We start from the raw sequence: 57,671 nt of genomic DNA on the forward strand, positions 1-57,671 counted from the left end.
TTTCATCTTTTACCAGCTTTTCTTTATCCTGCGCATTCTTATTATTGTTATTCAGGAAGAATCCGATGCTTAAGACCAGCATTACACTGGCGGCCATCCAGAACCATTTAGGAAAGGAGGGTTTCTTCTTTTCTTCCAATGGAATAACAGGCGCAATATGCTGTTCAGGCTCCGCACCTTCTGCAGTCTGAAGAAAGTCTTCAAAACTCCAGTCCATTTTTTCTTCCTTAATATCCCGGAAGATTTCGTTGTATTTATCTTGTAATTGATCTTTTTTCATAGCTCATCAGTTGTGAGATTTGTTCTTTTACTTTTTGTCTCGCACGCATCAGGTTTACCCTTACTGCATTTTCCTCCATTTCCAGCATTTCAGAAATTTCGGAAACATCATACTCTTCTACATCTTTCAAGTGGATGACCATCTTCTGTTTTTCGGGGAGCTGATTGATAAATCCTATAATATGTTCCTTAAGGTTATCAACTTCCATACTATAAAGCTCCGACCGATGAAGCTGCATATCTGCAAAGCCGATCTTTACATCGTGATGCTTCAATCTGTTCAGGCATTCGTTCCGGACAGACTTCAGCGCATAGGATTTAAAATTCCCGAATTGCCCCAGCTCATCCCTCTTCTGCCAAAACTTCATCATGAGATCCTGTACTACATCTTCTGCTTCATCACTGCTCATGACAAACCGTTTCGCAAAACGATACATCTCGTCTTTGAGAATAAACACCGTATTCTTGAAAGTTTCTTGGGTCATGAGTTTTGTTTCTTATAGGTAAGACAATTGCCGTTACAGATCTATTACATCAAAAATAAAAAAACTTCAAAAAAAATTGAAGTTTTTATTTTTTACCGAGAAGCTGCTTGAGAAATGCGATCTCCGCATCCTTGTCTTTAAGCCTTTGTTCGTATTGTTCTATTAACTTTTCAGGAAGCTGATTTTGATAAATAAAGCCATTATTACCTCCATGAACATTATCATAATTAAACGACAATCCATCTCCGCTTAAAAAGTCAAGAACACTTACATCCAATACTTTTGCAATATCCTCTACCTGAGAAAAAGCAGGCTTACTTTTATCGTTCTCAAAATTGGAATAGGTTTTCTGGGAAACATTTAATACTTCCGCAAGATATTCCTGGGTAAAGTTTTTATTGATTCTCGCTTTTTTCAGTTTTTCTCCTAGCGTCATAGCACAATGTATTTTTACCAAAATTACATATTTTTTTCTTTTAGAAAAATAATACGGAAACCAGTATTTTTCTACTGTATTGTTTCAATTTATTATTCACACATTTGTAGAGTAATAAAAAAAGTATATATTTAATACCTAAAAAACAAATGCTTATGAAGAAAAATTTAATCTTTCGGCTTTTCCTGCCGATGGTTCTCTTTACCATGTTCCATTCCTGTATTCATGATGAAACATTAGCTTCCTCAGATCCGGCTTCTAAAGAATATACGAATAAGAGTTTATGGAAAGAAGATGAAAAGTACATCATGAATGTAATGAAAATCTATCATGATAATGAATTTAAGATCAAAAAAAGCAATGGCACTCCTTACTGGAACTATGCGACTACTGTGGATCAGTATGATGAAAGCTTTCTGATGGTACCCGTAGTAGAGAACGGGAAAGTGGTATCTGTATTACAAGTTCCCAGACATCAGGACAAAGTATACTTTGTTTATACTTTTTCTAAACCCGATCTTCTATTTTTTCAAAACTTACTCTCTTCCAGGCTGAAGAAAACAATGAAGACAATGAGTGATGAAACCGGTAAATTGACCTGTTCTACACTTACTTATTCTGTATGGCATCCCGATAGTGAGTCTAATTCTGATCCTTCAAGCGGATCCGGACATTGGGAAACGTATCATGTCACAAGATGTTCATTCTCTCAAATAACCGAATGTGTAGGTATTGTAGGTCCTGATGGAGAATGTAATGAAGGCGGAGGAGGATATGATTACCCAACAGGAGGAGGAACAGGTAATAACCCTCCTGACCCACCAAATCCTTGTGATAAGATGAAAACACAAAATGCTGATCCCAATTTTAAAGCTAAAGTTTCATCATTAGACAAAAGTGAAATTTTCGATAAAAGCCAAGAAACTGGGTTTGCAGCAGCCTATGGAACCCAACCTTTTGAACAAATGTCTAATACTTCTGATGGAAATGTAAGATTACCTGATGGAAACAAATATTTTGGATATATGCATTCTCATCTAAATCTAGATGGAGTAGTAAAAATATTCTCACCTTATGATATCGTTACTTTTTTAACAAGCTGTGTAACTAATGCAAAATTAAAGGGGAGTATGACAGATGCCTATGCAATGGTCATAACCTCACAAGGAAACTATATCCTAAAATATTCAGGAGATGGTAACTTTGCAATTACCAATGGGCAACTAAACAACTGGCAAACTTGGTATAGGGATGAATATAGTAAACTTAAAGACAGCGAATTGTCTAATTCAAATATTGTAGAAAAAATATTTACACAATTTTTGGAAGAACAGGTTAAAATTAACGGTTTGGAAGTATATAAATCTGATAAAACTACAGGTGACACAAGTAAGCTTAACTATAATGGAAAAGATAATCCAATACAAACAATACCATGTCCATAAAAATTTAAAAAATTTAATTATGAAAAATGTATTCCTACTTATACTATTTATATCTGCCATTTCATGCAGAGCACAACAAATTTATTCATTAAGACCGGCAGAAATTGACCTCCCAGAAAATTCTTACCAAAAAGATACAAACAATGAACTACCTGCTTATGAGGGAACTTGGAAAGGGACATGGGATAATAAAACAATTTTTATTACTTTTAAAAAGATTACTAATAAATATGATAATAATTTTAAACATTACAAAGATTATCTAATAGCCAAATTTAAAGTTATAGATTTAAATAATAATATAATTTTTGATAATACAAACTTAACAGATGATATAGCTAAAATTAAAGGTGTAAGTTTTAGGAGATATGGAGACAAATATTCTCTTGTCTTTATTGATCCAGATTTATGTAATACTACTGGTAGTATTGCCATTAATTTCACAGACTCTAGTAAAACTAAATTAGACTGGAAATATCTTTATAATAATGAGATTATAACATCAGATTGCCCTTATTACAATACAGCGATTCCTCAGCCATTGCCAAAACAAATTATATTAATAAAACAATAAACAAAGCCTCTTCGGAGGCTTTTTCAAATGATGAAATGAAACAAATATTATTTATTTTAATCTTTTTATCTGCTTGGTTTAACGCTCAGGTTATAAAAGATTCAATTTTAGGGAAACCAAAATCCGTAAAAGAATACGTAGTTTTTCTAAATAATTCTGGTCCATTTACCTTTATGAAGGGTGATGATGAATATGGACATGCTGTAATCATGACTCCCAAAAATCTAAGAAGCAGAATGTGGGAGACATGGTTTGAAACAGATTTCTGCCGATATATAAATAATGAAACTTACTATGATAAAAACCGGAATATAACAAAAGAAACGTGGTATTACAAATCAGGAGAAATTGTTGATGATTATGATTATACATTTGATAGTCTTAATAGGTTAATTGAAGAAAAAAGGAAAAACAAATACTCCGAAATCTCTTATCATTATTTTTACAATGGAAATAATAAAACCGTAAAATTTAAAGAAGCCTACTACAAAACTAAGGATAAGCCTATGGAAAAATACATAAGCAATCTTGAAAGTTTCAAACCTCTGTACATAACTAAATTTGATACTCTGACAAGAACAGACAGTATTTTTACAATAACAAATGATATTTGGAAAAAGGTAGGTGAGCGTTCTTATACTGAGGTAAAAGATTCTATTTATCATAAGAAACTAAATCATGTAAAAATGTATGATAATCAATATAGGGTAATTGAAGAAAAATCTTTCGACCATAAACTTGATTATGAAAACAAAAAAATATTTTTAAGCAAGCATATGAAATACGAATATGATAAATCCGGGAATCTAATACAGAGAGCTGAAATTAAAGACGGAAAGTATCATTATTATACTATACTTGAAAACGGTAAAATAATCACAGAAGAAAAGGATGGTAATTATGGAAAACCCATGTCTATCACTTATACTTATACCAAAGATCAAAAATTAGAAAGAATGACAGCACACTACAATAATAATATTTGGCACGATATCCGATTTGAATATAAAGATAACTATATAGCTAAAATATTTTATTTAGATGAGAGCGATAAAAAAAAAGAACCAACGGTAATTATTTTCAAATATAAGTTTGATAAGCAAAAAAACTGGACAGAAGTTATTAAAAATATAGATGGAAAAGATTTATATAAATGGATCAGAAAAATCGAATATTACTAAAACTACCCCTCAGAAATTCTGAGGGGATTTTATATTTTTAATACATATCAAAAATATGTTTCAAAATTGCTTTATCCTCTTCTGTTAAAGGAACTTTTCTCCTCGCCATAGCTCTTTCTGCTACTTCATATACTTTATCCAGCCTGAATCTTTCATCATCTTTCAGTCCGCCCCATGAAAAGTTTTCTACAAGATTGGGTGGAAAACCAGGTTTGAATATATTGGAGGCCACGCCAATTACTGTTCCGGTATTCAATTGGGTATTGATTGCCGTTTTGGAATGATCTCCCATAATTAATCCTGCAAACTGCAATCCTGTATCTTCAAAAGCTTTTGTTCTGTAGTTCCACAATTTTACGTGGCTGTAATTATTTTTAAGATTGGAAGAATTGGTATCAGCGCCAAAATTACACCATTCCCCGATTACAGAGTTTCCAACGAAACCTTCATGTCCCTTGCTCGTATAACCGAAAATGATAATATTATTTACTTCACCTCCTACTTTACAATGTGGTCCTACTGTGGTTGCTCCGTAGATTTTTGCCCCTAAATTAAATTTGGAATCATCACAAAGTGCTATTGGTCCGCGAAGATGACAACCTTCCATTACTTCAGCATTTTTACCGATATAAATTTTCCCTGTCTTAGTATTCAAAGTAGAGAATTCAATTTCAGCATCTTCTTCAATAAAGAGGTCTTTTTTATCTCCTAAAAATCCGTTGGTTGAAGATAATTCCTGCGAAACTCTTCCCTTTGTAAGCAGATCAAAGTCAAAATCAATAGCATGATGATTATAGGTAAACAAGTCTTTTGGTCTTTTAAAGAAAACAAGATCCTCCTTAATATCAGTCATTTTCTCAATCTGATGGAGAGAAAAATCTTTCATATTGATTTTAGCGGCAATCAATTCGTCTTCATAAACCAATGCTTCTCCCTGCTTAAGATCTTTAATCTGTTGAATTACGGTTTCTGTAGGGATGAAATTTGGAACCAAAAAAAGGCTTTCTTTTTCCTCCGGACTTTTAAATTTATCCTGAAGATATGTTTCCGTAAAATAGGAAATCTCTGTATTTTCCAGGATTTTCTGCCATCTTTCAGAGAATGTAAGAATTCCGCATCGCATTGCAGCAACGGGGCGGGTAAATGTAAGCGGAAGAAAATCTTCCCAATATTGTGCGTCTGAAAATACTATCTGCATCATTCAGTTTTTAAGTTTAAGGTTTAAAATTCAAGGTTAACAAATTTACAATAAAAAAAGTCTCCCAAAAATTGGAAGACTTTAATATTTTAAGTGTACAAAAATTACTTAGCGAATTTTTTGTATTTGTTCATGAACTTATCAACTCTACCTGCAGTGTCAACTAATTTTACTTTACCAGTGTAGAAAGGGTGAGAAGTTGAAGAGATTTCCATTTTGATTAATGGGTATTCTTGTCCTTCAAACTCGATAGTGTCTTTTGTTTCTGCAGTAGACTTGCAAAGAAACACCTCGTCGTTACTCATATCTTTGAAAACAACAAGTCTATAATTTTCTGGGTGGATTCCGTTTTTCATAATACTATTTTTAAAAAAATTAAGTTTGCTTTCGAAATAGTAATGGATATTTCTCTGCTAAATTTTAGGTTGCAAAAATACAACATTTTTTCTAATTTCCAAATACTCCATTCAATATTTTTTTATTGATAAGAAATTCAAAGTATTTTCGTTAAATTTGGAACTTACTTAAACTTTAATTTCAATGAAATTCAAATTATTACTGGCTTTTTCCTTCTGGATGTTACTTGTAGCAGTATCATGTAATAAGGATGATATTACGTTTGACAGCCCTACACAGCAACTAAGTTTCTCAAGAGATACGGTATTCTGTGACACGGTATATCATCAGGTACGTTCAGAAACCTATGTAGTAAAAGTATATAATAATGAAGACAAGGATATCATGATCCCAAGGGTGAATCTTGAAAAAGGAGCCGCTTCATTATATAGAATCAATGTAGATGGAAAGCCGGGATATGATTTTAAAAATGTTCCTTTAAGAAAGAAAGACAGTCTTTATATTTTTGTTGAAATTGCCCCTGAAGCTACCGGACCGGAAGCGATTGCAGAGGACAAAGTTCTTTTTACCAGCCCAACCGGACAACAGCATGTCACTTTATTTTCTGTGGTTCAGGATGCTGAATTTTTTATTCAGACTCCCGGTAACCCGAATATCATTACCAATTCCACAACATGGAATAACAATAAGGCAAAGATCATCTATGGAAATCTTACCATCAATCCAAGTATAACGTTGGATATTAATCCCGGAACTAAGGTATACTTCCACAAAAACAGCGGAATGAAAGTTTCTTCCGGAGCGGTTTTAAATATTAACGGAACGCAAGCCGACCAGGTTATTCTTCGTGGAGACAGAAATGATACTTATTATGATACGATTCCTAAAAACTGGAATTCTATCAAAATGGAAGCGAATTCTACGCTTAAGATGAACCATGCAAGACTTTTCGGAGGAACAAGAGGTCTTGATATGAGACAAACGAATGCTACCATCACCAATTCATTCATCCATACTTTCTTTGAATATGGAATTTATGCTGTAGGTTCTACTGTGAATGCCAATAATCTTGTGATGAACAATTGCGGTTTATCATGTGTCGGTATTTTCAGAGGAGGAAAACACAGCTATACTCACGCTACAATTGCCAACTATTCCAAAACGATGAGCTCTTTTGACAGAAACGGAATTTTTGCAGCCAATGAGTGGAAGAATGATGCAGGGCAAACAGACCAGGGCGCCTTACAACAACTTGATATAAAAAACAGTATTATATATTCTGACAGGGATGATGCTGTTCATTTTGAAAAGACCCCAGGACAGCAATTCGAATTCTTACTTCAAAATTCACTCATAAAATATACCAGTGCAACCGGGTCAGGATTCACTTTTGACAATAATCCAGGTGTGATACAAACAACAAAGAATACCGATCCACAGTTTGTCAATTATTTTATGGCTAAAATGAATTTAAGAGTAAAGCCCGGCTCACCAGCTCTTGGAAAAGGAAATGCAGCTGTTGCAGCAACCGTTCCTTTTGATATTGTGAATGTATCCAGAACCACAAACCCAACTTTAGGAGCTTATCAATAATGGAAATTACTGAGTTACAGAAGCAGGTAGATGAATGGATCAAAACCATTGGGGTAAGATACTTTAATGAACTTACCAACATGGCGATGCTGACAGAAGAAGTAGGTGAAGTGGCAAGAATCATTGCCAGAAGATACGGTGAACAAAGCGAAAAGGAAAGTGATAAAACGAAAGACCTTGGTGAAGAGCTGGCAGATGTACTTTTTGTTACGTTATGCCTTGCCAATCAGACCGGAGTGAACCTACAGGATGCTTTTGACAGAAAAATGAAAATCAAGACAGACCGGGATAAAGACCGGCATCAGAACAACGAAAAATTGAAATAATTATAAATGATGAGTTATAAATAACACCTAAATTTGTAACTCATTATTTCTTAAGATAATGTAGATCATAATGAAGCTAGAAAAATCAAAATTATCAGGAGGAAAAACAGTACAGATCAGCGGTTCGAAAAGTATTTCGAATCGTTTATTGATTCTGGAAAGCCTGTTCAGCAATATAAAAATCGGAAACCTATCCAATTCTCAGGATACTCAGTTGTTAAAAAAAGCGTTATCCGAGGATACTGAAGTGGTAGACATTCATCATGCGGGAACGGCTATGCGTTTTCTTACTTCTTATTATTCTATTCAGGAAGGTAAAACGACAATTCTTACCGGTTCAGGAAGAATGAAAGAAAGGCCTATCAAAAATCTGGTAAGTGCTTTGAGGGATCTTGGAGTAGAAATTGAATATATGGAGAACGAAGGTTTCCCCCCTTTAAAAATTACAGGGAAAAAGATCACTCAGACTTCTGTGAATGTTCCGGCTAATATTTCAAGCCAGTTTATCACTTCTCTGCTTCTTGTTGCAGGAAAACTTGAAAACGGATTAGAAATTAATCTTGTAGGAGAAGTGACTTCAAGATCTTATATTGAAATGACCCTTGATATTCTGACAAAATTTGGAATTCAAAGCAGTTTTGAAGGAAATACGATTAAAGTAGAACCTTTCACTCCTGACAATAATGAAATAGTACAGTATGAAGTGGAAAGCGACTGGAGTTCGGCTTCTTACTTCTACTCTATCTGTGCGTTGGGAAGAGAAACCATTCATCTGAAAAGTTTTTACAAGGAATCAACACAGGGAGATTCTGCAATTGCCAATATCTATGAAAAGTTCTTCGGAGTTAAAACTACATTCTCTGAAGATGAGCATCAACTAACGCTCGAACCTCAGCCAGATTTTTCTTTTCCTGAAAAAATTGTTCTGGATATGAATGACTGTCCTGATATTGCACAAACGCTTTGTGTAACGGCAGCCGCCTTAAAAATACCTTTCGATATTTCAGGATTGGGAACTTTAAGAGTAAAGGAAACCGACAGACTTCTTGCTTTATATAATGAACTGCAAAAACTAGGTACTGAAACAGAAATTACAGATCTGACGATTAAATCAATCAGTTTTGTAGAGCCACAAGACCATATTTCTATCAAAACGTATCAGGATCACAGAATGGCCATGAGTTTTGCACCATTTTGTCTGATCGGAGAACTCAATATTGAAGATGAAGATGTAGTAGAAAAGTCTTATCCAATGTTCTGGAAAGATCTTGAGAGTATACTGACTCATTAATAAAAACTATAAAATGTGGTAATTTGAAGATGATTGTTTTTTCGGATTACCACATTTTTAATTATACTGATAATCATGAAATCTGTCATTCACTTTTTGATATTCTTATCTGTGACGAACTTATCTGCTCAGAAGCTGAAAAATTTTTCGGTTCCGAAAGGTTATACTCAGATTGCAGAAGCCAAAGGCGATCTTGACAAAGATGGAAAAGATGAAACTGTTCTGATATTTAATACGAATATAAAAGCATCATACGAGCAGAACCCGGAAGGCACAAGTGACTATAAAAGGGTTTTCTATATTCTGAAAAAGGAAAACAACGGCCTGAAAGTATGGAAAGAAAATTCTGACATCATTTTTTCAAGCGGATTTGGATTTTATCCTTCCGATAATACTCTTACAATCGATATAAAAAATAATTGTCTTGTTATCGAACAGTTGTTTTTTACCAATTCAAGACATACCCAACAATATAAACATACCTTCAGATTTCAGAACGGAGATTTTTATCTGATAGGTTTGTACGATCATTTTGAAGACACCTGTGATTTCAGTTTCACGAATGAAATCAATTTTTCTATAGGCCAAGTGATTGTTGACAGAGAATATTCATCCTGTGATGAGGACACCAAAGTACCCGAAAACTCACATAAAGAATTTACTCATAAATTCCCGGCTCTTATTAAAATGAACGATTTCTTTATCGGAGACCACAAGTTCAGGATTCCCGGCTTGAAGGAGGATTTTGTGTTTTAAGATGGAAGCTGGATGCTGAAAGTTACTGCTTAGCATGATAGCAGCTTTATTGTAAATACATTCCCCTTTAAAGTCGGAATACTTTTTAACTATTAACAATTTCTCTTCTTCCATCCTCCAGTTTCCAGCTTCCTGACTTTATAGCAACTTAATCATCTCTTAAAGTTAAATTAACTCCTCATGTTTTGATATATTCTTATTTTTAAGCTGCATTAAAAAATAAAAAAACTATGTTCAAACAAAACATGAAACGCTTTACAGCCATTACTCTTGGAGTTGTTACTGCGTCTATCTTCTTTTCGTGTGCCAATGACAGCATGATGGAAAGAGATTCTAATGAAAACCCTATGGCTTCTTTAGCAAAAACAAGTAATAAGGCTTCATTATTACCTATTGCCATGAATAGCTGGATGTCTGGCCTTCAGGATAATATTTCAATTTCAAAAATCTCCATTCCCGGTACTCATGATTCCGGAGCACGTGTAGATGCCCCTGTGGTATCAGGTACAGCTAAAACGCAGGACCTCAGCATTGCAGAACAACTGAATGCCGGTGTACGTTTTCTTGATATCCGCTGCAGACATATTGACAATGCTTTTGCTATTCACCACGGATCAATTTATCAGAATATGAATTTTGATGACGTATTAAATGCATGTTATGCATTTCTCCAAAGCAATCCTTCTGAAACGATAATCATGTCTGTAAAAGAGGAATATGATGCTTCCAACACGACCAGAAGTTTTGAACAGACCTTTGACTCTTATGTACAGAAAAATCCTTCTAAATGGGATCTTGGAGCCAATATTCCTACCTTAGGTGCTGTAAGAGGAAAGATCAAATTATTGAGAAGATTTTCTTCGGGAACAACCAAGGGAATCAATGCTTCTCCATGGGCAGATAATACGACGTTTGATATCAATAATTCCGGTGTACAATTGAAAATTCAGGATTATTATAAGGTTACAAACAATGATGACAAGTGGAACGGAATTTCCAGTCTGCTTAATGAAGCTAAAAATGATACGAATGGTAAACTTTTCGTGAATTTCACCAGCGGTTATAAACCTGGAATCTTCGGGATCCCAAGTATTCCTACAGTATCCAACAATATTAACCCAAGGCTTAAAACATTCTTCCAGACGAATACTCAGGGTTCATACGGAGTAATGCCGATTGATTTTGTGAATGCAGAACTGTCTGAATTAATTGTGAAAACCAATTTCTAAATCATTATTTGTTAGATATACTCAAAGGCGGTCTCTATTTTGAGGCGGCCTTTTTTATTTTCAATCAGGATTCTACAGATTATTTTAAAAGAAAAAGACTGCCTCAAAAACGAAACAGTCTCTCTTTGTAAAAGTAAAAAAGTATTAAAAATCAAAAGTTATTTCTGAATTCCGTAGGCTGCCATTATTTTGTTGAAAATCTCCGTATTTTCAAACAATCCAGTGAACTCTTTAGAATTCGGGCCATAAGCAAAAACACTTGACGGAATAGAGGTATGATCATTGGTGCTGAAGTTTCCAAATATCCAGCCATCCTTAAGACTTCCGTCCAATAGAGTTAATCCCCCTGTTTCATGATCTCCCACCACGATTACCAGAGTTTCTTTATTTTCATCAGCAAATTTCATTGCCTTACCCACCACATGATCAAAATCCAGTAACTCTGTAACCAACTGCTCAATATTGTTGCTATGACCTCCTCCATCAGTCTGAGATGCTTCTATCATCATAAAGAATCCGTTTTTATTATTCTTTAAGTCATTTAAGGTGAGATCAAATGCATCAGAAAGCCAGTTTCCTCTTCCGTTGGTTATTCTTTGTGAAGCCAAAGGATCAATCACCAAAGTACGGTTCTTTATTGTATTGACTGACTTCAAATCCTGATAAAGATCGATCTTGGCATCTTTAAATTTCTGTATATTTTCCTGAGACAATCCACTTGTAGGACCACCGATCAGAATTTTCGTTTTTGAAGTAACAAAATCTTTCAGAATAGGTTCAGAACTGTTTCTGTTATCTGAATGAGCATAGAAGTCTGCAGGTGTTGCATCTGTAACATCACCTGTGGAAATCAATCCGGAAACCATACCATTTTTAGCAATAATATCCGGAATCTGCGCGAGTGCTTTCCCCATATTATCAACCCCTACAAAAGTATTCTTAGTTTTCACTCCTGTTGCAAATGCTGTAGAACCCGGTGCGGAATCTGTAATATAGGCATTGGATGAATTGGTTTTGGAAAGTCCTGTAGATTTCATGTTGAAAACATTCAGTTTCCCTTTGTTGGCTGTAAAGGCAGCATAATATTGTGGCAGAGAAGTTCCGTCTGGTATGAGAAGGATAACATTCTTTACTTTTTTACGTACTCCATCTGATGCATAGGTCGGCGTATATGTGCTGTATTCTTTTGTATTTTTATAAAAATTCTTCGGAATAGCGTTCATGAATTTTTTAAGATCAGGAATATGATCGGTATTGATATAATCCACTCCTATATCCATAAGATTCACCCATGCATTTGGAAAATCCGGGGCTCCGTAAAAACGCATTGGCTTTTGCTGGGAATGTGCTTTTTCAACAGCAGTTTTAATTTTTTCCGTTTCTTCATCTCTTGGAATTCCTTTTCCATTCCATTTGACCAATCCGGGAAGGTCTGCACTGAACATCCCTACTCTTTTTAACTGATCTGCAGAATAATTTTTATCAAGGTCACCATCAAAGTAAAGATAGTTTGGATAGTTTTTAAAATCTGCCGGCTGAGGTCTTCCTCCGGTGATTACAATTTTAATACCTGGATTTCCTGTAATCTCAGGATATTTATTTAATGTAGTGATCAAAGCAACCAATGATGTTTTGTAGTCCTGCTTAATATCAATCAGCAGCTGAAGTTTCTTACTGGCATCCGGATAGATATTTCCCTTATTCAGTTTAATCTGTTTGGAAATATTATCAAGATAAAGATTTTCCAGTGTTCTGTCTGCAGAAAGTTCTTTTTCGGTATGCGCTACCCAGAGATTACCCTTCACCAGAAAGACATCTGCTTCTATGGAACCAAAGTTGGCATAATAAGCCTGCCAAAAGGGAATCTCCTGCATGTAATCATTATGTGAATGTGCATTGCCAATATTGTAGTTTAAATAATTCTGAGCCTGATTTTCAGAAAAAACAGCCAGGGCTAATACAGCCAAAATTTTTGATAGTTTCATTCGTATACCATTGTTATTTTTATAGGGTAAATAAGATGTCCTATCCCTATACCTTTGAAAAAACTATATCATCACAGAAGCTTCTGCAATGATATAGTGGCTTATATATAAAGATTAAAAATTACCAGCCTTCATTTTGTTTAATGATCCCATGACTGTTTACGATTTCAGCCTGCGGAACTGCCCAAACATTATGTACAGCCGGATTAAAGTTTCTTGCTGCCCAGACTACCTGCCCATTGATCCCATGCAGAGGCTTCGCATAAGCTGCCTGTGCATCTCCCCAACGTACAAGATCTCTGTGCCTGTCTGCCCATTCACCTGCCAGTTCACAACGTCTTTCATGCTTCAGATCGGCCATTGTACATCCGTTTTTCGGAGATAAACCTGCACGTACTCTGATCATATTGATTTCCTGATCTGCAGATTTACCCTGCATCAGTGAAGCTTCTGCTTTGATAAGAATTACCTCAGCATAACGCATGATCGGAACGGCAAGGTCTGTACACGGATAATCTCCGTTAGCACTTACATGACCGCTGTTCAGCTGATATTTGAAGGCATCCATATATTTATTAAACTGGTATCCGGTAAGAGAGTTGGTAGAAGCATATATTCTTTCTTTACCGTTAAAAGTAAATTTGTCACCTATTTTCAGGATGGAAGCACTTCTTCTAAGATCTCCTGTTTCATATTCGTCATAAAGTTCTTTTGTCGGCTGGAAGTATCCCCATCCGTTATATTCTCCCCATCCTTTATTTTCAAGCATTACGCCCGGAAGAATACTTCCCCATGCTGTAAACTTAGGAGTTCCAGGGATAGACCAGATATATTCTGAGCTGTAGTTATTTTCAGCTTTGAAGACATCAGCAAAATTTCCCAGTAAGGCTCTGTTCCCTTTTGTCATGACTTCGTTGGCCCAGAATTCTGCATTCTTCCAGTCTTTCATAAACAGGTACACTTTTGCTAAAAGTGCCCATGCAGCTGCTTTATGAGGTCTTCCGTAATCTTTTGCAGGAAGTTCTGCCTGAGTAGGTAATAATTCTGCCGCTCTTTTCAGATCATTCACGATGTAGGTGTAATTCTCCATTACGTTGGCAGCTCTTGGAATCGGGTTTGGATCCGGATCTTTTGAACGGTCGATAATAGGAACTCCTGCTTTTTCATTTCCGTAAGAATAAGAAAGTTCAAAATACATTCTGCTGCTCATGAACAAAGCTTCGCCCAGATATTTATTTTTAATGGCCTGTGAAGTCTGGATATTATCAACATTACGGATCACACGGTTGGCGACTCCAATTACATTATATCTTTTGTTCCATTGAGTTTCAAGATCTCCTGCCGCGATGTAATTGCTGCTGAAGTTTTTTGCGTTATCCGCCTCACTTTTTGCCCTTCCGGTAACCATATCATCACTGGCATTGATAAACCAAAACAGACCTCTTCCGTAAAATTCACCATCAAACAATGGCTTATACATCGCATTTGCTCCGGTAACCAAATCGTTTTCCGTTTTCCAGAAACTGGCTTCAGTAGGTGTTCCTTCCGGCTGAACGTCCAACTCTCCTGTACATGATAAAAGCATTACAGATATTCCTGATACTAAAAATATTTTATTGAAAAATTTCATTTTTTACTTTTTTGTTAGTTAAAAATTATAAACCGATCTCCACCCCAAAGATGAATGAGCGTGCCTGAGGATATCTTCCGGTATCTACACCATAGGAATTCATCCCTACTTCAGGATCAAATCCTGTATATTTCGTTATCGTAAACAGGTTGTTGGTGGTTACATACACTCTCACTTTGTTTACATCCAGTTTATGGTACAATTCTTTTGGTAATGAATATCCGATGGTAAGGTTCTTCAGTCTTAAATAAGATCCGTCTTCCACATAGAAATCTGATACTTTGGAATAATTACCGCTTGGATCACCGTGTACCAGTCTTGGAATATCAGTGTTTGTATTCTGAGGAGTCCATGCATTCAGGATATCTTTATCCATATTATAGTTCTGCCCTGTTCCACCCGGGTTCAAAGAAATAAACTTCATTCCGTTGAATATTTTATTTCCGTATACTCCCTGGAAGAATAAATTCAGATCAAAGTTTTTCCAGGTCATATTGTAAGAGAACCCATAAGAGAACTTAGGATATGGGCTTCCAAGATTGACAAAATCATTATTATTAAGCACTCCCGTATTTCCTTCTTTTTTCAGGAATTTGATATCTCCCGGCTTAGCATTCGGCTGGATAAGATTTCCGTTGGCATCTTTATAATTGTTGATTTCTTCCTGAGTCTGGAAAATTCCTCCCGTCTTATAACCATAGAAAGAATACAAAGGATCACCTACTTTCACACGGGTTGGTTTCAATACGCCTCTTACTCCATTATCATTGATAAAGATCTCATCTACATTGGCAAGCTGCTTCACCGTGTTTTTTAGTTGATTTATCGTAGCTCCAACTGAGAACGTAAATTCATCTGAAACCACCTTGTTATAATTTATACCCAATTCGTATCCTTTATCCTGGAATAACCCTGCATTCACATACTGATTATTATACGTTGCCGTACTTGGTAAGCTTACGTTGAAGATCTGATCTTTGGAATTCTTTACGAAATAATCAAACTGTAAGGAAAGGCTGTTGTGAAGGAATGAAGCATCCACCCCGAAGTTAGTCTGCTCAGATTTCCCCCATTTCAGATCCGGGTTTGGACGTGTGGTAGCATAATAAGCAATGTTCTGAGAAGGATCCTGACCGAAAATGACATTATTATCTCTGGTCATCAAAGGATTTACAGCCTGGTAGGAGACTCCACCAAGATTTCCTAAAATTCCATAGCTTCCTCTCAATTTCAGAGTGGAAAGCCATAAAATATTTTTCAGAAAATTTTCTTTAGAGACCATCCATCCTCCTGAAATTGAGTAATAATCCGAAAAGTGTTTTTCTTTAGAAACCAAAGAAGTTCCGTCTCTTCTTCCCAGCAGACTAATCATATATTTTCCGGCATAGTCATAGTTCACCCTTGCCAGATAAGAAGTTAAAGCACTTTTGTATTTATAACTGTCAGCTTCTTTATTGGTATCTGCCGCATTCTGAAGATATCTGAAAGCTTCCGCCTCACTTCTGAAATCAAAAGTCTTTGCACGGAATCCTTCTTCAGTTGTTTTCTGGAATGTTAAACCTGCAAGGAAGTCAAAATTATGTTTTCCTTCCGTTAATTTATACGTAAGAAGCTGCTCAGCAAGAGAAGTAGATACATTATTGGATTGATATTCCAGGCTGTTGGTATCAAAAATCTTTCCTACTTCCAATACTCTGGAATTAAACTCCTTTACATTTCCTAGTTTAAATGTCTGAGCAAAATTGGAACGGAATTTTAAATCTTTGGCCAAAGTAATTTCCACATAAGGGTTGATCAAAATCTCATGGGTAGGGTTTCTGATGCTGATCCTTTTAAGATAAGCAACAGGGTTGATCATATCTCCATATCCACCTGCCACATCAATGGGCAATCCGGAAAATGCACCACTCGGCGTATATACCGGAACATTCGGCGGATAGTACATAGCTGCCACCAAAGCTCCTGTATACCCACTTTTGGTATCTGCTGTATTTCCGTCTGAGTAGTTATAGTACATATTTTCTCCGATCGTTAACCAGTCTTTTACTTTATGTTCAGAATTAACTCTGAAGTTATATCGTTTTGCCTGAGTATTCAATAAGATCCCTTCCAGATTTCTGTGGTTCATTCCCACAAAATATCTGGACTTCTCACTTCCTCCGCTTAAGTTGACATTGTATTCCTGAATCGTTCCTGTTCTGAAAATTTCTTTCATCCAGTCTGTTCTGGTAATTCTTCCGTCCGGATATTGATTAGGGTTAAAAGCTATTGGTAAGCTTCCAAGTTTTCCGGCATTTTCATAGGCCTTGTACATCACATCCTGAAACTCCGCTGCATTCAGAGATTCTTTTAATCTCCATGCCTGGTTTACACCGTATTTCACATCAAAGTCTACCGTAAGATTTCCTTTTTTCCCTTTTTTAGTAGTAATAAGAATAACCCCTCCGGAAGATCTTGCTCCGTAAATGGCTGCAGAAGCATCTTTAAGCACAGAAATATCCTGAATATCATTTGGATTAATAGACGGTGTTCCATTAAAAACTACTCCGTCTACTACATACAAAGGAGTTTCTCCATTGATTCCCCCCAGACCACGAATATTTACTTTAGGTGAGCCGTTAGGATCTCCACCTTCATTCACTACAGTTACTCCGGGAGCTTTCCCCTGAAGAACTTCTCCTACGCCAGACAATGATCTGGAAGTAAGCTTATCCAGCGAAGCCTCGGAAACAGCGCCGGAAACTTTACTTTTTTTCTGTGTTCCATATCCAACAACAACAATCTCGTCGATGGATTTTTCTTTTAAGCTGTCTTTTTTCTGAGCGAGGAACATCGGTGAAGCTGATATTGCACCAATAAGTAATACCCTACCCGTTAAATAAGTTACAGATACAGGGATTTTAAATACATTCATGATCTCCTTTTTGATTAGGTGCAAAATTAGACCAGTCCGCTCCCATACCTCATTAAGGTTTCCTTATGTTTTTATTAAGAAATTTTAGCTTTTTTAAGACGCCACCTACCACAAACTAAAATCAAAACACTGTATTTCAACAACATACATTATTAAAAGTAATCATTCCCCCAATATTACATGCATGATTGAGATTAAGTTTATTTTAAGTTTGCCACCAAACCGGGACAATACATGAAGAAATAATTAAAATTTATTTCAGGAATAATAAATAACTGAGTTCATTTTTCTTTTTTTACATTTGCTGAAAATAGATTTTACTTTTGAACACAGACCTTTAAAAACGTCTCACTGCAATCAGAAGAAAAATAAAAACATTAAAATCATACGAATTCAATGACCATCATTATTACAGGAACCTCATCAGGAATCGGGTTTGCATTGGCCGAATATTTTGGTAAAAAAGGACATAAAGTATACGGACTAAGTAGAAAGCATACAGAAAGCCAGTACTTCAAATCTATCCCCACTGATGTTACTGATAACACCGCGATTCAGAATGCAATCGCTGAGGTTTTAAAAATAGAAACTAAAATTGACGTTCTGATCAATAATGCCGGAATGGGAATGGTAGGTGCCGTAGAAGATTCCACAAAAGAAGATATTCTTAAACTTTTCAGTCTGAATCTTGCCGGACCTGTACAAATGATGAGTGCCGTTCTTCCGAAAATGCGTGAGCACAAATTTGGAAAAATCATCAATGTTTCCAGTATCGGAAGTGAAATGGGTCTGCCTTTCCGTGGATTTTATTCAGCTTCAAAATCTGCTCTGGATAAGGTAACGGAAGCCATGAGATATGAAGTATACCCATGGAATATTGATGTATGTTCTCTGCATCTGGGCGATATCAAAACCAATATTGCGGACAACAGAGTTATTGCACAGGTTTCCCAGCCCTACAAAAACGTTTTCGACAAAGTATATGCTCTGATGAATTCCCATGTGAATGACGGAACAGAGCCATTGGAAGTAGCAGAATACATTGAAAAACTTTTAGCGAAAAATAAATGGAAAGCTCATTATTATTTTGGTAAATTCGGGCAGAAAATCGGCGTTCCTTTGAAATGGATTCTTCCACAGGGAACTTATGAAAATTTGATGAAGAAGTATAATAAACTGGATTAGTTTCAGTTGTATAGAAAGCTATTTGATAATAAAATTTTAAACCATTAAAAAGAATTAAGTTGTAAAGAGTCATTAGGATAAGCTTCGCTTTAAGTTTTATCTTAACTACGCTTAATTTCATCACTACCTATGGTGTAGATATATTTGGGATTGAAACTGTTTCTGAAAATATTTTTTGTACTGTTCTGCGTTTTTACACAAGCGCAGAAGAAGCAGTATTGGCTGATTGATACAGAAACCAAAGTCAGGAAAAAAGTAAAAGATTCCACTGCTGCAGTAAAGTTTCTGGACTCATTGGCTCAGAATAATTATTTCTTTACCAAACTGAAAGATGTAAAAGTAAAAGGTGACAGCACTGAAATTTTCTTTGATAAAGGCAAAAACTTTAATGAAACTTATGTAAACCTTACTGATTCTCTTGTTCAGAAACTGAAGATTCAGAAAGATTTTTTCACTAAAAATTTAGATTCCACTAAGAAAAGCATCAACAAAACTTATATTGATGACGGATATTCTTTCAGCAGAATCAAATCCAAATACAAAGGGCAGAAAAATGGCTATCCCATCGTAGAGCTTGATATTAACAAGAACGATAAAAGAACGATCAATAATTTCGTAGTGAAAGGGTATGAAAAAGTTCCTAAAAGATTCATCAAAAATCTTGAAAAAGAATTTAAAGGCAAAAACTACGATGACAAAAACCTTCTGGCCATCAATAAAACCTTCCAGAGTCATCCTTTTCTGACACTCGAACGGCAGCCACAAACTTTATTTACAAAAGACTCTACAAGCATTTACCTGTTTCTGGAAAAGAAAAAGACCAATACTTTTGACGGGGTTGTCGGTTTTGGAAATGACAAAACCTCCAAGTTTACGTTAAACGGGACAATGAACGTCAATTTCAGGAATATGTTCAATGGTTTTGAAACGGTCAATTTATACTGGCAGAGAAACCCGGACAGAGGGCAGACTTTCGATCTTCAGGTGGATATTCCGTACCTGTTCAAATCCAATGTGGGAATGAATGCAAAAGTGAATATCTACCGACAGGATTCTACGTTTGCCAATGTAAAATTCCTGCCTGCTTTCTATTATCATATTAACAACCGAAACAAAATAGGTTTGAGAGCCACCCTGGAATCCTCCACCATCATCGACACACTGTATGTTCAGGGAAAAGATTATAACAAAAAAGGAATCGGGGTATGGTTTGAAATGACAGAACCTACAGATATTGATCTGTTCCTTTATAAAACAAAGGTCACTGCAGGCTATGATTTTTTAACAACAACCTATTCCAAAGATAATATCAAGGCGAACCAAAACCAGTTTTATTTCTTTGGTGAACACAATTATCATATCTCCGGGAATCACTTCCTGAACATTAAGGCAGAAGGTGCTATGATGGATTCTAAAGTAGAGTTTACCACCAACGAATTATACCGTTTCGGAGGATGGAATTCTATGCGGGGATTCAATGAGAAATCACTTGCCGCCGACTTTTACTATTATGGAAGTCTGGAATACCGGTATCTGATCGGCAGCCAGGCCTTCTTCGACGTTTTTGGGCAATATGGGCAGCTCAATAATAAATCTTTAAATGTTAGACCCAAGCTTTATAGTGTAGGACTCGGTTTCAACTTCTTTATTCCAATTGGTCTGATGAGCTTTCAGCTATCTAATGGTAATGAATTTGGAAATCCTTTTAAATTTAATGATACCAAAATCCACTGGGGAATCCTGAGCAGGTTTTAAAAAAGAAAGGGAGCGGGAAGCTGGAGGCTGGAAGTTATCGGGGGTCTAGGTTTCACAATTTGTTTCTTTCATAAGACGGAAGTTTTTCTTCAAAAATTTATTACTGAAGATTTCAAGAAGTTGAAACCACCACAACAACTTCCAGCCTCCCTCTTCCTGCTTCCTATTATATTAATATCTGTATAATAAATCAAAATTTCTTACACAAAGGACATTTTCCATTTTACCTTTCTATTAATTCTTATTGTTAAAAAATATTAAAATCGTATTTTTATTTTAATACTTCATTAAAATACTGGTAACAGTGCACTGCTAAATTTGCCTTCAAAAAAAATGAAGAAGACTCTAGCTACTTTTGCCGTTTTTTTACTTCCTCTATATTTTTCCGCACAGGAAATCAATATTTCCGGAAATGTAAAATCAGAAAACGGCTCTAGCGTTTCCGGTGTAAACATCACCGACAAAAATACAGGAAAGACTGCTACTACAGATGAAAATGGTAATTTTACCATTTCTGCAAACCCAAAAGACATTCTTGAGTTTTTTGCTCCTGATTTTTCTGTTTATACCGTTGAGGTCTCTTCAAAAAAACAGTATTCTGTTGTCTTAAAAAAGCCAAACGAAAAGCAGATTGAAGGCGTTGTTATTACAGCATTGGGTATTGCCAAAAAGAAAGAAAAAATCGGTTATTCCACTCAGGAAGTAGGGACCAAGCAATTTGAAACCATCACAACACCGAGTATTGGTAATTTATTCTCAGGACAGGTTGCCGGTCTAAATGTTTCCAACCCAACAGGAATGCAGCAGGCACCACAGTTTACTCTTAGAGGAAATTCCAATGTGGTTTTTGTCATTGACGGAGTGATTGTGGAAAAGGAAGTTTTCCAGAATTTAGATCCTAACAATATTGAAAACATTAACGTACTGAAAGGAGCCACCGCTTCTGCACTGTATGGTTCCAGAGGCCGTTACGGAGCGGTTCTGATTACAACAAAATCAGCTAAGAAGAAAGGATTCTCCGTAGAATTTTCACAAAATACCATGATTACAGGAGGATTTACCAATCTCCCGAAAACCCAGACTGAATATGGAAACGGTTCTCACGGAAAGTATGAATTCTGGGATGGAGCCGATGGCGGTGTGAATGACGGGGATATGATCTGGGGACCAAAATTTATCCCGGGTTTACAGATTGCCCAGTGGAACAGCCCTATCAGAGATAAAGTAACCGGACAGGTGGTTCCATGGTATGGAGCTGTGACAGGAACTCAATATGATGATAAATCAAGGTATGAAAGAGTTCCTATTGACTGGAAATACCACGATAACTTAAGTACTTTCTTAAAGCCTGCAGTGATTAATAATAATAATTTTGCGATCAGCTACAGAGATAATAAAGATATATACAGATTCTCCGGAAATTTCATGAATTATGATGACAGAGTACCGAATTCTTATCTTCAGAAATATGGAATCAACTTCTCTTCTGAAAACCACCTTGGAGATAAATTAATCTTTGACACAAAATTCAATTTCAACCAGGCTTTTACGCCCAATATTCCTAACTACGATTACAATCCAAGCGGACACATGTATACCATCCTGATCTGGATGGGAGGTGATGTAGACGGAAAGGCACTGAAAAATCATATGTGGATTCCTGGAAAGGAAGGGAGAGCACAGGCCAACTGGAACTATGCATGGTACAACAATCCATGGTTCGGAGCGGAGTATTATAAAAATCAGAACAGAACTAATATAATTAATGCTCAGACAGGATTAGAATATAAGGCTACTCAGGATCTTTCGGTAAAAGGAAAAATATCCATCGTGGAAAACCACAGCAAAACGGAAATATTAAGTCCTTATTCTTATTTCAATTACAGCGCGCCAAGAAGCGGAGGATATATTCTGAAAGATAATAAAACATGGAATCTTAACTATGACGTTCTGGCTACTTACAAGAAAAAGATCTCTGAAAACTTTGATTTCACCATCAATGCCGGAGGTTCAGCTTTTTATTTCAAAAACAATAACAATGAGAGATCTACAGACGGATTAAAAATTCCTGAAGTATACACCTTTGAAAACTCAATCGGAGCACTTAAAAATTATACCTATCTGAAGGAAAAGTTGATTTACAGTGCATACTCAACCATTGATATCGGATTGTACAATGCTTTCTTCATCAATATTTCAGGACGTAATGACTGGTCTTCTACGCTTCCTAAAGCTAACAGATCTTACTTCTATCCTTCTGCATCCATCAGTGCTGTTATTTCAAACCTTGTAAAATTACCGGAGTCTATCAATATGCTGAAGCTTTCTGCTTCATGGGCTAAAGTGGCGTATGACTTCCAGCCTTATTCCATCAGAAATTATTATCTGAATAACCAGGGAATTACTTTCAATGGAAATCCTACGTATTATTATCCTACCACTCTGAATGTAGAAAACTCTCTGAAACCTGAGCAGACAAAATCTTATGAATTAGGATTAAGCGCAGGCTTCCTGAATAACAGAATTACTTTAGATGCCACTTATTTCAGAACGCTTGATTATAATAATATTCTCCAGTTCCCGGCGGCAGAATCATCAGGATTCACGTCACAATATGTAAACGGGAATGAATACACCACCAAAGGATTTGAAGTTTCTCTTGGTTTGGTTCCGGTAAAAACGGCCGATTTCAGTTGGAAAACCTTGATCAACTGGAGCACGTATGAACAAAAACTGGCTTCCATTTATGATAATATGCCCAACTATCAAAACATTAAGCTGGGTGAAAGAATGGACAGCTATTACGATTACACATGGCAAAAGTCTCCGGACGGAAAAGTCATTCTTGATGCCAATTCAGGGATGCCGACAAGAGCCAATGCTCCAAGTAATTTAGGTCATTTCAATCCGGACTGGACTTTCGGTTTCAATAACACCTTTAAGTATAAAAAGTTCACTTTAAACATCGGGATAGACGGCAGTATCGGAGGTGTGATGAGATCGCAGGTTGTTGAAAAGATGTGGTGGGGAGGAAAACATCCTAATTCCGTAGCCTACAGAGATCTTGAATATGCGAATCCGGGAACGTATTATTTTGTACCGGATGGTGTTAATTATAATCCTGCAACCGGACTTTATACTCCACACACCAAAGCGATCAGCTTCCAGGACTGGGCACAGAATTATCCATATCAGGCAAGAGTAACGCAGGATGAAAGTGAAGAGTTTGCAAACGTTTTTGACAGAACTTTCATCAAGCTGAGGTCTGTAGTATTGGAATATGATTTCTCATATCTGCTTAATCCGAAAGGAATGGTAAAAGGATTCACCGCCAATATTTCTGCCTATAATTTAGCCATGTGGAAAAAATCAAAGAACCTTTACTCCGATCCTGATTTCCAGATCAGATCAGGCAGAAGTGGGGATATCGCTAATGATATTCAGGATCCGTCCAGCAGATGGTTCGGAATCGGGTTTAATCTTAAGTTTTAACTAAAAAGTACGTCAACAATGAAAAATAATATCAATAACGTGAAAGGACAGAAAGGTAAGGCAGCAAAATGGCTGATGAAGTCTATATTTGCGGCAGGACTTCTGACATTGGCTTCATGCGAAACCAGTCTTGACACCATCAATGAGAACCCTAATGACCAAGCCAGCATTGATCCTAAAAACCTTCTGACTTACGTAGAAAAATACACATTCCAGGTAAACGGTGATAATATGTATGCTTCAAGAATGATGATTGGTACTGATGGTGAAAATGCCTATCAGTATATGAAATGGAATGACGCCTCTTTTGAAGTGTATACAAAAGGACTTCTGAATACAGGAAAAATGATGCAGGAAGCAGAGAAAAGAGGAAATAAAAATTATCTTGCTATTGGAAAGTTTTTAAGAGCCTATCATTTCTTCAATATCAGCTTAAAAGTAGGAAGCACCCCTTATTCTGAAGCAGCAAAAGGTGAATCCGGGATTACCCAGCCTAAATATGATACGCAGGAAGCGGTAATGTCCGGAATTTTATCAGAGCTGAAAGAAGCAAATGATCTTATTAATACCAATGATAAAATTGAAGGTGATATTGTATACAACGGAGATGCTTTGAAGTGGAAAAAGCTGATCAATTCTTTCCGTCTGAAAATTCTGATCACTTTATCTAAGAAAACGACAGTAGGAAGTTACAATATTGCTACAGAATTTGCTTCTATCGCAGGAAGCCAGTCTTTGATGACTTCTATTGCTGACAATGGTGAGCTTAAGTTTGCCGATGCTGCAGACAGCAGATACACAATGTTTAACAACAGCGGATATGGTTCAAGTTTGTATATGGCAGATTATTTCATCAACATGTTCAAAGACAGACATGATCCACGCCTTTTTACTTTTGCAGCACAAACTACCGGAGCTAAGGAAGCAGGAAAAGCCATCACAGATTTTACAGCCTATAATGGAGGAAACCCTACGTCTCCTTACTCTGACAACGCTGCTCTGATCACGGCTAAGAATATCTCTAAAGTAAACGACCGTTTTTATAAAGATCCTACCAATGAACCTGCTTCTGTATTAAGCTACTCAGAACTTGAGTTTATCCTTGCTGAAGCTACGGCAAGAGGCTGGATTTCCGGATCAGCAAAAACCCATTATGATAATGCGATCAAGGCAAGTTTCAGTTTTTATCAGACCTATGTAAAAAACCAGGGACAATATTTCTCAGGATTTGATGTGAATCAGTATCTGGCAACACCTTTGGTTGTTTATAACACTGCTGATCCTTTACAGACACAGCTGGAAAAAATCATGACTCAAAAATACATGACCATGTTCCATCAGGCACAATGGACTTCTTATTATGATTATTTAAGAACCGGATACCCAAATTACCCCTTGAAAACCGGAGTACCAGCTCCTTTCAGGTTCAGATATCCGCAGTCAGAATACAGTTATAACAGCAGCAACTTAAAAGCGGCGCTGGCTGCCCAATATAGCGGAAATGACAACATCAATTCCAAACCTTGGTGGTTACAATAAAAATCTGATTATTTTTATATAAAAACAAAGAAACCGCAGGAAAATCCTATTAACTTGCGGTTTCTTTCTTATTACGATTGAACATGAACAGAAGAGAATTTTTAGAGAAATCAAGTCTTTTATTAGCGGGATTAGGAACATCAAGTGTCCTGCACCCTTCCATTTTAAAAGCTCTGGCCATTGATCCGGCTGCCCAGTCTACATTTTATGATGCAGAGCATGTGGTCATCCTGATGCAGGAAAACCGTTCATTTGATCATGCATTCGGTGCGCTCAAAGGAGTGAGAGGCTTTTTGGATAAAAGAGCATTTGTAAAACAGGATGGGCATTCTGTTTTCTTTCAAAAGAATGATGACGGAAAATACGCATCTCCTGCCCGACTGGATTTAAGAAACACAAAATCAACATGGATGAGCTCACTTCCTCATTCATGGGCTGATCAGCAAAAAGCATTGAACAAGGGAAAATATGACCAATGGCTTCAGGCTAAAGCTTCAGGAAATAAAGATTACAAAAATATTCCGCTGACACTAGGATATTATAACCGTGAAGACCTTCCGTTTTATTATCAGCTGGCAGATGCATTTACCATATTCGATCAGTATTTCTGTTCTTCACTTACCGGAACTACTCCGAACAGATTATTCCTTTGGTCCGGAACGTTGAGAGAGCAGCAGAACGGAAAAGTAAAGGCCAATGTTGTGAATGAAAATATCGATTATGATAAAGCAAGACAGGCCAAATGGAAAAGTTTCCCGGAAATTTTGGAACAGCAGAATGTTTCGTGGAGAATTTATCAGAATGAAATCAGTCTTCCAAAAGGAATGTCCGGAGAACAGGAAGCGTGGTTAAGTAATTTTACGGATAACCCTATTGAATGGTTTTCAAAATTCAACGTTAAATTTTCAAAAGGATATTATCAGAATATTCCTAATATCATAGCGTATCTGAAACAGGAGATTGAAAAAAATCCTAAACAGAAAGAAAGGCTGGAAAGCATGCTCTCAGAAGTTCAGGAAGATCAGGTAAAATATCATCCGGATAATTATTCAAAACTATCAAAAGAGGAAAAAAACCTTCACGAAAAAGCCTTCACTACTAATGTAAATGACCCGGATTACTGGAAACTGGAAATCGGAAAGGATGAAAACGGAGAAAGACTGGTGGTTCCTGAAGGTGACGTTCTGTTCCAGTTCCGAAAAGATGTGGAGGAGAAAAAACTTCCGCTGGTTTCCTGGCTGGTAGCTCCGGAACATTTCTCAGACCATCCGGGATCACCATGGTACGGTGCATGGTATATTTCTGAGGTTTTGAATATTCTTACCAAAGATCCTGAAACCTGGAAAAAAACAATTTTTATCATCAATTACGATGAAAACGACGGATATTTTGATCATGTACTACCCTTTTCACCACCTGTAAATCCAAGCCAGCCCGTTGATATGAACGGAAAAGAAGGAGTGGAATATGTGGATCAATCCCAGGAGTATATGTCTGATCCTTCTTTAAAAAATTATGAAAAAATTGAAGGAACGGTTGGATTAGGCTACAGAGTTCCGATGATCATCGCTTCACCATGGACAAAAGGAGGTTTTGTAAATTCTGAAGTATCAGATCACACTTCCGTCCTGCAATTTCTGGAGAATTTCATCATGAAAAAATATAAGAAAAATGTTCATGTTGATAATATCAGTGACTGGAGAAGAGCAATATGCGGAGATCTTACGTCTGCCTTCAATTCTTCCAGTGTAAAGGCTCCACAGATGAATTATCTGGATCAGAAAGAATACGCTAAAACCATTAATGCAGCTAAAAACAAACCTGTTCCGGATCTGAAATGGTATTCTGAAAATGAACTTAACGCTAATTTACTGGAGATTCAGGAAAGAGGTTTGAAACCCTCAAATCCGCTTCCGTATCATTTCCATGTCAATTTGGAAGGTGGGCAGATTAAAATGACCAATTTAAAAGAGAATGGGGTTCCATTGTTAATCTATGACAGAACTCAATTCGATAGTACTCATTATCATTTTTCATATGCCTTATATTCAAAACAAGAACTATCCCATGCTGTACATTCCGGAACTTATGATTACGAAATTTTCGGTCCCAATGGCTTTTTCAGGAAATTCAAAGGGAATAATATTTCTGAATTAGAGGTGATTTTGGTTAATATGACCTCAAAAAATCAGGTTGAACTGATTATCAGAACTCATAAGAAGAAAAATATTTCCATCCATCTGGAAGATTTATACGGAAAGACTAAAAAAACAATCATCTTGCAAAAACCGGAAGAAAAAATTATTATCGATCTTGATAAAAATAAAGGCTGGTATGATTTGAAATTAACGTTGAATGATTGTCTATGGCATTTTACCGGAAGAGTAGAGACAGGAAAGGTTTCTGTTACTGATCCGCATTGGGCTTAAAAAAAGACTTATAATACTGATAAAAACCTGTACAAAATTGCGCAGGTTTTTTTGAGTTATTTCATACGTATAATGCATTACGTATGACAAATAAGTATTTATATAAAAAATGTAGTATATTTTTTTCACCATATACTGAATTTCATTATCTTCACTTAACTAATTAACAGTGTCATGAAAAAATTAAATTTAACTATTGCAATGTCTGTATTTGCATTGGCTCTATCTGGGAATCTGAGCGCCCAAGACCTCGCTACAGATAACCATACGGTTACCATTTCTATTCCCGAAGTTGCATTGGTAGATATTGAACCATCTGCCACCAAAAACATTACCCTTGGGTTTACAGCACCTACTGAAGCAGGAAATCCTATCGTTCCAGCAACAGCCAACACTACTTTATGGCTTAATTATTCATCCATTAAATCTGTTGCAGATCCTACCCGTAATGTAAGTGTAAAAATGAATGCTATCATTCCCGGAGTTGATCTTCATGTAACGGCAGCAGCAGCTACCGGATCCGGAGCAGGTACATTAGGAACTTCTGCAGGTCTATTGACATTAAGTGCAGCTGATCAGACTATTATTTCCGGAATCGGAAGTGCTTATACAGGTAATGGTGCCAATAACGGACACAATCTTACCTATGCACTTGCTGCAGGAAGCGGCCCTGGAGGGGTAGCAGCTTACGCAGATTTACAGGCAACAGCAACTGTAGCAGCTACCGTTACTTATACGATATCCGACAATTAGAATTTAAATAAAATTTTATTCTCTGTTTCAAAAACAAGAAGAAGTTGTCATTCAGTTTCTTCCTGTTTTTGTATTACTCATCATTTAACTCCAAACTTTACATAATGATAAAGCGTATTCTTCTGTTGATCACCTTGATTTTGCAGTTTAGCTTTTTACATGCCGGCATTGTGATTCTCAATGGACTTACACATTCTTACAAAATTGAAAACGGAAAGGTTTACAAGGGAAAAGTAGCCATTGAAAACACAAGCAATAATCCTCAGAGTGTAAAATTATTTTTACAGGACTTTGCTTACCATGCTGACGGAACGATCAATTATTCGGCTTTGCGTACAAATAAACGGACCAATGGAGAATGGATTAAACTCAATACCAACCTGATTACCCTGAAAGGTAAGGAGAAAACTGAGGTTTTTTATGAGATTACAGTTCCCAATCAAAACAGAGATCCCGGAAGCTATTGGAGTGTCATTATTGTAGAGCCGGTAGAGGATATAAAACCCAGCGACAATAAACCGGGAGTAAACATCACTTCTGTTATACGTTACGCTATTCAGGTCATTACAGATTTTGAGACGGAAAAGGCCAAACCGGACCTTAAGTTTGAAAGTGTAAAAGTAGAAAAACTGGAAGGGAAACAAACCGTCAAAATTGCCGTAGCCAATAATGGTAATCTTTACTGCAAACCTACAACAGCCATTGAAATCTATAACCGTAAAACAGGTGAAAAAATAGGAACGTATTCCAGTTTAACAATGGGACTGTTGCCTGATACCTCCAAAACATTTTACATCGATATCAGTAAAATACCACCGGACAAATACAAAGCCGCCATAATAGCTACGGATGAAGAGGAGAATGCATTTGCACTCAATGTGGAATTAGAAGTAAAAAATGATTAGAACTTGGACTTTATTTATAATCATATTATTATTCCCGATATTTATTTTTTCTCAACAGCAATCCAACAGATTGTCCAGTAAAAAAGATAGTATATTACCGGGAATGTCTACTTCTATTCCTTTTACATTAGAAAATAATTCGGATGAAAACAGGACGTACGAGATATCAGCCTCTACTTCAAGTCCAGCTATTAAACCCATTTTAGCAAAAGGAGAATTTCAGATTGCTGCCCATGAAACATCAGCATATCTGGTTCCATTACGTATTGCAACAGAAACAAGCCAGGGAAATTATTCTGTAACCCTGAATATTACTGACCGTAGCAACGGAATCTCCTTTACAAAAACATCTGAAATAGCAGTTTCAGGAAACAGAAATATTTCTCTTACCCCACTGAATTCTCCAGAGTTTGTAAGGGCCGGAGAAACCATCCGGGCTTCTTTTCTTTTAAAAAATAATGGTAATGTAACAGAAGATATTCATCTTGAAAGTAAAAATGCCATTCTTGACAATGAGCCCTCATTGGTATTAGAGCCCAATGAGTCAAAAATCATTACAATACACAAAGTAACCAACCCTGAACTCAGTCAAAATGAATTTCAAAATCTAAATCTTTCGGTATACTCAAAAGGTAATCTTAAGGAAGTTCAAAGTGTGTATGCAAGCACTCAGATTATATCCGTAAAACCTTCTGAAAACGACATTTATCACAGACTTCCTGTTGCCCTTTCATTATCTTTCATAGGAATGCAGAATATGGGGGTTTATAATGATGGCTTTCAGGGAGAAATTTACGGTAAAGGAACTCTGGATAAAGACAACAAAAACCAGGTTGAATTTCGGGCAGTTACCCACAACCCTGTAGATCTCAATACCTTTACCCAATATGAAGAATATTTTGTGAACTATAAACGGGACAACTTCTTTATTCATTTGGGTGATAAAACGTATTCTTCATCTTATTTAACGGAGTTTGCAAGATATGGACGCGGTGCAGAAGTCCGGTATGATTTCAATAAAGTGAGTCTGGGTGGTTTCTATAATCGTCCCAGGTTTTTCAGAGATATTAAGGATGAATTTAATATTTATTCCGCCTTCAAAATCAGAAAAGAATCAGAACTTACCGTTGGGTACCTTTACAAAACTCCAAGAAAAGAGGAAATCCGATACGGAGATATAAGGCTGGATTCTGATGCACATCTTCCTTATGCGAAGGGAAAATTCAATATATCAAGAAACATTAATATTTCCGGAGAATTAGCATACAGCAACACAAAAAAAACGGATGGAACAGCTTATATGCTTCAGGCTGATGCTATTTTTGAAAAGTTCAACGGAAGTTTAATGTATGTAAAAGCAAGTCCGGAATTTGCAGGATATTTTACGAATACAAATACCTTTAACGGGAATGTTAGCTACAAAATTTCAAGAAAGCTCAATGCTTTTGTCAACTATACACAGGATGTTAAAAATTTCCAGAGAGATACGCTGTTTTTAGCCGCTCCTTACAGACAATATCTGCAATATGGAATACAATATAAATACCTATCAAATGGATCTGTTATCCTTAATAGCGGGTATCAAAAGTATCAGGACCGCTTAGAACCAAAACAGTTTGATTACTATGAACGTTTTTTCAAAGTGAGTATTGATCAGCAGCTCGGAATGTTTCAGGTGAATATCGCAGGGCAGTTCGGTAAAACAGACAATTACCTGACAGGATTTAGCGGTAATTCAAGTTTTTATTCTGCCAATCTTTCATTTCAAAAATTCAGAACCTATTTTAATGTATTCGGAAGCTACGCTATAAGCTCAAGATACCAGTTGCAGAATCAGAAACAGCTCTATTACGGAGCAAGAATTTACAGCCGTTTTTCTGATAAGACTACTTTAAGTATTTTTTATCAGAACAATTATATGCCGGAAGAGTATTTTAAAGACAGAAATTTATTTGAACTTCTCTTCCACCAGCAGCTGTTTCCCGGAAATGAAATTGATCTTTCCGGCAGGTATTCACTACAGAGAGGAGAAATCGGGGATAAAGATTTTATATTTTCGATGCGCTATACCTGGCGTCCCAATGTTCCGGTACAGAAAACTGCTGAATATATTTCGTTATCCGGAAATATCAGCAATCTTGGGATAAAAAAGACAGAAGGGGTAAGATTAATGCTGGGAAGCTATCTTTCAGTTACCGATCAGGAAGGAAATTATGTATTCAAAAATGTGATTCCCGGAAATTATTTTCTGGAAATCGACCGTTCAACAACAGAGATCAATGATATTCCCACCTTAGCTCTTCCCGCAGCCCTTTCTCTGAGTAATAAGGAAAACACTTTTAATTTCGGGTTAACGACTGCAGCTAATGTTCAAGGCCATATTCAGTTTGTAGAAACAGAAGATAAAGATCAGACCGGACTTACTGAGCTGCTTGCTAAGAAAAAGAAAAAAGAAAGTATTATTATAGAAGCTACAGGTAAGGACCAGACCTATCGTAAAATTTGTTTTATAGGTGAAGATTTTGATTTTACTTATCTAAGGCCCGGAGACTGGACTGTTAAAGTTTACCGCAATGGTCTTGATAAACGTTATAAAGTCTCGAACGATAAATTTCAGTTTACGCTTGCCCCTTCCGAAACCAAAAAATTAAACATTCATATTGTCAAGCAGCAAATAGAAATAAAATATCAGCAGGAATCCCTAAAGGTAAGCTATAATGAAATAAAAAAGAAAAAATGATTTTGATCCGTTCCCTATTGTTATTAGTGACTTTTGTTTTGTCTGGATTATTGTATTCTCAGACTACTGTCACGATGACCTTACCTATTGTTACTTTAATGGATATTGAGCCTACAGGAAGTTTTGCGCTTAACTTTACAGCCCCTACTGAAGCAGGAAATGCCCTTGGTAACCCCACCCCCAATACTTCAAAATGGGTCAACTATACTTCTGCGATTGCACCCGGAGGTCTTACCAGAAAAATTACAGCCTCTGTGAATAAAGTTATTGCAGGGGTTAATATAAGATTACAGGCTGCAGCCGCTTCCGGAGCAGGAGGAGGAACATTGGGAACTTCTGCAGGAATAGTTACATTATCCACAACTGCCACTACTATTATCAGTGGGATTGGAGGTGCCTACACAGGAAATGGCGCTAATAATGGCCATGCTCTCACTATTTCTCTAACAACCAATACCTATGCTAATTTAATTGCACAGGCTAATACTGCTATTGTAGTTACCTATACCATCACAGAATAAAATTGAAAAATGAAAATCAATAGTTGTTTTTTCAGAGAAATCCGTTTAAAAAAATATGTAAGCAGCATCTTTCTAGCAATTGGCTGCTGTCTTGGAGCGCAAACTATAAATGTTGGCGGTAGTAATTGGACTGTAAGTGTACCCACCATTACAGAAGCCGGAACAAACTATGCCGGAACTTATGAAAGCGTTACCAATTTGATAACACTTTCCGGAAATTTACCCGGATCATTTTTAAACCTTCTTACCAGCGGGGCTGCCAGAGTGAGTGTACATCACACCCCTACAACCTGGAACAGCAATCTGCACCTTTATGCCAAAAGAAGCGGTGGAAGTGCCACTATCAGTGGACTCTGTGTTCTTTGTACAGCAACAATAAACGGAGGAACAACTTACGTAGAAATACCACAAGCTGTGGATACAGCATTTTTTACAATCAATTTTACCGGAGTTCTGGGACTAGGCAACAGTGTATCATACACAGGTATTAATACTCAACTGCAAATAAGTGGAGTTTCTGTAATCGTTCCTGCAACCACCTATAATACACAGCTAGTTTTCACAATTGGAGCAAATTAAAAATATTCCAAAGCCATCCGGATACTTATCATAATTAATTGAACAATCCATCTAATGAGATGTTCAGTCAATTTGTATTTATAAAAACAATCCTTTTCAAAATCAGAAAAGGATTGCTTTTTTATTATTTAAACTTAATTAATGTTTGGCCCACCAAAGAGGAGTCAGTACAGCATCTGCACCGCCAAGTAATTGTACAGCTTTATCATATCCGGACTGATCCGTATTTCTGAAGGTACTTGGATATCTTAATCTCTGAGGGAAATTCTGAATAGAATTCGTCATATAGTTTCCTGAACTCAGATTAGGAAGATTGGGCAATGGAGCTTCAATGGCTGGGTTTTCAAAAAACGGCAGCCCGAGTCTCCTCTGATCACTCCAGGATTCTAATGGCAACCAAGGCATATTGGCAATATATTTCTGGGTAATAATTTTTGTCAGTTTATCATTCTTTACCGATCCATTCTTATAAATGGTATTCACAGGATATTTAATTTCAACAGAAACTAAATTCCCACTTACAGGATCTTTATATTTCATCGTGTGACTTACTCCCGGTTCTGTAATATGACTATAAGAAACAGAAGTACCATCACGGTTATAATCTGTTGAAGCAATATACTGACCATAGAATTGTGAAACTCCATTATAAGCAAAACTTTCCTGAATTCCCTTGTTATAGGCAGCTTCATCACCCATCGGAACTGACCAGCCTTTCAGTGCAGCTTCCGCCAAAAGGAAATAAGTTTCCCAGCTTGCAAAAAATATTCTTGAATTTTTACTTTCCCGATACTGCTTACCCAATGCCGGCATACATCCTACTACATTTCTTAAGCCGTTTCTCTGTCCTTTTACTCCCCAGTTTCCAATGGTATAGGCATTCCAGGTATTTACGGTATTTATTGTTATTTTAGAATTGTCTTCAAACGTAAGATCTCCGTGATTTGTAGTTGCTTGATTGGTATACGTCGGATACAATGAGTAAACCGGGCTTGTAAGATCCCCCGGAATATAGAATGTTTTATATGCTCTTGGGTCGATTTTATTAGGTAATCCGTCCAACCAGTAGCCTGCACTTGGGTCATTGGTCATTGTAGTGAACTGTTGATCATATTTTATACCAATATAATCAGATGCCTTTACCTGTGCATGTTGAGCCGCTGGTAATTGGTCTGTAGAATTTACTCCTCCCAAGCCAATGTATAAATTATTAAGGGTTGCTGATAAAATTTGAGAGTTCCATTCTCTGGACATTACACCTGTTAATGCATCCCATCCCGGTTTTTCAGCCACTTTAAAATTATCTGCACTTGTAGCGATAAACATATTTGAATTAGCCGCTGCTTCAAATTCTGTTTTTGCTTTTGAAGGATCTACTTCGGCAATTCTCATGGCAATTCTCATCCTCATAGAATTGGCATATTTAACCCACTGAGTCCAGTTAAAACCATACACCATATCATAGGCATTAGCATTGGATGGTACTCCTTGGGTTGTCTCCATTTTTGCGACTGCATCTTTTAATTCTTCCAAAATAAAATAATACACTTCTTTTTCAGAATTGAAAGTAGGATTCGTTCCCTGAAAAGCCTGAATAGGTTGAGGTCCGAAATTATCCGAAAATTCACTCATTAAATAAGCTCTCCAGATTCTGGAAATCTGAATGACATTATTATAATAAGGTTTTCCCTGCCCGGCCGCTTTTTTTTCATTAGCCAATTGAATGGCCGCATTCGCATTATTCAGCCAATCTGAAACGTATTTCCAGTATTCGGAAGTCCAGGAATCGTCGTAAGTTCCCCCTGCAATTCCCGTTGATAAATGCTGTCTGGCTGCCGTTTTCCAGTATAAAACAAAAACACGTTCTGCGATATTAGGATCCTGCTGAGCACCGAGAATTGAATTATTTAAGAAATATTCAGGTTCTGCCTTACTAGCGTCTACGGCAAACGGGTTATTATTGATGTCTTCAAAATCATTACATGAAGTACATAGTAAACCAATCGTAAAAAATGATAATATATATTTTTTCATTGTTTCAGTTGTTAATTAAAAGCCTAAAGTGATTGTAAATAAATAAGATCTTGAAGTAGGAAAAGCAAGGTTTTCAAATCCTGTAGCATTAGAATTAATTGCGAATACAGATTCCGGATCAATTCCTTTTGCTTTGCTATAGATCATCCATACGTTATTTGCCGTAAAAGCAACCTTAGCGCTCTGTAAGGCTAGTTTCTGGAAAATACTTTTAGGGAAACTGTAGGTCAGCTGAATATTTCTTAAACGAATATTGGTAGCATCATAAATATTTTGTTCTGTAATTCCTAAATTTCCAGATGTTACAGCTCCCCAATAATCCTGTTGAGTAATTTCTTTGGTATTTGTTGTGTAACCGCTATTTCCTTGTACTACTGCATCCAAAATCATATTATCACGTCTTCCTCCGGGGGCAGTGTCTGCAGCAAGTCCATTCGCTTGTAATGCAGCTTGTGTAGCAGAGAAAAATTTACCTCCGATTCTTCCGTCAATTAAAAATGAAAGTCCAATATTTTTATAAACAAAGCTGTTTGTAAAACCAAACAAAGCTCTCGGCGTTTGATCTCCCAGATAATATTGATCAGAAGTAGCCTGCGGTAATCCATTTTGATCCACAATAAGCTTTCCGTAATGAGGGCTGCTCGTATCTTCTACTCTTAAGAATTTTGTTCCATAAATCGCTCCGTAAGGTTTTCCTACTTCTGCAAAAAAAGCAACGTTATCAAAACCTGATAAAGGGTATTTTGAAACAATACCATCAATTTTATCGATGTTACTTTTTAGGGTTGAAAAATTGGCATTGACATTCCACACAAAACTTTCCTTCTTAAAAATATCCGTATTCAATACGAATTCAAACCCTTTGTTATGCAGCCCTCCTGAATTAATCATCATTCTTTCATATCCGGAAAGTGGATTTATCGGAATAGCTATAAGCTGATCAGTAGCATTATTATTAAAATAACTTATATCCAGAGACACTCTGTCAAAAAACTTCATGTCTGCACCGACTTCAAAAGTTTTAAGCTTTTCCGCATGTAAATCCGGATTAAAAAGTATTTTATTTCTTGCAAGTACAATATGTCCGTTTGGATCAGTGGAAGCGATATATGTGTTGTTTAAGCTTTGAGGAGGTAAAGAGTTACCCACAACAGCGTAAGCTGCACGGAGCTTAGCAAATGTTAAGGCATTTAAAGTTGTACCATTTAATTTTTTCAGCATATCTGTCAAAACTAGTGAAGTACTCACGGAAGAATAAAAATAAGACCTGTTATTGATATTCAAAGTAGAAGACCAATCATTTCTTGCCGTAGCATTCAGAAACCAATATCCGTCATAATTAATTTCAGCAGCAGCAAATACTGAATTAATTTTTTTCCACATATCAACTTCAGTCGTCGTAACAGAAGCAAGATCACTCGTATTAGATGTGCTGAAAACATTGGGAAGAATAAGATTTTGTGTGGAAAAGTATAGTGCCTTATCCCTGCTTTCCATCATTTGCCCATAGACAGAAAGTGATCCTCCCCATTTACCAACAATATTATCTTTTTTAGCATTAAGACTTATAATATAATTATTCTCATAAAACTTTTCCTGACCGGTAGAGTAAGAATTATTACGGCCAGATCCCGTCCAAACCCTTGCATCATTGTTTAAAGAATAGAAATCTGTCCCTAGCCTCACATCTGCGCTCAACCAGTTATTAAATTGATATTTAAGATAACCGTTTAATAAAAACCTGTCTTTTTTATCAGCGTTCAATGCATTATAAGCTGTCCAATAAGGATTAACTCCATTGGAGGTTATCCAGCGCGACGTTACTCCATTTTGCATCTGTCCCTCACGGTAATCTCTTACATCAATATTTTGAGGCATCAGAAGGATTCTTGGGTAGTAATTACCATCACCCTGTCCTGCAGAAGGTCTGTTTGTACCTTTAACACTCATATATTGAGCTTTCACCTCAGTAGTCCATCTTTTATTAGCCCCAAAGTTAGAATTCATTTTTGCCATAAAATTGAACCTCTCATATTTTGAGTTCGGAATCTGGTTATTATTGTTTAAATAATTAGCAGAAGTGTACAAGCTTGATCCTTCACCTATATTCTCCTGAAAGCTCAATGTATGCTGTGCGGTAGTTCCTGTCTTAAAAAAGTTTTTTAAGTTATCATGGACCGTCATGTTTGATCCTTCAAAAGCGGGTCCCCATGAAGTTGTATTGTCGGTCCCTGGTGGATTGACCAACCCATTACTTCCTTGTGCGAAACTATGCTGCAAATCAGGTTTCATAAAAATATTTTCAAAGCCTAAGCTTGTAGAATATGTAATTCCTAATCCTCCTTTTCTTTTGCCGGTTTTTGTAGTAATCAAAATAACTCCGTTTCCACCTCTGGAACCATAAAGAGCAGAAGCAGCACCACCTTTTAAAACGGAAAGGCTTTCAATGTCATCGGGATTGATATCACTTAAACCATTACCCATATCAAGATCCGGATTCCAGAAATCGTTATTAGAGTCTTTTCCATTCTGCTTAACCTTTGACCCTAAGCTATTACTTAACGGAATTCCATCCACTACAATAAGGGGCTGATTATCTCCTGTAAAAGAATTAAACCCCCGCAGATTAATTTTGGAAGAAGAACCAGGTCCAAAACCTCCTTTAATAACTTGTAATCCGGCAACCTTACCTGCTAATGCATTAGTTATGTTATTTTCTTTAGCATCGACAAGTGTTTGGCCTTTCACATCCTGGAAAGAATATCCAAGCGCTTTTTTTTCTTTTTTTACACCATAAGCTGTAACAACTACTTCGTCAATCTTTGACGCTTTAGTTGAATCGCTTTGTGCATACAATCCACCGAAAAAGAATAAGGATTGGAGCAGTCCAACCTTAAAAATGGTTTTTTTCATAAAAATTAGATTTGGTATATATTTAATAATATCACAAGATATTTCAACAAATAAACGTAATTCTTATTAAATTAATATGCAATCATTAATTATTTATGTTAAATACATTAATAAAAGCAACCAAATCTTTTTAATATCAACATATTAAATCATTAATATGAGATTAAAGATTTTGATACTTAAATGATTAAGTAAAATTTAAACTTAGATGAGCTATAGTATAAATCTAGTACTTTGTGGGGATTGAGTTGAAGAAAATAATGGAATTGTTTAGACTCTTATAGAATGATAAAGGAGTATGTACTGTGAATGATAAGTGATCAACTCTAAATCGTGAGTTTTAATATTCCTAACTATGTCATTCCGTAGGAATCCAGCCACATTTATTAACGTGAAGGTTTCAAAGGGAAAATATACCACAGTTTCATTTAATTCAGACGATTTGATATTGTAAAATATGTTTGATGATAGAATTTAAAATGGATTATTCGGACTCCTGCGGAGTGACAAGATAGTATGTGCTCTGAATGATAAGTAATAAGTGATCAATGCAATGTATGATTTGGATTGGATAGCAACAGCAAACAATCAAAATCATTATTGACTGTTCATTACTTACTGCCGATTGCTGATTACTGATTACTCATTGCTTATGTTTGAGTTGGGTATAAAGCAAAAAAAAATCCTTTATCATAAGATAAAGGATTTTTAAAAATAAAATAAAAACTGGCGGCGGCCTACTCTCCCGCTTTCGCAGTACCATCGGCGCTGGTGGGCTTAACTTCTGTGTTCGGAATGGGAACAGGTGAGCCCCACCGCTAAAACCACCCTAAAGAAGGTATATAGCATCTGGCTATTTGCTGCTGGCTCTTGGCTATTTGCCATTCGCTAACCGCTAGTCGCCAATTGCATTTTTAAGCGATAAAAACTTTCACAAAGACAAAACCTTCACTGCGCATAAAGTACTTGTCGTATTTATTATTTAATAATTTGATATAGCAACCAAAGGCTATAAATCTACGGGTAATTAGTACTACTCGGCTATGACATTACTGTCTTTACACCTGTAGCCTATCAACGTCGTCATCTACAACGACCCTTAAAAGATGTCTCATCTTGAGGCGAGTTTCGCACTTATATGCTTTCAGTGCTTATCTCTTCCAAACGTAGCTACTCAGCGGTGCACCTGGCGGTACAACTGATACACCAGAGGTTTGTTCAATTCGGTCCTCTCGTACTAGAATCAAGCCCTCTCAAACATCTAACGCCCGCAATAGATAGAGACCGAACTGTCTCACGACGTTCTGAACCCAGCTCGCGTGCCACTTTAATGGGCGAACAGCCCAACCCTTGGGACCTTCTCCAGCCCCAGGATGTGACGAGCCGACATCGAGGTGCCGAACCTCCCCGTCGATGTGAGCTCTTGGGGGAGACTAGCCTGTTATCCCCGGAGTACCTTTTATCCTATGAGCGATGGCCCTTCCATACGGAACCACCGGATCACTATGTCCTGCTTTCGCACCTGATCGACTTGTAGGTCTCACAGTCAAGCACCCTTATGCCATTACACTCTACGCACGGTTACCAAGCGTGCTGAGGGTACCTTTGAAAGCCTCCGTTACTCTTTTGGAGGCGACCACCCCAGTCAAACTACCCACCACGCAATGTCCTTCTAAAAGAAGTTAGGCTCCAAGTAAGTAAAGGGTGGTATTTCAACGTTGGCTCCACCTACACTAGCGTGCAAGCTTCAAAGCCTCCCACCTATCCTACACATTACTTACTCAAAGTCAATACGAAGTTATAGTAAAGGTTCACAGGGTCTTTTCGTCCCATTGCGGGTAATCGGCATCTTCACCGATACTACAATTTCACCGAGCTCGTGGCTGAGACAGTGCCCAGATCGTTACACCATTCGTGCAGGTCGGAACTTACCCGACAAGGAATTTCGCTACCTTAGGACCGTTATAGTTACGGCCGCCGTTTACTGGGGCTTCAGTTAATGCCTTCGGTTTAACCCTAAGCACCTTCCTTAACCTTCCAGCACCGGGCAGGTGTCAGACCCTATACAGCATCTTTCGATTTAGCAGAGTCCTGTGTTTTTGATAAACAGTCGCCTGGGCCTCTTCACTGCGGCCACCATTGCTGATGGCGTCTCTTCTTCCGAAGTTACGAGACTATTTTGCCTAGTTCCTTAGCCACGACTCACTCGAGCACCTTAGGATTCTCTCCTCGACCACCTGTGTCGGTTTTGGTACGGGTTGCTTCACTTCGGCTTTTCTTGGATCAGATTACACTACAGCAGCTTCGCCCGAAGGCTAGGCCTTGACTATTCCGTCAGTCTTTAGCAGCTACATCCAACCGTCCCCTTTTTAGTGTGAGCAAGTATGGGAATATTAACCCATTGTCCATCCACTACCCCTTTCGGGTTCGCGTTAGGTCCCGACTAACCCTCAGCTGATTAGCATGGCTGAGGAAGCCTTGGTCTTTCGGTGAGCAGGTTTCTCGCCTGCTTTATCGTTACTTATGCCTACATTTTCTTTTCTATCCGCTCCACAATACCTCACGATACTGCTTCGGCGCAAATAGAATGCTCTCCTACCAGATATATCTAAAATATAAATCCATAGCTTCGGTAATATGTTTATGCCCGATTATTATCCATGCCGGACCGCTCGACTAGTGAGCTGTTACGCACTCTTTAAATGAATGGCTGCTTCCAAGCCAACATCCTAGCTGTCAATGCAGTCCAACCGCGTTGCTTCAACTTAACATATATTTTGGGACCTTAGCTGTTGGTCTGGGTTCTTTCCCTCTCGGACATGGACCTTAGCACCCATGCCCTCACTGCCGTAGAACATTTATTAGCATTCGGAGTTTGTCAGGAATTGGTAGGCGATGAAACCCCCGCATCCAATCAGTAGCTCTACCTCTAATAAACTTATATACGACGCTGCACCTAAATGCATTTCGGAGAGTACGAGCTATCTCCCAGTTTGATTGGCCTTTCACCCCTACCCACAGGTCATCCGAAGACTTTTCAACGTCAACCGGTTCGGTCCTCCACTCTGTGTTACCAGAGCTTCAACCTGCCCATGGGTAGATCACAAGGTTTCGCGTCTAATCCTACTAACTATGCGCCCTATTCAGACTCGCTTTCGCTCCGGCTCCGGTACTTAATACCTTAACCTCGCTAGTAAAATTAACTCGTAGGCTCATTATGCAAAAGGCACGCCGTCACAGCATTACGCTGCTCCGACCGCTTGTAGGCGTACGGTTTCAGGTTCTATTTCACCCTTCTATTCGAAGTGCTTTTCACCTTTCCTTCACAGTACTTGTTCACTATCGGTCTTTCAGGAGTATTTAGCCTTGGAGGATGGTCCCCCCATATTCAGACAGGATTTCACGTGTCCCGCCCTACTCATTTATCACTCAAATATGCCTTTCATATACGGGGCTATCACCCTCTATGGCCGTTCTTTCCAGAACATTCTATTAAACATATATCAGCTTTTGGGCTAATCCGCTTTCGCTCGCCACTACTTACGGAATCTCTTCGATTTCTTTTCCTCCGGGTACTTAGATGTTTCAGTTCTCCGGGTTTGCTCCTCTTACGAGGTAATACATCTTCAATGTATTGGGTTGCCCCATTCGGACATCTGCGGATCAATTCGTGTGTGCCAATCCCCGCAGCTTTTCGCAGCTTACCACGTCCTTCTTCGCCTCTGAAAGCCTAGGCATCCGCCATACGCCCTTAACGATTTCTTTCCTATTGGTTACTCAAGCGCTTTATGCGCTCGGTTTTCTCTTTGTGATGTCTTTACCGTTAATGTCAATGATCTTAATGTCTTCTTGTCCAATTGATGAACAGATGTTGTTTTTGGCTCCATCCGTAACTTTTAAATCAATCTTCCAAAACTGTGGAGAATAAGGGAGTCGAACCCTTGACCTCCTGCGTGCAAGGCAGGCGCTCTAGCCAGCTGAGCTAATTCCCCCTCTAGTTGCTGTTGGCTTCTTGCTTCTCGCTATTGGCTCTATTGCCATCAGCTATAAGCTATTTGCCAGCCGCATTAATTAGTAGTCTCGGGCAGGCTCGAACTGCCGACCTCTACATTATCAGTGTAGCGCTCTAACCAGCTGAGCTACGAGACTGTCTCTTAGACGTAAAGAGGATAGACTGATAGATAATTGACCCGCGTCTCTTCTCTAAACTCTCTCTTCTTTGTCTCTCTCAATCCCTTTACTAATTTCTAGTGGGTTTTGTATTTTTAATATAACCAACCAAACAAAAAACTAAAGCTTTACTTTGAAGTAAGTACTTTGTATCTTACGATACTAATTTTGTTTATCGTCATAAGACGCTCTAAAATGAGATGTTCCAGCCGCACCTTCCGGTACGGCTACCTTGTTACGACTTAGCCCTAGTTACCTGTTTTACCCTAGGCAGCTCCTGTTACGGTCACCGACTTCAGGTACCCCAGACTTCCATGGCTTGACGGGCGGTGTGTACAAGGCCCGGGAACGTATTCACCGCGCCATGGCTGATGCGCGATTACTAGCGATTCCAGCTTCATAGAGTCGAGTTGCAGACTCCAATCCGAACTGAGACCGGCTTTCGAGATTTGCATCACATCGCTGTGTAGCTGCCCTCTGTACCGGCCATTGTATTACGTGTGTGGCCCAAGGCGTAAGGGCCGTGATGATTTGACGTCATCCCCACCTTCCTCTCTACTTGCGTAGGCAGTCTCACTAGAGTCCCCAACTTAATGATGGCAACTAGTGACAGGGGTTGCGCTCGTTGCAGGACTTAACCTAACACCTCACGGCACGAGCTGACGACAACCATGCAGCACCTTGAAAAATGTCCGAAGAAAAGTCTATTTCTAAACCTGTCATTTCCCATTTAAGCCTTGGTAAGGTTCCTCGCGTATCATCGAATTAAACCACATAATCCACCGCTTGTGCGGGCCCCCGTCAATTCCTTTGAGTTTCATTCTTGCGAACGTACTCCCCAGGTGGCTAACTTATCACTTTCGCTTAGTCTCTGATTCCGAAAAACCAAAAACGAGTTAGCATCGTTTACGGCGTGGACTACCAGGGTATCTAATCCTGTTCGCTCCCCACGCTTTCGTCCATCAGCGTCAGTTGTTGCTTAGTAACCTGCCTTCGCAATTGGTGTTCTAAGTAATATCTATGCATTTCACCGCTACACTACTTATTCCAGCTACTTCAATAACACTCAAGACCTGCAGTATCAATGGCAGTTTCACAGTTAAGCTGTGAGATTTCACCACTGACTTACAGATCCGCCTACGGACCCTTTAAACCCAATAAATCCGGATAACGCTTGCACCCTCCGTATTACCGCGGCTGCTGGCACGGAGTTAGCCGGTGCTTATTCGTATAGTACCTTCAGCTACTCTCACGAGAGTAGGTTTATCCCTATACAAAAGAAGTTTACAACCCATAGGGCCGTCGTCCTTCACGCGGGATGGCTGGATCAGGCTCTCACCCATTGTCCAATATTCCTCACTGCTGCCTCCCGTAGGAGTCTGGTCCGTGTCTCAGTACCAGTGTGGGGGATCACCCTCTCAGGCCCCCTAAAGATCGTAGACTTGGTGAGCCGTTACCTCACCAACTATCTAATCTTGCGCGTGCCCATCTCTATCCACCGGAGTTTTCAATTTCTAATGATGCCATCAAAAATATTATGGGGTATTAATCTTCCTTTCGAAAGGCTATCCCCCAGATAAAGGCAGGTTGCACACGTGTTCCGCACCCGTACGCCGCTCTCAAGATCCCGAAAGATCTCTACCGCTCGGCTTGCATGTGTTAGGCCTCCCGCTAGCGTTCATCCTGAGCCAGGATCAAACTCTCCATTGTATGTTTGTCTGACTCACTCAAAGTTTTTTAACGCTTTAGTTTTTCCTTACTTGGTTGTTATATTGTATGTCAATGATCTTTATATCTTTCGCTTTTTAACGTAGCAATCTTCTCTGTCAGTGTCGCTCCGTATTTGCGAGTGCAAAAGTAAAACTTTATTTCTTAATGACCAAATGTTTTGAAAGAAAATTTTAAAGTTTTTTTAAGTAACCTTAATTCCTTTCTTAACCTTAATCACCCTACTCCTGCGCTCCCTTTATTTGGGACTGCAAAGATACAAACTCTTTTTTAACCCGCAACTTTTTTTAATAAAAGTTTTGAAGTTTTTTCGTCCGTCTCTTTTTGAAGTATCTTAATGTCTTAGCTTATCTAAAAGCTCTTCTGCGCTACTGATGTACTCTCGTTTTCAGTGGGGCAAAGATAACAACTTCTTGCAACGCAAAACAAGTTTATTTAACATAAATTTTACCTTTCCGTAATATTTAACCCTAAACTACTGAAACAAAGGATCAAAAATTTTAAACAAATGTTCTCAATTTAAATCTACCGAAAGTAAAACCAGTAATAATACTGCTAAAACCTATTTCTTAAGGATTGCTTTCTTTGTAAATAGCGCTCAAAAATTCGGCATAAGACTTTTCCAGGCCAATAATATCGCCGGATTTAAGATTCAAACCTCCTACTCCTGAGTTGTCCGGCTTTACTTTTAAAGAGGAAACCTGAAAGTATAGGTTATCATCATTTGCTTTTGGCTGAACTTTGATAGTAGAACCTAAAAGTTTCTTGGTTGAAATAGCATAGATTTCTCCGGGAACAACTTTTAATTTTAAAAATGATCTTGGAGAGATAATATAGTCTTTACGATTGATGCTGATTTTCTGATTTTTTTCCGAGGAGGCAAATATGTACATCTCGCCATGCTGGGCTGCTAACTTTTCTTTAGGTGTATAATATAAAGCAATCTTATAATTGGCGGCGTTGAATGACTGAGCTGTCCCATCTACATTTTCAAAAGGTTTTAATTCAAAGGTATTGGCACCGATCTCTTTTGCTTTTTTATAGACTAAAGAAAATATAAGTGCATCATCTTTTGAAAAACCCTGTACTTCTACTTCTCCTAAGTAAACAGCATCTGCAGTGGCGGCTTCTTTTTTATAAAAGAATTTATCCGGGTTGTCATTTGTTTTTTCAACCTTGGTCAGATAAACATTTTGGGCGTTCCACAGCTGGATGCACAATACGGAAAAGATGATTGCAATATTCTTCATATATATATTATTGTTGTGAAAGTGTATCAACACATTCTTCAAGACTGTTTTCCCAATGTTTGGGTTCTATTTTATAGGTCTCTTCTATTTTATCTAAAGACATTGTACTTCTTACAGGTCTTTTGGCAGGTGTTGGATACTGTTCGGTTGTTAATGGATTCAGTTTTACCGAAGATTTTGAAAATTCAGCAATTTTTTTTGCAAATTCAAACCATGTAGTCTCCGGATAGTTTGAGAAGTGAAAAACTCCGTAAGTTTTATGGTGAGCTTCGATGATCTCCATGATAGCTTCTGCCAGATCATTTGCATTGGTTGGCTGCCCAAACTGATCAGCAACTATTCCTAATTCTTTTTTCTGAGAGAACAGGTTCAGCATTGTCTTCACAAAGTTCTTATTAAATTCCGAGTACAGCCATGAGGTTCTCAGGATAATTGTTTTAGGATTAATTTCCAGACCAAGTTCTTCTCCTTTTCTTTTTGATTCTCCATAAACTCCTATCGGATTGGTGAAATCATCTTCGGAATAGGGAAGGTTTGTGGTTCCATCAAAAACATAGTCGGTAGAAACATGAATCAGAGTAGTTTTATAATCTGCACATGCCTGGGCAAGATGAGCTACACCGTACGCATTTACTGCAAAAGCTTTTTCTTTTTCGGTTTCGGCCAGATCTACCGCTGTGTATGCTGAAGCATTGATGCAGTAATCAGGTTTGTTATCATAAAAGAAATCATTCACCTGGTCTTCATTAGTAACATCAAGGGTGGATGAGTCTGTAAATAAGAATTCATATTGATGTTCAAAATCCGGAGCTATTTTTCTAATGCAGTTTCCTAATTGTCCGTTGCTTCCTATTACTGCTATTTTTTTCATTTATATATTATTAATTTTTAAGTTGGAATCTTCAATAAGAGTTATTGATTAAGAATTTTTAGCATTTTGACTTCTTAAAAACTTCACTCTTGACTGGAAGTCTTTCTGGATCAAATCTACATAAAACTTATCGAAAATTTCTTTGATATCTTCAGGATGAACTTCAGATTTTCTTGTTTTAACATTGAAATAAATAACAGTTACCCAAAGTACGGCATGAATTGTTTTTTCATCTAAACTTTTCATCATGATTTCCACTTTTGCAGTTCTATCCTGTACATCGATGGTTTTGCTGCTGATTACGACCTGGGTATTATATCTTACTTCTTTTAAATAGGCTATTTCATTTTGAATGGCAATCCAGGTACAGCCGGTTTTCTTGGTATATTCTTCATAGGTAAATCCATAAAATGTTTCTACATGATCTTCTCTGGCATTGAACATATAATCAAGATATTTTACATTATTCAAATGTCCGATGGGATCACAGTCACTAAACCTAACTTTTACCGTAGTTGATACTTCTTTTTCCATTCCGCAAAAATAAAAAAACCACCTCTAAAAGAGGTGGTTAGTTTTATAAATCTTTGTTAATTTGCTGAAATTATTGAATTCCTAATTCTTTCTTTACAGCTGCAGTAGCATCTGCTCCTGCCTTATAAAGGAATGCAGGTGAGTTTGCATCCATAATGTAGTCATATCCACTAGCTTTAGCTACTTTCTCTACTGCATCATTCAGTTTTTTCTCAATTGGTCCGAAAGCCAAGTCTTGCTTACCTTGTAGATCTTTTTGAGCTTTGTCCTGCATTTGCTGGATTTCTTCAGCTAATTTTTTCATTTCAGCTTCTCTTGCTGCGTTTTCATCAGCTGTTTTTTTCGGAGCTTCTGTCTGATATTGCTGATATTTAGTTTGAGCTGCGTCTGCTTTTTTCTTAATCTCAGCCTGTTTTGTATCTAAGAATGTTTTAAGATCAGCATCTGCTTTCTTTTTCTCCGGCATAGCGTTAAGAACTCCCATTACATCTAAAGTAGCAATTTTTTGAGCTTTTGCCATACCTACAGATACAACCATCATTACTGCTGCAAATAATACACTTAATTTTTTCATAACTGGTAAATAAATAATTTAATTTGTTTTTAGATTTTAAAATATAGCAAAAGTTAATTTTTTAAACTTATTTTTTGCCTTTGCTATTTGTTTTTTCTTTCTTATCTGTTCCTTTCAGCAAAACAGACAATACTTTCTCGGTGTAATCATATTTAGACTGAAGGAAGATAACACTAATGTTATTGCTTTTATCAAGAACTATGCCCAAGCCATTTTTTTCGGACATTGTTTTGATGGCTCCCCAGATCTGATCCTGAAAAGGCAAAACAAGGTTTGTTCTCAGTTTTGTAATCTCACCGTTAGCTCCAAAACGTAAGCTAGTAGTCGTTTTAATGTTTTTATCAAGGTCTACAACTTCTTTTTCTCTCAGTTTAAGCTGATCCCCTATCAATAATACTTTTTCACTTTCGAAAGCAGCTTTTTTTCTTTCATATTCAGATTGAAGGTTTTGAAGTTCAGACTCCCAGGTATCGATCTGAGAATTCAGTCTTGCTTCAGCTTCTTTATACTGAGGTAATTTATTTAAAATTTCATTAGTATCCACCACTCCTATTTTCTGGGCATTGCTGAATCCAAAAAGCAAAAGTAATGCGAATGTAAAAGTTATTTTAAAGTGCTTCATATGTGTAATTATAATGTTTGGTTCATCAAGAAGTGGTTACGCCATCCTGATTTATCACCTGATAATGTTTTATCAAGACCAAGTGCAAAGTCAAATCCGATCAATCCAAATGCTCCCATATATACTCTTACACCGATTCCGACTGATCTTTTCAATTGGAATGGGCTGTAAGAACTCCATGAGTTCCATACGTTCCCTCCTTCAGCGAATGTCAGTGCGTAGATTTTTGCAGTCTGGCTCATTGAGATCGGGTATCTCAATTCTAAAGTAAATCTGTTATAGATTGTACCACCACCTGTCTGGGTAATATCATCTGCCTGACCTCCTTCTGTACTGGCATTTTCATATCCTCTTAAAGGAATCAATTCTCTACCGTCATATCGACCTCCGAAAAGACCTGTACCTCCCATATAGAATCTTTCAAATGGCGGAGCTCCCAATTTACTGTTATATCCATCCATGAATCCCATTTCCGCGGAAGATCTTAAGACAAGTTTTCCAATGATTTCATTGTATACGTCTGCCTTGAATTTAATCTTATAGAATTCCATCCACTTATATTTGTCAATAGCTGACATGGTGGAATAGTCTTTCTTTTTAAACAATGAGTATGGAGGTGTCAGTTTTGCTGAAAGCTCAATATTGGATCCCATTGTCGGAAAGATTGGGTCGATACCTGCCGAGTTTCTGCTCAAACCTAAGTTGACACTGAAGTTATTAGCTGAACCATAACTCTCTGTAGTATTTCCAAACTGGAAAGGATAGTTATTGAAGTCATACTTCTGGAACTGTAATCCAGTGTATAGTGAGAAGTAATCATCCGGCCAGTTTAACAGTCTGTTCAAACCTGCTGAAGCAGAGAAAATATTCAATTTCTGAGCAGCTCCATACTGATCTGTATATCTTACTCTTGAGTTATTCAAACTTACAGAAAGGGCTGTTGCTCTTGTACCAAATAACCAAGGCTCTGTAAATGATACCCCATAGTTCTGGAAGTACTGTCCTGCCTGAACCTGAATAGAGAACGTCTGTCCGTCTCCCTGAGGTACTGGTTTGAAATCTTTAAACTTAAGGAAGTTCTTTAATGAGAAGTTATTAAATGTTAATCCTAAAGTACCGATGAAGCTGTTACCACCGTAACCCGCCTGCAACTGTACCTGAGAAGAACCTTTTTCTACCAGTTTCCAGTTAATATCTACGGTGTTATCTACCTGGTTTGGTTGAATATCCTGTCCGATCTGCTGAGGGTCAAAGAATGACATCCCTGCCAGATCAAAATATGTTCTTTTAATTTCTGTTTTCTTGAATAGCTCTCCCGGTTTTGTTCTCAGTGCTCTAAGAATCACGTGGTCATGGGTTGTAGTGTTCCCTTGCCATGTTACCTTATTCCAGGTAGCCTGTTCTCCTTCATTAATTCTAACTTCCAGGTTTACGGCATCTCCTGACACTGATTTTTCAACAGGTGTTACATTGGAGAAAAGGTAACCATTGTTCATGTACACAGACTTGATATCTGAGTCATCTTCTTTACCACCGTCTTCTCCTACTTTTTTGTTGAATCCTACAGCATCATAAATATCTCCTTTCTTATATCCTAATAATCTCTGTAAATATTCTGTAGCGTATACCGTATTACCTGTGAACGTAACGTCCCCGATGTAATATTTTTTACCCTCGTTAAGTTTTACATTGATTTCGTAGTTATTTCTTTTATTTCTCCAAACTGAGTCAGAAACAATTTTTGCATCTCTATATCCCAGGGAGTTGTAATAACTGATAAGGCCTTGCTTATCTTCCTGATATTTATCTTCAATGAATTTTGAGGATTTCAAAATACCACCAATACCGAAACGTTTTTGTTTTGTTTCTTTGAAAGCTTTGTTTCTAAGTTTTCTATCGGTTACATTTTCGTTTCCTTCAAATTCAATATGATCAATCTTAATTCTTTTTCCCTTTTCTACATTGATCGTCCAGTCTACTAAAGCAGGGTCTCCTGCATTTACTTTATCCTGAATGCTGATTTTGGCATCTGCAAAACCTTTTTTAATATAATCTTTAGGGACATTTGTTTTAAGACTAGAAACTAAGTTCTGAGTAATCTTAGTTCCTGGTTTAAGGTTGTTATCCTTTGCCAGTTTTTCACTTTTAGATTTACCAATTCCTTTTCCTGCAAATTTTACTTCTCCAAGTTCTTTCAGGTCCTGCAGGTGAAATTTCAGAACGATTGTCTGTCCTTCAATGCTTTGAACATAAACTTCCACTTCAGAAAAAGATTGGGTATCCCAAAGTTTTTTAACAGCATTGCTGATTTTCTGTCCCGGAATGTCTACGCTTTCTCCCTTGGTAAGACCTGTAAATCTTAAGATCTGAGCTGGTGTATATTTTTTTACCCCATCTACAACGATGTCTTTAAGTGTATAAGTGCCTGCCTCATTTTCTGCATGAACAGCATTATTTACTTTTGTGCTGTCTTGTGGAGTTACTTGTCCATAAAAATGTGCAGAAGCAGCAAACATAATGATGGGTAATAGTCTAAACTTCATTTTATCGAGTCTTTCTTTTCTTAAAATTTTATTGGCCTTTTACTTGCTCACCGGTTAAACCGTATCTTCTTTCTTTGTTTTGATAATCAACAATACATTGGAAGAAAATATCTTTGGTAAAGTCCGGCCACAGAACATTTAAAAACTGTAGTTCTGCATAAGCGATCTGCCAAAGCAGGAAATTACTTATTCTTATTTCACCGCTGGTTCTGATCAGTAAGTCTACAGGAGGAAAATCTTTAGTATAAAGATAGCTTTCAAATAAATTTTCGTTAATGTTTTCTATCTCTACTTTCCCTTCTTTTACATCAGAACTTATATTTTTAACGGCTTCCAATATTTCATTTTGTGAGCCATAGCTTATAGCCAATACAAGGTTTCCTTTTGTGTTTTCTTTTGTGAGTTCTACCACACGCTCCAACTGCTCTTTCACTAAAACAGGCAGTTTTTCCAGGTTCCCTATCACGTGCATTCTCAATCCTTTGCTGAAGATTTCTTCTGCCTCAAGCAGTAAGGTCTCTACCAATAAATTCATAAGAGTATTCACTTCTTCAGTAGGACGACTCCAATTTTCTGAAGAAAATGTATAAAGTGTTAGGTAAGGGATATTAATCTCATTACAGGCATTAATAGCATTTCTTACTGCATTAATGGCATTTTTGTGACCGAAAGTTCTTTCTTCGCCACGAGATTTTGCCCATCTTCCATTACCATCCATAATGATGGCTACGTGCTTTGGTAAATTCTCAGAATTTATTTTATCTTTAATCAACGACATATTATTCACAATAACATGGAGGTCTTCCGAACGAATACGTAAGTCCTAAACTGAAAGTATTCATCCAGTCATTCGATCTTCCATCTCCAATATTTCTCTTTTTAATAAACTCTGCTTCTCTTTCCTTAGAAACTGCATAATAATTTCCTGACTGTAATAATGAACCTCCTGTTGCCGGGTCCAAAATATCTGCATTAAAAGAAGTTTTTACATCTTTATCAAGGATCTTACTGTGATCCAACTGATCTGTCAATGTATATCTGAATGTAGCTTCTGCAAATATTGCCCAGGAATGGTTGAATTTATACTTCAAACCTACCCCAAAAGGAATATGCATTGTTACTTTTTTCCCTAATGAATAGTCTGTTTTCGTAGTGAAATCCAATTCATTGATTGGAGCCTGCGCCACACCATCTGCATCTCTTCTGAAATCATTCACAAGAGTCGCTTTAGGAGCATCAAACATCAAAGCACCAACACCTCCGAAGATATAAGGGCTCAGCATGCTGATCTGCTCATTATTTACCGGGAAAAAGTTATATTCAAACATTAAACTCGCCTCATACACGTTATTTTTTCCGTATGAGTTTCTATTTCTTCTATAATCTTCTTTCGCAGCTTTATCACTAAACTGAATCTGGTTGTATCCTAAATCCAATCTAATAGTCTGATGCGGATTAAAATTAAATCTATATAACAAACCTCCATAAAATGGGATGCCCCAATCTGACACTCTGTTTAAATCCAACGGCTTCTGTAAAATATAATTTGTCCTTCCTACATCTCCCACTAGGTTACTCATACCTAGACGAACTCCCAATTCGTTTCTTTGTGCTTTAACACTTACCACTCCAAGGAAGGCAAGGAAGCTAAACAATAATTTTTTATTCATAAAAGAATATGGATTTATGGTTATTTTAAAATTTAATTTTTGCAAATATAAAACATTTTTATATTAATGATAATCTTAATGTTTAGTTAAAAATAAACAAAAAAACATAATTTGTTATAAAGTAAACGGCAAAGTGGCAAAAATATTCTTTTTTTCATAGAATGAAAATACATTAAATATGAAAAAACCCCCATTAAATGAGGGTTTAATGCTTTATTTTTTATTAAATAATACCTGTACTTTATTTCTGATCCTTATCAACAATGGCTCTTTATAATTTTTATCTTCATCAAAATATCCGTAACCATAGCCATATCCGTAGCCATAACCGTAACCGTAGCCCTGTTTTGTATTATAATCATTATAAACAAGACCCAAATTATCAATCTCATCATTATGATACTTTTCCGTAATCATTTTCAGCATGTACTTTTCTGTGTATTCATGACGCACAACATAAATATTGGCATCAGAATGCTTCATCAGCTCATATGAATCCGCTACTAATCCTACCGGTGGAGAATCTATAATAATGAAATCATATTTTTCTTTCAGTTCTTCTATAAATTTGATATTTCTCTGGCTCATTAAAAGCTCAGAAGGGTTTGGCGGGATAGGTCCTGAAGTGGCAACATCCAGATTTGGAATTTTTGTTTTGTTGACAATCTGATCAATTCCTACTTCTCCCGTCAGATAATTGGAAATACCATATTTATTATCAATCTTGAAGTCCCCGAAGATTTTTGGTTTCCTAAGGTCCATTCCCAATAAGATTGTTTTTTTATCACTTAATCCTATTACCGATGCCAGATTAATGGAAATATAAGTTTTCCCTTCTCCTCCGATGGATGATGTGATCAGTATGACCTTACCTTTTTGATCTTCATTATCCATCAAAAATCTCATATTGGCTCTTATCCCCCTGAAAGCTTCTGATACAGATGATTTTGGCTGTTCCAGAACGGTAAGCATATTTTCATTGTTGTTATTTCCGATAACCCCAAGAAGTGGAATTTTCGTAGCACTTAAAAGTTCTTTGATATTTCTGATTTTGTTATCAAACACTTGACCAATAAGGATAAATAATAGTGGAAGCATCAACATTCCTGAAATAATGGCTGTTTTTGCCAGTTTAACATTAGGTCCAATAGGTCTTTGTCCTAAGTTTTTAGCCGGGTCAATAACTGTTATGTCAGACTGATTAGTAGCCATTCTCATCTTGGTATCACTCTGTCTGCCTAAAAGACTGTTGTAAGTAGCTTCAATCATGTTATAACCTCTCTCTGCATCCAGATACCTTCTTTCTTTTTCAGGATAAGTTGCTAAATCAGAATTGGCACCAGCCATTTCACGATCTATTTTATTGATTTCTTCATAATATCTGTTATAATAGTTTCTCAAACTATTAGATGATCCCATTCTTGCTTCATCAATAAGCCTGTTGATTTCTCTCATAGGCTCTGATGACGGCTTATAAATAGTGGCCATTTCTGCTTTTTTGGTATATAAAGCTTTAAGTTCAGAAACCGTTGCTGTGAAAATACCATCTTCAAAACCTGCTGCATTTGTTCCGATCATTTTATCAAAATTCTGAGACTGAAGGGTGTTCTTGATATTATTCAGAGAACTGATTTTGCTGATGATATCGGCTTTTTTAGCTTCAAGCTCTTTTATTTTTTCAAGAGATTTTTCATCCCTGTCTTTAATGTTATAAAGTTTTTCGGAAGTCTTTAAATAATTAAGCACATTGGCGCTTGAATCAAGTTTTTTACGGATGTTTGCAAGGTTGTCTTTTAAGAAGATATCTGTATTCTTATTAACAATGTTTTTATCAGCAAGTCTCTTTTTTTGTAGCTCTGCAACGGATTTATTCAGGAAGTTAACCGTACTGTTAAGGTTGTATCCTGTTTTAGTAATAATCATAATAGACCTGATTTCTTTATCAAAGTCTACTCCTGTTGTGGAAACAATTTCATTTACACTCTGGTTGACAGAGTTCAGGTTAATGATAATATTATCCAGCTTAATTTTGGTAGGAACAGGATTTTGAAGCAGCCTGAATCTCAGGTTAGGAGAAGTATACCACTCATTAATTTTGATGGTTTTATCTGCTGGTCTGCCATAAGAGTTAATATCCTGGAATCCTTCTACTTCATAGTTATATAAGCTTGTAGACTCTCCTTCTTCAGGCAAAACCACTTCATAAGATCCATTTCCTTTTGGTATCAGCGTAATAGGATAATTGATCTGCTGAAGGTGTTTTTTATCGATCTGAAGAAAAACAGGCGAATCATCTTTGTCCAGATAAGTAGATTTTATAAGTCCTTTGGTAGAATAGTTCACAAAAAGATCTAATTCTTTCACCAAAAATTCATTATGAGATCTGGATAAAAGCATTTTCTTTAAATAAAGCCCATCCTGATTTCCTGTATCACCCCAAATGAAGTTAATAGATTGGTTAGACTGTGTTGGCAAAAACTCTGAACCTTTACTGGAGGTACTTAATGATAAATCTGATGCATAAATATTCTGTGCATAATATTTCCTGTATACCCATGACATGGTATAGCCAATGATAAACATCAATACAAACCAGTACCAGTTTTTAAGAACCCTTCTTAAAAAGTGTTCCAAATCAAATAACGCAAATGTCCCGGATTTATCTTTCTGAGAATTATTTTTCTCTGCAGTGTTTACTCTTTCTGGAATCATGGCTAAAGATTTTTAAGGAGTAAATAAATAGATAATGCAGTAGTAATTACAGAAACCCCTGTAGTTAAAGTCTGGATAGGGTCTTTTCCGAATCCATTCAAGCTTTTCGCTCTTGTATTCAGATAGATTTCGTCTCCGTTCTGTACATAGTAATAAGGAGAGTTCATAAGGTCTTCACGGGTAAGATCTATTTTGGCAATTTTGATTCCTTCCGGAAGTTTTCTGTGGATAACAACTTCTTTTTTATCAATAGTTCTGTTCAATCCGCCATTAATGGCCAATGCCTCTGTAATAGTAAGGGTATTTTTGTGGACTACTTTCTCACCTGAAAGTCCTGTAGTTTCCACGTCACCAAGAATATAATAGGTAATACCGTCTGTATTCAGTCGAACTTCAGATTTACCTTCCTGGAAATTTTCATTTACTTTATCCTGAATTTCTTTTGTAATATCGTCTAAAGTTCTCCCTTCAGCTTTTACATATCCAATCCCGAACACATTGATATCACCATTGGAATCCACCTTCAGTCCGTTAAAATAAAAATTCATATTTCCGCCTCTACCTCCTCCGGCATTAGCACTAACCACACCTCCTATACTACCACCTCCTGATATTGCAGAACTTGTCACTCCTCCACCAGCAACACCGCCTGAAGTATTGTAAGAGGAATAAAACTGTGCGGCATCACCCTTAGGTGTCGTCACAATATTAAGATTCAGGATGTCATTTTTGGTAATCCTGTACACGGGAATATTGTACGGGATAAGACCTTCTTCGTTAATGACAAGGCTTTCGCTTGGCTGCAAGTACCTCACATCCTTTGTTGTGATACATGAGGTAACTAAAAAAGGGAATATTAAAAATAAATACTTAAAATTCTTCATCATATTTGAATATTGTTTACAAAAGTAATATTTAATTGTTAATTTTTGTTATTTCTTAATCGATATAGCAAATCTGGCAGATAAGCTCCGAAAAAGCCTAATGAAATAATCACCAATAATAACAGATTGACATTAATATGTCTTAAATAATAAGCAACCCCCACGATCATCAAATAGTAAAGAATGATATAAAAAGTAGATCTCCTGTGGGTAAGATTTAGCTTTAACAGCTTATGGTGAATGTGGTTTTTATCTGCGTCAAATGGTGACTTTTTATTATAAAGCCTTATGAATATTACATTTAATGTATCTACGATCGGAAGAATCAGGATCGCTACAGCCACTACAGGAGCAGACTGAAGGTGATATCTTGGTACATCTACAAGGTTTTTATCAATAAAAATATCTATGAAACAAATGGAAGTAAAGGCCAGTAAAAAGCCAAGCAGCATGGATCCGGTATCTCCCATAAATATTTTACGGGTACGATAGTTGGACAGATTATAGTACAGGAAAGCCAATACAGTCCCAATAATTACAACAGATAATACAACCAGCGGATAATTATATTCTCCTAACCGGTAATAGCTTATTCCGAATAAAGCACTGCAGATTACAGAATAACCACCTGCCAATCCGTCTATTCCATCGATCAGGTTGAATGCATTGATCAGAATAATAAAGGTAATGATACTGAACAGGACACTTATAAAATATTCCAGCTCATACACACCAAATATTCCAAATAAGCTTCTTATTCTAATATCTGAGCCAATAACCACCAGAGAAGATACTACAATTTGTGCAACAAGTTTTTTATAAGCCCTCATTACAACAATATCATCCATTACCCCTACGTAAAGCAGAATAATCAATGAGGCAAATAAAAACTTGTACAGGTCAAACAGCTCATAGGCAAAAATAGAAGCACAGATTCCTATTGAATAGAAAATGGCAATTCCGCCAAGGTTAGGAATTTCTCTAAGATGCGAACTTCTTATCCCAGGCTCATCCATCAGGTTCTTCCTTCTCGAGATCTTGACGATGGTAGGAATAGAGAAAAAGGTAATTAAAAAGGCGAATACGAAACCAAGTCCTATTTTTATATAGAAAATAGGTATTCCCGATCCGCTTAAGAACAATTCAAAATTTTTCATTCTTTCTTATTCAGCACTTGTATTTCTCAATAAAAACTCATAATGCAGGACTTATAAGAACTTCATCATCATTTTCTATTGCTCGAAACAATAGTACGTACATTTGTGTTTATTAAATCAATTTTCTTATCAATCTTTTCTGCCCTCCAAAAAACAACAGATAAAAAATTTTTTTCTTCAAAGGCAAAGATAAAAGATAATTCTTACCAAAACGACTATAGTTCAATATATCTTGAATTTTTATTTGTCTTTCTTTCATAAAAAGGACCAGCTGATCAGACATACTATAAAATATTTCCTCTTTTTTCACAAAGGCCAGATAAGCCAGGAATGAATAAACTCCTTCAAAAATCTGGAAGTTTTTTAATTCCTCTTTTTTGTGAGAATACTGAGATTCATTAAATACATTTTCCACATCAGCCACTGCTTTCA

40 protein-coding genes, 2 tRNA genes and 3 rRNA genes (2 of these 45 running past the window's edge) are annotated in these 57,671 nt (G+C 37.0%); 18 read left to right on the top strand and 27 right to left on the bottom strand.

Going from position 1 to position 57,671, the window contains the following annotated elements; all coding sequences use genetic code 11:
* The 3 genes from DYR29_RS13305 to DYR29_RS13315 form a co-directional block, all read right to left on the bottom strand.
* Positions 1-280, bottom strand: partial view of a hypothetical protein gene (locus tag DYR29_RS13305; RefSeq protein ID WP_213277259.1) — the 5' portion only. The gene continues 398 nt to the left of window position 1, outside the view; only the first 280 of its 678 coding nucleotides appear in the window; the start codon lies at positions 278-280; its stop codon lies off the left edge, out of view.
* Positions 255-764 carry an RNA polymerase sigma factor gene (locus DYR29_RS13310; protein WP_213277260.1) on the bottom strand — a complete coding sequence of 170 codons (510 nt, stop codon included), beginning with the start codon at positions 762-764 and terminating at the stop codon, positions 255-257. Before DYR29_RS13310 ends, DYR29_RS13305 begins: the two co-directional genes overlap by 26 nt.
* A gap of 85 nt (positions 765-849) precedes the next feature.
* A complete protein-coding gene (locus DYR29_RS13315; protein ID WP_213277261.1) occupies positions 850-1,200 on the bottom strand; it encodes a helix-turn-helix domain-containing protein in 351 nt (116 codons plus the stop codon).
* A 155-nt stretch (positions 1,201-1,355) separates the two neighbouring features.
* Here DYR29_RS13315 and DYR29_RS13320 point away from each other — a divergent pair, with 155 nt between their 5' ends.
* Genes DYR29_RS13320 through DYR29_RS13330 form a run of 3 tightly spaced genes read left to right on the top strand, consistent with a single transcriptional unit; the run spans position 1,356 to position 4,400 of the window.
* The gene (locus DYR29_RS13320; protein ID WP_213277262.1) at positions 1,356-2,645 is read left to right on the top strand and encodes a hypothetical protein; all 1,290 of its coding nucleotides are present in this window, start codon (positions 1,356-1,358) and stop codon (positions 2,643-2,645) included.
* A gap of 19 nt (positions 2,646-2,664) precedes the next feature.
* Complete coding sequence (locus tag DYR29_RS13325; RefSeq protein ID WP_213277263.1) at positions 2,665-3,219, top strand: DUF6705 family protein; 555 nt, start codon at positions 2,665-2,667, stop codon at positions 3,217-3,219.
* Between the two features lie 35 nt (positions 3,220-3,254).
* Positions 3,255-4,400, top strand: coding sequence for a hypothetical protein (locus DYR29_RS13330; protein WP_213277264.1), 1,146 nt, complete (start codon positions 3,255-3,257; stop codon positions 4,398-4,400).
* A gap of 37 nt (positions 4,401-4,437) precedes the next feature.
* Here DYR29_RS13330 and DYR29_RS13335 read toward each other — a convergent pair whose 3' ends face one another.
* On the bottom strand, positions 4,438-5,598 hold the full coding sequence (locus tag DYR29_RS13335; RefSeq protein ID WP_213277265.1) for a GlmU family protein: 1,161 nt from the start codon (positions 5,596-5,598) through the stop codon (positions 4,438-4,440).
* A gap of 104 nt (positions 5,599-5,702) precedes the next feature.
* Entirely contained in the window at positions 5,703-5,954 is a 252-nt protein-coding gene (locus DYR29_RS13340) for a type B 50S ribosomal protein L31 (RefSeq protein ID WP_027375398.1), read from the bottom strand.
* 184 nt (positions 5,955-6,138) lie between these two features.
* Here DYR29_RS13340 and DYR29_RS13345 point away from each other — a divergent pair, with 184 nt between their 5' ends.
* The 5 genes from DYR29_RS13345 to DYR29_RS13365 all read left to right on the top strand — a co-directional run bounded on the left by DYR29_RS13345 (position 6,139) and on the right by DYR29_RS13365 (position 11,150).
* The gene (locus DYR29_RS13345; RefSeq protein ID WP_213277266.1) at positions 6,139-7,548 is read left to right on the top strand and encodes a hypothetical protein; all 1,410 of its coding nucleotides are present in this window, start codon (positions 6,139-6,141) and stop codon (positions 7,546-7,548) included.
* Positions 7,548-7,874, top strand: a complete 327-nt coding sequence (locus tag DYR29_RS13350; protein WP_142719211.1) for a nucleotide pyrophosphohydrolase — start codon at positions 7,548-7,550, stop codon at positions 7,872-7,874. Before DYR29_RS13345 ends, DYR29_RS13350 begins: the two co-directional genes overlap by 1 nt.
* Positions 7,875-7,944: 70 nt before the next feature.
* Positions 7,945-9,165 (top strand): 3-phosphoshikimate 1-carboxyvinyltransferase, encoded by a 1,221-nt coding sequence (locus tag DYR29_RS13355; RefSeq protein ID WP_213277267.1) that lies wholly within the window; start codon positions 7,945-7,947, stop codon positions 9,163-9,165.
* Positions 9,166-9,240: 75 nt separating this feature from the next.
* A complete protein-coding gene (locus tag DYR29_RS13360; RefSeq protein ID WP_249413498.1) occupies positions 9,241-9,921 on the top strand; it encodes a hypothetical protein in 681 nt (226 codons plus the stop codon).
* A gap of 230 nt (positions 9,922-10,151) precedes the next feature.
* The gene (locus DYR29_RS13365; RefSeq protein ID WP_213277268.1) at positions 10,152-11,150 is read left to right on the top strand and encodes a phosphatidylinositol-specific phospholipase C; all 999 of its coding nucleotides are present in this window, start codon (positions 10,152-10,154) and stop codon (positions 11,148-11,150) included.
* A 158-nt stretch (positions 11,151-11,308) separates the two neighbouring features.
* Here DYR29_RS13365 and DYR29_RS13370 read toward each other — a convergent pair whose 3' ends face one another.
* The 3 genes from DYR29_RS13370 to DYR29_RS13380 form a co-directional block, all read right to left on the bottom strand.
* On the bottom strand, positions 11,309-13,135 hold the full coding sequence (locus tag DYR29_RS13370; RefSeq protein WP_213277269.1) for an alkaline phosphatase: 1,827 nt from the start codon (positions 13,133-13,135) through the stop codon (positions 11,309-11,311).
* Between the two features lie 121 nt (positions 13,136-13,256).
* A complete protein-coding gene (locus DYR29_RS13375; protein ID WP_213277270.1) occupies positions 13,257-14,765 on the bottom strand; it encodes a RagB/SusD family nutrient uptake outer membrane protein in 1,509 nt (502 codons plus the stop codon).
* Between the two features lie 25 nt (positions 14,766-14,790).
* Positions 14,791-17,679, bottom strand: a complete 2,889-nt coding sequence (locus DYR29_RS13380) for a SusC/RagA family TonB-linked outer membrane protein (RefSeq protein WP_213277271.1) — start codon at positions 17,677-17,679, stop codon at positions 14,791-14,793.
* Positions 17,680-18,075: 396 nt separating this feature from the next.
* On the opposite strand from DYR29_RS13380, the gene DYR29_RS13385 reads away from it, so the two are divergent.
* From DYR29_RS13385 to DYR29_RS13430, 10 genes are all read left to right on the top strand, one after another.
* Positions 18,076-18,864, top strand: coding sequence for an SDR family oxidoreductase (locus DYR29_RS13385; RefSeq protein WP_213277272.1), 789 nt, complete (start codon positions 18,076-18,078; stop codon positions 18,862-18,864).
* 150 nt (positions 18,865-19,014) lie between these two features.
* Positions 19,015-20,619: a hypothetical protein gene (locus tag DYR29_RS13390; protein ID WP_249413499.1), complete on the top strand. Its 1,605-nt coding sequence runs from the start codon at positions 19,015-19,017 to the stop codon at positions 20,617-20,619.
* A 333-nt stretch (positions 20,620-20,952) separates the two neighbouring features.
* The gene (locus DYR29_RS13395; RefSeq protein WP_213277274.1) at positions 20,953-24,111 is read left to right on the top strand and encodes a SusC/RagA family TonB-linked outer membrane protein; all 3,159 of its coding nucleotides are present in this window, start codon (positions 20,953-20,955) and stop codon (positions 24,109-24,111) included.
* Between the two features lie 18 nt (positions 24,112-24,129).
* The gene (locus DYR29_RS13400; protein ID WP_249413500.1) at positions 24,130-25,650 is read left to right on the top strand and encodes a SusD/RagB family nutrient-binding outer membrane lipoprotein; all 1,521 of its coding nucleotides are present in this window, start codon (positions 24,130-24,132) and stop codon (positions 25,648-25,650) included.
* 83 nt (positions 25,651-25,733) lie between these two features.
* A complete protein-coding gene (locus DYR29_RS13405) occupies positions 25,734-28,079 on the top strand; it encodes a phosphocholine-specific phospholipase C (RefSeq protein ID WP_213277275.1) in 2,346 nt (781 codons plus the stop codon).
* Between the two features lie 174 nt (positions 28,080-28,253).
* On the top strand, positions 28,254-28,832 hold the full coding sequence (locus tag DYR29_RS13410) for a hypothetical protein (protein WP_213277276.1): 579 nt from the start codon (positions 28,254-28,256) through the stop codon (positions 28,830-28,832).
* A gap of 104 nt (positions 28,833-28,936) precedes the next feature.
* The gene (locus DYR29_RS13415) at positions 28,937-29,737 is read left to right on the top strand and encodes a WxL protein host-binding domain-containing protein (RefSeq protein ID WP_213277277.1); all 801 of its coding nucleotides are present in this window, start codon (positions 28,937-28,939) and stop codon (positions 29,735-29,737) included.
* Positions 29,730-32,477 (top strand): hypothetical protein, encoded by a 2,748-nt coding sequence (locus DYR29_RS13420; protein ID WP_213277278.1) that lies wholly within the window; start codon positions 29,730-29,732, stop codon positions 32,475-32,477. The genes DYR29_RS13415 and DYR29_RS13420 overlap by 8 nt, the downstream gene beginning before the upstream one ends.
* Positions 32,474-32,998: a hypothetical protein gene (locus DYR29_RS13425; protein WP_213277279.1), complete on the top strand. Its 525-nt coding sequence runs from the start codon at positions 32,474-32,476 to the stop codon at positions 32,996-32,998. The genes DYR29_RS13420 and DYR29_RS13425 overlap by 4 nt, the downstream gene beginning before the upstream one ends.
* Positions 32,999-33,007: 9 nt before the next feature.
* Positions 33,008-33,577 carry a hypothetical protein gene (locus tag DYR29_RS13430; RefSeq protein WP_213277280.1) on the top strand — a complete coding sequence of 190 codons (570 nt, stop codon included), beginning with the start codon at positions 33,008-33,010 and terminating at the stop codon, positions 33,575-33,577.
* 138 nt (positions 33,578-33,715) lie between these two features.
* On the opposite strand, the gene DYR29_RS13435 is transcribed toward DYR29_RS13430, so the two are convergent.
* The 19 genes from DYR29_RS13435 to DYR29_RS13525 all read right to left on the bottom strand — a co-directional run.
* The gene (locus DYR29_RS13435) at positions 33,716-35,611 is read right to left on the bottom strand and encodes a SusD/RagB family nutrient-binding outer membrane lipoprotein (protein ID WP_213277281.1); all 1,896 of its coding nucleotides are present in this window, start codon (positions 35,609-35,611) and stop codon (positions 33,716-33,718) included.
* A gap of 15 nt (positions 35,612-35,626) precedes the next feature.
* The gene (locus tag DYR29_RS13440) at positions 35,627-38,524 is read right to left on the bottom strand and encodes a SusC/RagA family TonB-linked outer membrane protein (RefSeq protein ID WP_213277282.1); all 2,898 of its coding nucleotides are present in this window, start codon (positions 38,522-38,524) and stop codon (positions 35,627-35,629) included.
* A 724-nt stretch (positions 38,525-39,248) separates the two neighbouring features.
* Positions 39,249-39,356: ribosomal RNA gene (rrf, locus tag DYR29_RS13445) — 5S ribosomal RNA — on the bottom strand.
* A gap of 175 nt (positions 39,357-39,531) precedes the next feature.
* Positions 39,532-42,289: ribosomal RNA gene (locus DYR29_RS13450) — 23S ribosomal RNA — on the bottom strand.
* 153 nt (positions 42,290-42,442) lie between these two features.
* A tRNA-Ala gene (locus DYR29_RS13455) sits at positions 42,443-42,516 on the bottom strand.
* 83 nt (positions 42,517-42,599) lie between these two features.
* Positions 42,600-42,673, bottom strand: a tRNA-Ile gene (locus tag DYR29_RS13460).
* Between the two features lie 214 nt (positions 42,674-42,887).
* Positions 42,888-44,404, bottom strand: a 16S ribosomal RNA gene (locus DYR29_RS13465).
* Together the 16S, 23S and 5S rRNA genes with 2 tRNA genes alongside form the textbook arrangement of a ribosomal RNA operon.
* 587 nt (positions 44,405-44,991) lie before the next feature.
* Positions 44,992-45,672, bottom strand: a complete 681-nt coding sequence (locus DYR29_RS13470) for a hypothetical protein (protein WP_213277283.1) — start codon at positions 45,670-45,672, stop codon at positions 44,992-44,994.
* A gap of 7 nt (positions 45,673-45,679) precedes the next feature.
* Entirely contained in the window at positions 45,680-46,543 is an 864-nt protein-coding gene (gene rfbD / locus DYR29_RS13475) for a dTDP-4-dehydrorhamnose reductase (RefSeq protein ID WP_213277284.1), read from the bottom strand.
* Between the two features lie 48 nt (positions 46,544-46,591).
* Positions 46,592-47,077 (bottom strand): acyl-CoA thioesterase, encoded by a 486-nt coding sequence (locus tag DYR29_RS13480; protein WP_213277285.1) that lies wholly within the window; start codon positions 47,075-47,077, stop codon positions 46,592-46,594.
* Positions 47,078-47,147: 70 nt separating this feature from the next.
* A complete protein-coding gene (locus DYR29_RS13485; protein WP_047424849.1) occupies positions 47,148-47,651 on the bottom strand; it encodes an OmpH family outer membrane protein in 504 nt (167 codons plus the stop codon).
* A gap of 67 nt (positions 47,652-47,718) precedes the next feature.
* Complete coding sequence (locus DYR29_RS13490) at positions 47,719-48,273, bottom strand: OmpH family outer membrane protein (RefSeq protein ID WP_047424847.1); 555 nt, start codon at positions 48,271-48,273, stop codon at positions 47,719-47,721.
* Positions 48,274-48,281: 8 nt separating this feature from the next.
* The gene (locus tag DYR29_RS13495; RefSeq protein WP_047377418.1) at positions 48,282-50,816 is read right to left on the bottom strand and encodes a BamA/OMP85 family outer membrane protein; all 2,535 of its coding nucleotides are present in this window, start codon (positions 50,814-50,816) and stop codon (positions 48,282-48,284) included.
* Positions 50,817-50,844: 28 nt separating this feature from the next.
* Entirely contained in the window at positions 50,845-51,594 is a 750-nt protein-coding gene (locus tag DYR29_RS13500) for an isoprenyl transferase (RefSeq protein WP_047424845.1), read from the bottom strand.
* A gap of 1 nt (position 51,595) precedes the next feature.
* A complete protein-coding gene (locus DYR29_RS13505; RefSeq protein WP_213277286.1) occupies positions 51,596-52,486 on the bottom strand; it encodes a DUF6089 family protein in 891 nt (296 codons plus the stop codon).
* 213 nt (positions 52,487-52,699) lie between these two features.
* Positions 52,700-55,198: an exopolysaccharide transport family protein gene (locus DYR29_RS13510; RefSeq protein WP_213277287.1), complete on the bottom strand. Its 2,499-nt coding sequence runs from the start codon at positions 55,196-55,198 to the stop codon at positions 52,700-52,702.
* 2 nt (positions 55,199-55,200) lie between these two features.
* The gene (locus DYR29_RS13515) at positions 55,201-56,085 is read right to left on the bottom strand and encodes a polysaccharide biosynthesis/export family protein (protein ID WP_213277288.1); all 885 of its coding nucleotides are present in this window, start codon (positions 56,083-56,085) and stop codon (positions 55,201-55,203) included.
* 35 nt (positions 56,086-56,120) lie between these two features.
* Positions 56,121-57,239, bottom strand: coding sequence for a glycosyltransferase family 4 protein (locus DYR29_RS13520; protein ID WP_213277289.1), 1,119 nt, complete (start codon positions 57,237-57,239; stop codon positions 56,121-56,123).
* A gap of 112 nt (positions 57,240-57,351) precedes the next feature.
* A protein-coding gene (locus tag DYR29_RS13525) for a glycosyltransferase family 2 protein (RefSeq protein ID WP_213277290.1) crosses the window boundary here: on the bottom strand, positions 57,352-57,671 show its 3' portion. The gene runs 682 nt beyond the window's last position; only the last 320 of its 1,002 coding nucleotides appear in the window; its start codon lies beyond the right edge, outside the window; its stop codon occupies positions 57,352-57,354.

This window comes from Chryseobacterium indologenes, assembly GCF_018362995.1.
Lineage (GTDB): Bacteria > Bacteroidota > Bacteroidia > Flavobacteriales > Weeksellaceae > Chryseobacterium > Chryseobacterium indologenes_G.

What these genes read in the sequence shown, in the direction of transcription:
- DYR29_RS13310 (WP_213277260.1), bottom strand. Translation starts at nt 764, where the DNA reads ATGACCCAAGAAACTTTCAAGAATACGGTGTTTATTCTCAAAGACGAG.
- DYR29_RS13315 (WP_213277261.1), bottom strand. Translation starts at nt 1,200, where the DNA reads ATGACGCTAGGAGAAAAACTGAAAAAAGCGAGAATCAATAAAAACTTT.
- DYR29_RS13320 (WP_213277262.1), top strand. Translation starts at nt 1,356, where the DNA reads ATGAAGAAAAATTTAATCTTTCGGCTTTTCCTGCCGATGGTTCTCTTT.
- DYR29_RS13325 (WP_213277263.1), top strand. Translation starts at nt 2,665, where the DNA reads ATGAAAAATGTATTCCTACTTATACTATTTATATCTGCCATTTCATGC.
- DYR29_RS13330 (WP_213277264.1), top strand. Translation starts at nt 3,255, where the DNA reads ATGAAACAAATATTATTTATTTTAATCTTTTTATCTGCTTGGTTTAAC.
- DYR29_RS13335 (WP_213277265.1), bottom strand. Translation starts at nt 5,598, where the DNA reads ATGCAGATAGTATTTTCAGACGCACAATATTGGGAAGATTTTCTTCCG.
- DYR29_RS13340 (WP_027375398.1), bottom strand. Translation starts at nt 5,954, where the DNA reads ATGAAAAACGGAATCCACCCAGAAAATTATAGACTTGTTGTTTTCAAA.
- DYR29_RS13345 (WP_213277266.1), top strand. Translation starts at nt 6,139, where the DNA reads ATGAAATTCAAATTATTACTGGCTTTTTCCTTCTGGATGTTACTTGTA.
- DYR29_RS13350 (WP_142719211.1), top strand. Translation starts at nt 7,548, where the DNA reads ATGGAAATTACTGAGTTACAGAAGCAGGTAGATGAATGGATCAAAACC.
- DYR29_RS13355 (WP_213277267.1), top strand. Translation starts at nt 7,945, where the DNA reads ATGAAGCTAGAAAAATCAAAATTATCAGGAGGAAAAACAGTACAGATC.
- DYR29_RS13360 (WP_249413498.1), top strand. Translation starts at nt 9,241, where the DNA reads ATGAAATCTGTCATTCACTTTTTGATATTCTTATCTGTGACGAACTTA.
- DYR29_RS13365 (WP_213277268.1), top strand. Translation starts at nt 10,152, where the DNA reads ATGTTCAAACAAAACATGAAACGCTTTACAGCCATTACTCTTGGAGTT.
- DYR29_RS13370 (WP_213277269.1), bottom strand. Translation starts at nt 13,135, where the DNA reads ATGAAACTATCAAAAATTTTGGCTGTATTAGCCCTGGCTGTTTTTTCT.
- DYR29_RS13375 (WP_213277270.1), bottom strand. Translation starts at nt 14,765, where the DNA reads ATGAAATTTTTCAATAAAATATTTTTAGTATCAGGAATATCTGTAATG.
- DYR29_RS13380 (WP_213277271.1), bottom strand. Translation starts at nt 17,679, where the DNA reads ATGAATGTATTTAAAATCCCTGTATCTGTAACTTATTTAACGGGTAGG.
- DYR29_RS13385 (WP_213277272.1), top strand. Translation starts at nt 18,076, where the DNA reads ATGACCATCATTATTACAGGAACCTCATCAGGAATCGGGTTTGCATTG.
- DYR29_RS13395 (WP_213277274.1), top strand. Translation starts at nt 20,953, where the DNA reads ATGAAGAAGACTCTAGCTACTTTTGCCGTTTTTTTACTTCCTCTATAT.
- DYR29_RS13400 (WP_249413500.1), top strand. Translation starts at nt 24,130, where the DNA reads ATGAAAAATAATATCAATAACGTGAAAGGACAGAAAGGTAAGGCAGCA.
- DYR29_RS13405 (WP_213277275.1), top strand. Translation starts at nt 25,734, where the DNA reads ATGAACAGAAGAGAATTTTTAGAGAAATCAAGTCTTTTATTAGCGGGA.
- DYR29_RS13410 (WP_213277276.1), top strand. Translation starts at nt 28,254, where the DNA reads ATGAAAAAATTAAATTTAACTATTGCAATGTCTGTATTTGCATTGGCT.
- DYR29_RS13415 (WP_213277277.1), top strand. Translation starts at nt 28,937, where the DNA reads ATGATAAAGCGTATTCTTCTGTTGATCACCTTGATTTTGCAGTTTAGC.
- DYR29_RS13420 (WP_213277278.1), top strand. Translation starts at nt 29,730, where the DNA reads ATGATTAGAACTTGGACTTTATTTATAATCATATTATTATTCCCGATA.
- DYR29_RS13425 (WP_213277279.1), top strand. Translation starts at nt 32,474, where the DNA reads ATGATTTTGATCCGTTCCCTATTGTTATTAGTGACTTTTGTTTTGTCT.
- DYR29_RS13430 (WP_213277280.1), top strand. Translation starts at nt 33,008, where the DNA reads ATGAAAATCAATAGTTGTTTTTTCAGAGAAATCCGTTTAAAAAAATAT.
- DYR29_RS13435 (WP_213277281.1), bottom strand. Translation starts at nt 35,611, where the DNA reads ATGAAAAAATATATATTATCATTTTTTACGATTGGTTTACTATGTACT.
- DYR29_RS13440 (WP_213277282.1), bottom strand. Translation starts at nt 38,524, where the DNA reads ATGAAAAAAACCATTTTTAAGGTTGGACTGCTCCAATCCTTATTCTTT.
- DYR29_RS13470 (WP_213277283.1), bottom strand. Translation starts at nt 45,672, where the DNA reads ATGAAGAATATTGCAATCATCTTTTCCGTATTGTGCATCCAGCTGTGG.
- rfbD (WP_213277284.1), bottom strand. Translation starts at nt 46,543, where the DNA reads ATGAAAAAAATAGCAGTAATAGGAAGCAACGGACAATTAGGAAACTGC.
- DYR29_RS13480 (WP_213277285.1), bottom strand. Translation starts at nt 47,077, where the DNA reads ATGGAAAAAGAAGTATCAACTACGGTAAAAGTTAGGTTTAGTGACTGT.
- DYR29_RS13485 (WP_047424849.1), bottom strand. Translation starts at nt 47,651, where the DNA reads ATGAAAAAATTAAGTGTATTATTTGCAGCAGTAATGATGGTTGTATCT.
- DYR29_RS13490 (WP_047424847.1), bottom strand. Translation starts at nt 48,273, where the DNA reads ATGAAGCACTTTAAAATAACTTTTACATTCGCATTACTTTTGCTTTTT.
- DYR29_RS13495 (WP_047377418.1), bottom strand. Translation starts at nt 50,816, where the DNA reads ATGAAGTTTAGACTATTACCCATCATTATGTTTGCTGCTTCTGCACAT.
- DYR29_RS13500 (WP_047424845.1), bottom strand. Translation starts at nt 51,594, where the DNA reads ATGTCGTTGATTAAAGATAAAATAAATTCTGAGAATTTACCAAAGCAC.
- DYR29_RS13505 (WP_213277286.1), bottom strand. Translation starts at nt 52,486, where the DNA reads ATGAATAAAAAATTATTGTTTAGCTTCCTTGCCTTCCTTGGAGTGGTA.
- DYR29_RS13510 (WP_213277287.1), bottom strand. Translation starts at nt 55,198, where the DNA reads ATGATTCCAGAAAGAGTAAACACTGCAGAGAAAAATAATTCTCAGAAA.
- DYR29_RS13515 (WP_213277288.1), bottom strand. Translation starts at nt 56,085, where the DNA reads ATGATGAAGAATTTTAAGTATTTATTTTTAATATTCCCTTTTTTAGTT.
- DYR29_RS13520 (WP_213277289.1), bottom strand. Translation starts at nt 57,239, where the DNA reads ATGAAAAATTTTGAATTGTTCTTAAGCGGATCGGGAATACCTATTTTC.